A 55703-nucleotide genomic window follows, 5' to 3' on the forward strand; every position below is an offset into this window, starting at 1 on the left:
GCGCTAACGAACGGATTCCGGCCCTCCTCGACACACCCGCCGCGATCCGCTTCGTTTCGGTCGAGCCACTGCTGGGGCCGATTGATTTCAGATCCATCGACGCGGATGGCGAAAGCGTGATGGACGTTCTCTATCCCCGCACATGGGAGGAGGAATGGGAGGATTGGAGGGACACGGAACCGACTGAGGAGCAAGCCCGCGAATCCTTTTTTGACTGGTTCAGCCTGGGGACGATGCCGACCGGGAGAATGCACCACAGGCTTGATTGGGTGATCGTCGGCGGAGAGAGCGGACCCGGCGCACGGCCGATGCACCCGGATTGGGCCCGCTCGATCCGCGACCAATGCACGGCCGCCGGAGTCCCGTTCTTCTTCAAGCAATGGGGTGCATGGAATCCCGTCAAGGTTGTCGACCATGGCGACGGTCCGTTCGGGGTCGGCGCCGGCGGCGATCCACTGCTGACCTACCCGAACATTCCAGCCTACCCGTCCATCCGCCTCGGAGAGCAGGAGATGTGGCGCGTCGGCAAGAAGCGCGCGGGCCGCCTGCTCGACGGGATCGAGCACAACGCCATGCCGGGAGACACCGCATGAAGCGCCAGGACACCATCACCCTGCCCGGACGCCGCCGCGGCAAGACCGCAGTTACCGTCGAGGTTCTCCGACGCGTCCGCGAGGCCGTCCGCCAGGGCTTCACGGTCGAGGCCATCCACGTGGAGCAGGACTCGGTCGCCGTCGTCGTCAAGGACGTCTTCGACCGGCCGAGTAAAGCCCATGTGCCAATGACGCCCGAGAATCCCACCACTGGCGAGGAGGCGGCATAGCCATGTCCCGCGGCGGTCTCCCTGCTCGGTTTCCTCCTCATGGCGCCTGGCCCGGCATCATGCGGGCCGACGTGGCAGCCGCGTTCTTCGACTGCGCCAACACGGGCGAGCTGCGGCGCGCCATCACCCGGGGCGAGGCCCCTCCCCCGTCCGATCTGCGCGGGACCGGCCGGTCCAAGGAGCCTGTCTGGACATTGGAACAATGTCGCGCTTTCATTACGAGACGCTTCGGGTCCGGCGAGCGCCAGGCCGCGAGGGAGGACGTTTCGGATCTGATCTGATGGCAAAATCGCTCCGCCGAAAGCCGCGCTACGTGGTCCGAATCCGGCTCGCCTCTGGCGAGAACGGCTGGTATTTCCAGCTTCCCAGCTGGGCCAAGAAGGCAGGATGCCCTCTCAAGAACCAGCCTCTCGGCACCGACGTGGACGCAGCATGGGACCATGCCGAGCACGTCCTCCTGCCGCAATTCGATTCCTGGCGCACGGGAGGGCTTTCGGATCTCGTGCCCAGGCGGGCGGCCCCCGGAACCTTCGACTGGATGGTCACGGTCTTCAAGACCGGACACCAATGGACCAAGCTGTCGAGGAAGATGCAGGGCACCCACGAACTCGGCTTCGACATGGTGGGGAACTATATCCTGAAGGACGGGCGCCGCCTGGGAGCGCTGCCGCTTGAGGCCCTGACGACCAAGGTGGTCGACAAGCTTTATGAGGCCATCGCCTTCGTCGAAGAGCCCCTGCTCGACGAGGATGGCAAGCCTAAACTCGATGCCAGGGGCGTTCCCCTGATCGAAAAGCGCGAGCGGCGCACCACCGCCAACCATGCCATGAAGTCCTGCCGGCGGGCCTGGAACGTGGCGCAGAGGGCCGAGCCGGAGCTCGTGCCCCACCGCAACCCCTTCTCCAAGATGGGCCTGGTCAACAAGTCGAAGCCGACACCGACCGCCACCTATGAGGAGCTGCTCGCCTTCGTCAAAACCTGCGACGAGAACGGCCGCGCCTCGCTCGGCACAGCAGCCCTCGTGCTCTGGGAGTGGCTGCAGCGGGTCGAGCACGTGTTCACCGCCCTCGAGGTGGCGCATTACCGCCCGAAGGATCGGCCGGACAACGTCCTCGTCGTCCATCCCAAAACCGGCGAGGAGGTGTGGCTGCCTCTCTTCGACGAGACTGGCGTAGCCCTCTATCCGGAGCTCATGGGCCGCCTGGACGAGGTCCGGCGCAACAGGATCTCGGGACTGGTGATGATGCGCGACTGGATCGACGAGTCCGAGGGCATTCCCCTGCCCTGGGCGACCCGCAAGGGCGACCTGTCCTACATGACGCACGAGGCCAAGCGGATGATCCGCCTCGCCGGCCTGCGGGACGAGCTCAGCCTTACCTCCTTCCGCCATGGCGGACTGACGGAGATGGGCGATGCGGACCTGACCGATTCCCAGATGCGTGCGATCTCCCGCCACAAGTCGGCGAAGATCCTGCCGACCTACGTGAAGCGGACCCAGAAGCAGATCATGGAAGCGCAGAAGAAGCGGCGGGCCGTTCGTTCCGGAGGCAATGATGCCAACTAAGAACCCTCAAAAGATCCCATACTACGTCGTCATCCGTGGCAACGGCTTTTGGCAGCCGACCGCACGAATGAAAGCGCTCGGGTTTCATAACGTGCCGTGCGGTCCGGACGGGCCCGAAGCCAGGAAAGTCGCTGAAGAGTGGAATGATCGTTGGCAGGAGGAGCGATCCGGAGGGCAGGCCGCTGCGAAGCTGAGAATGATGCAGCAGGAGCCCAATCATTCACGCCGAGGTGGATATGTCTACTTTTTCCAAGTCGGAAACCGCATCAAGATAGGCTTCTCGAAAGATCCAATTCACCGTCTGGCAGATCTTAAAACCGGCTTTTCAGCACTTCCAAGTCTCATAGCCGCCGTTCCCGGGACGAAGGCGGACGAAACTAAGCTCCATGCACAATTGCGCGCATACCGACAAGCTGGCGAATGGTTCGTTGCGGCAGCGCCAGTAAAGCGCATCATCCTGCGATCAGTGGCGCTTGGGATCCCCGCGCACAGTGATGAAACTAAGAACGAAAAGAGCCTAAAAACAGCTGATTTGTCTGAAGACATTCAGACAAAGCCGGCTAAACGAAGTCAGACAATCGGCCTAAGTCATTGAAAATAATGGCGACTCCGGTAGGGCTCGAACCTACGACCTGCCGCTTAGAAGGCGGCTGCTCTATCCAGCTGAGCTACGGAGCCATCCGTCGCGGCCGGCCTCAATGTGTCCAGGGGCCGACGCGGTTGAACTTGAAATTGTCGGAATAGGACATCGTCCGCCGCTTGATCTCGTGCGGCTCCTCTATCCGATAGGCAATGCCCTCGCGCTCGGCATAGGCAATGGCCTCTTCCTTCGAATCGAACCAAAGCCGCAGCTGCTGGCGGGTATCGCCCGAACTCGTCCAGCCCATCAGGGGCTCGATCTCGCGGGGCTTGTCCTGCTCGAAAACGAGAAGCCACTGCTTCGTCCGGGCTAGGCCGGATTGGGTTGCGGACTTGGCGGGCTTGTAAATCCGTGCAGGCATTGGTTTTGGACTCTCTCCAAGACTCATCCGGTGAAAATGGTCGGGGCGGCAGGATTTGAACCCGCGACCCTCTGCTCCCAAAGCAGATGCGCTACCAGACTGCGCTACACCCCGTCATCCTCAACAGCTTGGTTTGTCTATCGATTTCAGAACCTCTCCGCAAGCCCTCCGGTTCCTGAGCGCAGGATAAGAGGACCAGGCCCGAGGAACTGCCGGAAAGCGTGTTTTACGCGCATCTGCAGCACTTGCTCCCCCTTGCCGCCTGATCGATCGGCCCCATGTCAAAACACCGCGCCGAGCAAGGACAAGCTTCACACCAGCCCAGCCCCCTACAAGGCGAGCTTCCGATATCTAGGATTTTCCGCATGCGCCCTGGAATGCCCGAGCGTCGATCAAGCAAGCGCTATCCCATCTATCTTGAGGGATTGATCACGGTTGCCGCCGACCGGGCGCCGATCGCATGTACCGTTTGGGACCTGTCCGAGACCGGCGTTCGCCTGGTGCTCGCCTCTCCTTGTGACATTCCCGTGGAATTCGAGCTTTACATTCCAAGCGAAGGAGCGAGGGCCCGGGTTCGGTTGATCTGGACGAACGGCATTCATTATGGAGCGGCGTTCAAGGACTAGGATCGGTCGGCTCATGTCTGAGGGTGCTCTCGTTCCATCCGAGCTGCAAAATTTTAGGACATTAAGCGGAACAATTCGGATTATAATCAGTTATATGCCGGGCAATCAGACGGCACGGGCGGAATGGGGCAGATCGATCGGCAATGGCGCGAAGCGCTCACGAAAATCGCCTCAACGGATGCCAAGCTCGCCCGGCATGAGCGATTGACACGCATCGTCCTGTTTTTGCTTGTATTTCTTGCGATCCTGATCCTCGGCCTGCTGATCGCGCATATGGCCGAAGGACCCTTTTCGTTGCACCTGCAATAGAGACCGCAGCCGCCAAAAGTATCGGCGCCTCAAGAATAAGAACGTATTCTGCAACAAGGCATCAAAGGGGCATCCGACGACTGGCAAGCGACTGTTTCGCCTTCCATTGCAATATCTTTACATTTGCAAGAATGCGTTACGTAAACATTGCAATGCTTATTAAAGCGGCTTTCGATAATGAAACAGTATTATGTATAATTTCATGAGCCGAAATGACTAGACAAAACTCAGAAGCGCCACAAAGAGAACACGAAGTTATTGAATATGTCTCAGCCCGACCTTCATTTTGCCCCTACGGGTCGGACTTTCGAGCGCCCGTGGCTACAGGGGCGCTCTTTTTTTGTCGGGTTCCTGGGCGCTTGGCCAAAGTTCGGCGCCGCTGCGATGCATGCTCAGAAGGAATAGGGAATGTCCGGCCTTTTCAGCGCTTGAACAGAGGGTGTTCCACCCGGTCTCCCGGCCTGATCCCGAGCCGGGCCGCCGTGCCGGCATTCAGCTCCAGTACGGCCAGGACCGGCTCCCCGGAGGGAATCGTGCGGGTAGACAGGGGCTCGGTATTGGCGGCGATGCGAGCGATGGTGCCGTCCGCCCTGATGAAGAGCATGTCAAGGGACAGGTATGTGTTCTGCATCCACATGGAGACAGGCTCGACCCGGCCAAAGTCGAACAGCATGCCTTGGTCGGCCGGCATTGAGCGGCGGAACATCAACCCTTGAGCCCGGTCCGCATCGTTGCGGGCCACCTCTACCTTGAAGCTGTGCCGCTGCCCGCCCTGGACGGCGATGGCCATGGTTTCCAGAGCCTGGGCACAGACCGCGCCGGCGATCATGAAGGCAAAGCCGAGAGCCGGAAGAACCGGCCGCAACCGAGCCAGCATGGCCGATCTCATCAATGGGAATGCGGCAAGGCCATGTCAGCCAAGCGCACTTCAGCGGCCATCAATCCCTTCGATCCGTCGCCGAAGCGGACAAAGACCCGCTCGCCCGGCTTCAACTCGGCTATGCCGTACCGGCGGAGGGTCTCCATGTGAACGAAGATGTCTGGCTTGCCTTCTCCCTGGGTCAGGAAGCCGAAGCCGCGCAGGCGGTTGAACCACTTCACGACGGCAGGCTCCAGGCCGCTGGTCGGCACTACCTGGACATGGGTACGCGGAAGCGGGAGTTCGGAAGGATGAAGCGCCGTCGACTCGTCGAGGGAAAGAATCCGGAAAGCCTGCAAGCCGCGAGGGCGCTGGACGGCTTCGACCACGATCCGGGCCCCCTCATTGGCGGCCTGATAGCCGTCCCGGCGAAGGCAGGTTACATGCAGGAGCACGTCGGGCATTCCATTGTCGGGAACGATGAAACCGAAGCCCTTGGCCACATCGAACCATTTGATACGGCCGCTGATCTGGACGAGCTCGAGAACTCCCTCCTCCGTCGCCGTCGGCTGAGCACCCTCACGCCGGCTCTGATCCAAGGAGGAATTCTCCTCGCGGAGATTGAAAGAATTGGAGCCGTAATCGCTAGTCATGAAATAACCCAAACTCGAATCATGAACCCGATTCTTAATAAGAAGATAACATCGTCCTGAATCAGGGGAAGCCAGAAACACGTCTCAACGGGCGATGAAATTTTCGGCAGTCTGCATGCCCTTGAAGTTACGAAACAAATTTTGAGAAAACGGCGCCGATTTCCGCATGGATCACCAGATCGGCAAGCTCGTCGAGGGGCGTCGGCTCCCGATTGACGATGACGAGCCTCGCGCCGCTATCCTTGGCGAAGGCCGGAAAGGCCGCGGCCGGGTAGACCGCCAGGGACGAACCGGCGACCAGGAAAAGATCGCAGGAAGCGGCCAGCTTCCGGGCACGGCGCATCGGCTCCTCGGGCATGGCCTGTCCGAAGGAAATGGTGGCGGATTTCAGAACGCCCCCGCAGGCCATGCATTCAGGCGGCTCCCCGTTCCGCTCGAAATGATACCTCACCCAGTCGAGCTCGTGACGGCGTCCGCAAGCCAGGCACCTGGCATAAGTACCGTTGCCGTGCAGTTCGATGATCTGCCCTTCGGAGAGGCCCGACTGCTGGTGCAGGCCGTCGATGTTCTGGGTGATGACCGCGGGCATTCGCCCGGAAGCGACGAGGGAGGCGAAGGCAAGGTGTCCCTGGCTCGGACGGGCGTCGCGATAGAGGTCGTCCATGGCGAACTTCCGCCGCCACGCCTCGCGGCGCGCCTTCGCGTCCCGGACGAAGAGATCGAAGGAGATCGGCTTGTTCTGCATCCAGGGGCTGCCCGGAGAGCGAAAATCGGGGATTCCGCTTTCCGTGGAGATGCCCGCGCCCGTAAATCCGGCGACAATGCGCGCATCTTGAATCATGTCCTGCAATGAGGCGATTGACGCAGCAAGGCTCTCGGTCATCTCTCTCACATAGAGGCCGGCAGGCGGGAAAGGAATGTCTCTCCATGAGACCGATGGACCTGAACACGATCCCTTCCGGGTCGCAAGCCGCCTCAGGGCGTTGGGACGCACTCGACGTCGCCCGCGGCGTCGCGATAGCGGCCATGGTCGTTTATCACTTCAGCTGGGACCTGAGCTTTCTCCAGCTCATCGACACAAACATTCTGCAGATCCCGGCGTGGCGCTGGTTCGCCCGCGGGATCGCCGGCTCCTTCCTGATGCTCGCGGGCTTCGGCCTCGTCCTAGCCCATGCGAAAGGCTTTCGGCGGGGGCCTTTCCTCAAGCGCCTGCTGAAGGTCGGGGGCGCAGCCTTGGCCGTGACCCTGGTGACGCTCCTTGCCTTCCCCCAGAGCTATATCTTCTTCGGCATTCTCCACTGCATCGCCGTCTCGAGCGTGATGGCCCTTCCGTTTCTCGGGCTTCCTCCGGCTCTTACCCTGGGCGCAGCCGCCTTTTGCCTTGCGGCGCCGTCGCTCCTCACGAGCCCTGCCCTTGACGCCCCCTGGCTCGACTGGCTGGGGCTCGGCGCAGCCGATCCCGTAACGAACGATTATGTGCCGATTTTCCCCTGGTTCGGTCTCGTCCTGATCGGTGTGGCGGCAGGCAGGATTCTCCTCGCCCGACGGGAAACCGGCGCCCTGGCTCTCTGGCGCGCGAAGGACCCTCTCTCCAAGGGCCTCGCCTGGGCCGGGCGCAAGAGCTTGCCGATCTATCTGATCCACCAGCTCATCCTGCTCGGCGCGCTCTATGGCGTTCTGCAGATCACCGGCCCCAGCCCCATGGCCGAGGCCCGCCCCTTCATGATCCAGTGCGAGGCCACCTGCCTCCAGAACGCCCAGCCGCAGACTTGCCGCGCCCTCTGCTCCTGCACGGTCGACACCCTGCGCAAGAGCGGTCTTTGGCAGAAGGTGCTGAACAACACGGTCAGCGCCGAAGATCAGACACTGATTTCTCGCGCCGCTCAGCAATGCCTGCGCCAGAGGCCGCCCGAGTGACGGACTTCCATCCTAAACCTGGGCGTCGCCGACAGGATAGCCCTCGAAGTTCTTGAGCGACTTGAGCACGAAGGTCGTGTGGATGCGGCCGATTCCCAATCCCGGATCGGCCAGGAAATCGGCGGTCAGGGCTTCGTAGGCCAAGAGCGTCGGCGCGACGATGCGGGCGATGTAATCGTACTCGCCGTTGACCACCTGCACCTCGACGATGGAGGGGTGGGAGGTCAGGGCCCGTTCCAGGCGCTCCCGATCGCCGGTCGAGGCATCCCTCATGCCGATTCCGACGAGGGCGATGATGTCGTGTCCGAGGGAACCAGGCTCGATCAGGGTCGTGTACCCCCGAATCACCCCCTTCTGCTCGAGACGCCGGACCCGCTCCAGGCATGGACGCGCCGACAATCCGACACGCTCAGACAGGGCCTGGTAGGTGATGCGTGCATTGTCACGCAGAGCGCCCAGGATCAGGAGGTCTATCCGGTCGAGAGCGGCCTTGACGCTGCCGCTCACCAGCTTCGAGGGGGATTTCATCATTCTGCTCGGACAGAACCTACGCTCACCGGAGAAGCCCGTTGATGGATGCTCACGTCTCTATCCCACGAAGCCTGCGCCTTCAATTCCAAGGCACGATAGCACACAGGCCTCTGAGGGAGTGAACGGACGGCCATGAACCAGAAATTGTTCCCACGGCTTGAGCGGCAATCTTAGGAAGTACAGCTTTCGCGACCTTACTCCCTTCGATGTAACTTTTCTCATTTTGCGACACAAACTATATCGTTTCATTGTTGAACGATGTATCTTTTCCAATATAACTCAACGTCATTCTCGCAGAGAGCACAGGGGCAGGAAGAGTGAGCTTTGTCGTGGAAGCAGATATCGCCAAGCATGTCATGACGCTTTGCCAGTCGCTCGACGAGAACGGCCCGGCCCCGATCGGCATGGACATGTCGCTGACGCACACGCTCGGCTTCGACTCGCTGAAACTGATGCAGTTCTTCGCGGGCGTTGAGCAGCTTTATCCCGGTGTCGCTCTGGAGGAGTGGTTCATCGAGCACAGCACCGACGGGCGGGACACGCTGCGCAATGCCGTCTCTTACCTCACGCGATTTATCGGGCCGAGCGCTACAAGAGGTTGAAACGAGCACCCCTGTTCTCCACCTCGTAACGACCATTCGGCCTTGAGCCGGCATCTGCCGCTCCTGCCGATCCCTGTGAAGGAAAGTCGAGGTGCCGCGATGCTGCAGGATTATCTTATGGAGTTTCCGCTGATCGCCATTCTCCGCGGCCTGAAGCCCGAGAACGCCGAAGCGGTGGGCCATACCCTGGTCGAGGCGGGCTTTCGCGTCATCGAAGTCCCGCTGAACTCGCCCGAGCCTTTTCGAAGCATCGAGATTCTTGCCAGAACGATGCCGGGAAACGTGCTCGTCGGTGCCGGCACCGTCCTCGATCCGGACCAGGTCAACGGCGTCCACGATGTGGGCGGCAAGGTGATCGTCATGCCGCATGCGGACACCGCGGTGATCCGGCGCACCAAGGAGCAGAATCTCGTCTGCCTGCCGGGAGCCGCAACCCCGACGGAGGCCTTCGCGGCCTTGAAGGCCGGAGCCGACGCCATCAAGATCTTCCCCGCGGAGGCGATCCCTCCCGCCGTCGTGAAAGCCTGGCGCGCCGTTCTGCCCAAGCATGTTCCCGTCATGCCCGTCGGCGGCATTCAGCCCGGTACCATGAAGCCCTATGTAGAAGCGGGCGCGAATGGATTCGGCCTCGGCTCGGCCCTCTTCACGCCGAGCCTGACCGTCGAGGAGATCGGCCGCAATGCCCGCAGCTTCTCATCCGCGTGGCGGGAACTGAGCGCAGGATAAACCTACCGGCAGACGAGAGCCCACGGCCGCCAGACAAAGAGCCGGCGCTCATCGCCACTGCGCTCACGCGCGGCATACGCGGCTTCCCGCCGGATTTTCGTGTTACCGCCGCCGACCGCCCTGCCCGCCCCGGAAGAACGGCACGGTCAGGAGGCGCCGCCCCGTCTCGTCAGTGATTTCGAGCTCGATATTGCCCGCGTCGCGCAGCTCGTCCCGAAGCTCCTCGACTGTTGCAAGCGCCTCGGCGCGGGCGGCTTCGAGGTCGGGAAGCTCGATGCCCTCCTCGTCCTCATCCACGTCATAACCGTCACGGATATTGAAGAAAAAGCGGGGCATGAAACTTGGCCTTATGACGTCTGGCGGGAACACCGCATGCATGGGCGCCGTCCCTCCGAGATCCTGACCCAGCTATAGCATGTCCATTGTGAAAAAATGTGATGCTGCTGACGAGACGAGGCGGAACCGGACAGACTTTCAACACCCTTTAAAGCTTCAGGATGAGGCTCATCCTCTCGGCGGACTGTCCTGCGAGAACAGTGTCCCTCGCACGATCCGACAACTTGATATGGCTGCGCCCCATCCGTTTTGCCGCGTGAAGCGCCTCGTCGGCCTCGCCATAGAGCTTCTCGAACGTATCGCCGGGGCCGCGAATGGCGATGCCGGCCGATATGGTGATCTGAATGCTTCCTCCGGCTGCCAGGAAGGGGGTCCGCTCGACAGCACGCAGCATGTCGCCGACGATATCCACGATCCGCTCGAGGGGCGCACTGGAGGAGATCAGGGCGAACTCCTCCCCGCGCATATGGCCGACAAGTCCGTAATCCGACAGATGGGCCTCGATGGTCCTGGCAAGCGTCTGGAGCACCAAGTCGCCGGTTCGGTGGCCGTATGCGTCGTTGATCGCATTGAACTGGTCGATGTCGGCCAGCACCATCACCATCGTCTGCTCACCCGACGAATCGATCGCCTCGATCAGGGCCCGGCGGTTGGGCAATCCGGTCAACGGATCGGTGCGGCTGATGGCTTCGAGGCGTCTCTTGGCCGCCTGCAGCTCCCGCTGGGCGTTCCCGAAGATCCAGGCCACAGGGATCGCAACCACGCAGACGGTGACGGTGGTGATGATGCCGGTCCGCAGCACTGCCGCCCAGGAGGTGAAGAAGATCACCTGATTGCTGAGGTCGGCCGTGAGGGAGACGACGAGCGCAAAGATCGTCACCATCACGACATACCGCACGAGGTCGCCCCGGCTCGTGATCGTCGGCATGGTCAGTTTTCGAACAAGATTACGTAGAGTCAACATAGTAACGACGCCCCGGAACGCCACTTTATAGCAAAACTTGTTATGTTATCCAAGATACCTATGGTTTTCTGCACGTATAATTTCAATCCCTCGGCGCTGGGGCACGAAAAGTCCAATCGTCGACTGGCGCGCCCCGGCGCGAGGTTTCTGTAGCGTGATCGTTCAAACCCGCCCGATAGCATGCCGTTCAACGGGAGGGAAATAGGATTGCAGCGCAAGAAGCAGCGGATGCGAAGTCAAACGCACACCCGCTGCTTTAAACCTTTGTTTGAAAGAAGCTTTCCCCGCAAAAACCGGTTTCTGGTTATTGCGTCCCCGATACCCTAGATCACGAAGAAGTCGTGGTAATAGAGCTTGGTCTTGTTCGCGATGGTCGCGATCTTCACCTGGGCCGATGAGCCGGTGCCGTCGGCGTCGTAATAGAGCGAACCGGTCTTCTGGTCGTAAATGATCCGGTCTTCCCTGTCCTTGGCCTTGGAGCCTTCCACGAACATGTCGCTGTTCAACTTCCTCGGCGACGAAGCCGTGCCGGAGCCAAGTTTCGTGAAGTACTTGTTGTCCAGGTAAAAGCTGTCATCCGCGGACTTGAAATCCAGCACCTTGTCCACATTCGTGCTCTTGTTGAGCTTCGCATCGAACACGAACACGTCCTTGCCCGAACCGCCCTTGAGCACATCGTTGCCCAGGCCGCCGGAGATCTTGTTGGCCCCGGCATTCCCGGTGATGCTGTTGGCGAAGGCATTGCCTGTCAGCGCCACATTCGCGCGGCCGGTCGCGACGATGGCTTCCACCTCCGAGCCTGAGCCCAGGGTGAAACCGACGCTGGTATAGACCCTGTCCGAACCGCCTCGCGCAGATTCGTAGACCCGGTCGCCGACATGGTCGATGTAGAACGTGTCGTTGCCCGAACCGCCATACATCGCATCCGCGCCCGCACCGCCGATGATCACGTCATGGCCGCCCTCGCCTTTGAGCGTGTTGTTGCCGCTGTTGCCGGTGATGGTATTGGCCACGTCGCTGCCGGTGAGGCTGATCCCGGCGGTGCCCGCCGCCGTGACGTTCTCCAAGTGGACGAGACCGCCAAGGGAAAAGTTGATGCCGGCGATGACAGTGTCGATGCCGTTTCCTGCCGTTTCAACGACGGTATCGCCATCGGAGATGTAATAGACGTCGTTGCCTGCGCCGCCATTGAGCGTATCGGCTCCCAGGCCGCCTTGAAGGACGTCATTGCCGCCGAGGCCCGAGAGATAGTTCGCGGATGCGTCGCCGATCAGCGTATCGCCATAGGCGGAGCCCGTCGCATTCTCGATGCCATCGTAGGTATCGCCCGCGGCATGCCCGCCCGCACCGGACTTGGCTGCGAGGTTGACCGTCACTCCGCCGTTCGATTTCTCGTAGGAGACGGTGTCGGCACCGGCATCGCCGTTCATCCGATCGGTGCCTTTGCCGCCGATGAGCTTATCGTTGCCGTCGCCGCCGTTCAGCACATTGCCGTTGTAGTCGCTGCCCGCATAGATATCGTTGCCTGCCGTGCCGTTGACGGTCACGGACGCCGTGCGGGGATCGACGATGACCATGTCGAGGTCGCTCAATCCGTCCGTCGGATCGACCCAGGTCACGGCGATGCGGCCGTCCGCCATTTCCATCAGGCGCGGTTCCTGCTGGCTTCCCTCCGTGCTCAGGTCCAGGCTTCGCACCGTTCCGTCTGCGCCGACGATCTTGAGGACGATATAGTCATGCTTGGCCGATGTTCCGTTCGGGCCGTCGCCGGCATGAACGATGGCAACCTGCCCGCCGCGAAGCGCCGTCACGCTCATGAAGTCGTTGTAGTTCCAGGCCCCGTCCGTAACCAGAACATCCTCGTCGGACATCCTGTTGCCGTTGGCATCGTAAAACGTGGCGTAGACGAGTTCGCTGTTGATGATGTGCCGGACGACCGCGTACCCGCCATTGGCCACGCCGCCGGCATCCTTCAGCCCGACGACTTCCGCTACGGTCCCCGGCCCAACCCGTGTCGCATCGCCCGAGACGGCGGGCTGAGCCCCGCTCGTATCGATCGCGCGATAGTAAATGTTGTCGCCGACCCAGTAGGTGACGATGTACTTGTTCTCTCCGACGCGCGCGACCTCAGGCCCCCTGACGTTCGAACCGCTGGCGATGGAAGAGCTGCCAACGCTGCCGATGACGGCCCCCGTGGAATCGTGCACCGAGAAGACGATGCTCGTTCCCTGCATGAAGGTGCTGACATAACCGGTGTCATGCGATTCCATCGATGCGATGGAGACGCTGCTCGTCGAGAACGCGGCGGCGACCGTCCGCACCGGCCCGCCTGTCAACACGCCGTTGTCACCCGGCGTGAACACCTTGGTCTTCAGGTCGAAGGCGGTCGTCCCCGTCACGTTCCAGGTGACCGCGAAGCCCCCGTCGTCGCCCACGGCCTGCAGCTCGAGATAGTTCTGCGTCGAGGCAGCTCCCCCGGCATCGACATAGTAAACCTGTCCATCGGTGTCGCCCGAGCCGTTGAAGACCTTGATCTTCAGGGTGTTTCCTTCACGCCATCCAATCACGTATCCGCCGTTCGGCAGTGTCGCCAAAGCTGGCCGGTAAGCCGATCCGCCACCCTCTTCTCCGAAGCGGGCGGTCCGTTCCGTGGCCCAAAAATCCAGTGTCATGCAAAGTCCTCCAAGAAGCCGAAGGACCGTCCGGTAATCCAAGCGCCAGAGCGCATGATTCCGTAACGTCATTCCCTTCGGTTAGGAGGCGGGTGTAATCTTTTCCCAAACGTGACGGCGTGCGATCACGCACAAGGCCAAGCTTCCAGATCTATTATTACTGAAGAAATTCATTATATATTATATTGTTACTTATAATTATAACCCACGACACCTGTCGAATGCAGAATCGTTATTGGTTCATCCAATCTGACCGCGTTCTCCTTGCAGAGTTTGCCGGCACAGAACGCCGCTTCGCGCGGACATGGCGCTCACCGGCATTTTCCAGCGGATTGCAGGAACGCATCTCAGAAGATGCCCTGAATCGGGGCTTCCCGGCTCAGGGTCGAACCACCGAGCGCTTGCCGTAAGATCGTGTTGTCCGGAGATTACTGCAGAGCAGAAAGAGTGGCGCGCCCTAGGGGAATCGAACCCCTCTTTCCTGCGTGAAAGGCAGATGTCCTAACCGATAGACGAAGGGCGCGCTGTTGTTCGGGGCAGTGCCGCCGAAGTGGGCGAACCTATAGATGGGTTCGTTGCGCATCGCAAGCACCAGATTTGAATTATTCCGGCCTTGCTGCATCCATGATGCGCAGCTCCACTTTTTCCTGACCGCCCCAACGATCGAGGGAAAGCGTTCCGGCCACGTGCAGCGGATTTCCGATCGCTTCGGACAGGGCATTGCCGAGCGGTTGACCGGCTGCGCGGAACGCGATTCCGCCAATGAAACTTCCGTCTCCGCTGCGCAATTTCACGCGCACATGCCCTCCGCTGCCGACCTCCCGCGCCTCGACTACCCGATGCTGTGGAAAGACGAAGACGGGCTCCGGCTGCCCCTGGCCGAAGGGCCCTGCCCGCTCCAGAGCCGTCACGACGGAGGGCTGCGCGCCAGCGGCTGTCAGGGTCGCGTCGATGGCGAAATTGTCCCGCAGGCGCATTGCGCTCACCGGCTCGCTGAGCTTCTCGACGATGAAGGCAAGGAACGTTTGCAGATCGGCGGCCCGGATCGTCACGCCTGCCGCCATGGTGTGGCCGCCGCCCTTGATCGCGAGGCCCATCTCGACGGCGGCCCGCACCGCCGCGCCGAGATCGACGCCCGGCACCGAACGGCCCGAGCCTGTGGCGGTGCCATCCGGGTTGAGGGTGAAGGCAAAAGCCGGGCGGCGGAACCGTTCCTTGGTGCGTGCGGAAATGAGGCCGACGACACCGGGATGCCAGTCCGCAGATGCCGTCACGAGCACCGGCAGGTCCGGCTGATGCTCGAGCGCCATCAAGGCCTGAGCCTCTGCCTCGGCAACGGCCACGACCTCGATGGCCTGGCGCTCGCGGTTGAGACGGTCGAGTTCGGCCGCCAGTCGCCCTGACTCGGCCGCATCCTCGGTGAGCAACAGCTTTGAGCCCAAGGCGGCATCGCCGATCCGGCCGCCTGCATTGATGCGGGGACCGACGAGATAGCCGAGGTGCCAGCTTTCCGGCGCGCCTGCGAGACCCGCGGCATCGAGAAGCGCCGCAAGCCCGACCCGGCGGCGGCTCCTCATGATGGTCAGGCCCTGGCGCACGAAAGCCCGGTTGAGACCGATCAGCGGAACCACATCGGCCACTGTCGCAAGGGCGACGAGGTCGAGGCTTCCCATCAGATCGGGCTCGGGCCGCCCCTGGAAAAAGCCGCGTGCGCGCAGGGTGCGGTTGAGGGCCACGAGAAAAAGGAACACCACTCCGGCCGCGCAAAGGTGGCCGAGGCCCGACAGGTCGTCCTGCCGGTTCGGATTCACGATGGCGAGGGCCTCCGGCAGCTGTTCCGGGGCCTGATGGTGATCGAGAACGATGGGATCGAGACCGAGACGCTTCGCCTCGGCCAGGGGTTCGATGCTGGCCGTGCCGCAATCGACAGTCACCAGGATGTCGGCGCCCTGCTGCTTCAGCGCGCGGATCGCATCGACATTCGGGCCATAGCCTTCCGTGATCCGGTCGGGAATATGGATGGCGTATTCCAGCCCGCAGGCGCGCAGATACTCGGCGAGCAGCGCCGCGCTGCAGGCTCCGTCAACGTCGTAATCCCCGAAGATCGCCACCTTCTCGTTGCGCATCACCGCATCGGCAAGCCGCGAGGCAGCGGCCTCCATGTCGGTGAGCACATGCGGGTCGGGCATGAGATCCCGCAGGCGCGGGTTCAGGAAGCCTTCCGTCTCGTGAATGCCGACGCCTCGCCCCGCCAGCACCCGGGACAGCACATCGGGAAGGCCGTGGGTCTGGGCGATGGCAAGCGCGATCGTGCCCTGGGCGGCGTCGCAGCGCTCGACCCAGGTTCGCCCGAGGGCTGAACTGGTCACGCCCAGGAAGGGCTTGGGCACGAGAAGGGGGGATGATTCGGTCACGGCTGGAGTATTACCCGGGAATTGTGGTCAAAACACCCGGCGGTGACGACAGGCCGTCAGCCCAATAGATGACGATACTGGATGAAGCCGCTGCGGGATGCGACCTTGTCGTAGAGCGCCTGTGCGCTCGTGTTGGTTTCATGGGTCAGCCAGTACACTCGGCTGGCCCCATCGGCCTTTGCCCTCTCATAAACCGCCTCGATGAGAGCCCGGCCGACGCCGCGCCCCCGCGCCTCCTCCGCCGTGAAGAGGTCCTGGAGGTAGCAGTAGTCGCCCATGGTCCAGGTGGAGCGGTGGTAGAGATAATGCACGATGCCGACGATCCGCCCGTCGAGAAGGGCTGCGAGACCGTGCATGGGTTCGGCAGGATCGTTGAGCCGCCGCCACGTCGTCTGCGTGACCTCGGCCGGCAGGGAGGATTTGTAGAAGGTCAGATAGCCTTGCCAGAGAGGCTCCCAGGCCTCGCGGTCGTCGGGGCGGAACGAACGGATTTGAAGCATCATCCTTATCCAGTCTGAAGAAACGCGGCCCGCATGATGAAGCGGGTGCAGCCTCTATGCAAAGCGGCCGGGACGAGCCCGGCCGGACTTTTGCGGCGGCGCGTCCGAAGATCCTTCTATTTCCGGCCCTTGTCGAACGGGTTCTGGCCCATGCGCAGGGAAACGCGGATGGGGGTTCCAGGCAGGTCGAAGGCTTCGCGGATGCTGTTGACGAGGTAGCGGCTATAGCTTTTCGGCAAGGCGTCGAGCTGGTTGCCGAAAATGGCGAAATGCGGCGGGCGCGATTTCACCTGCGTCATGTAGCGGATCTTGATCCGGCGTCCGGACACGGCGGGCGGCGGGTTGGCGTCGATGGCCTCGGTCAGCCACTGATTGAGCTTCGCAGTCGGGATGCGGGTGTTCCACGTCTCGTAAGCCTGGAAAACCGCCTTCATGAGCGGGTCGATGCCGCTGCCGGCAAGCCCCGAGAGCGGCACCACCGGCGCGCCGCGAACCTGCGGCAGCAGGCGGACGGCCTTCTCCTTCAGGTCCTTGAGCAGGCCCTGCTGATCGGCGACGAGATCCCACTTGTTGAGGCCGATCACGATGGCCCGCCCTTCCTGCTCCACCAGATCGACGATGGAGAGGTCCTGCTTCTCGAAGGGGATCGTGGCGTCGAGCAGCACGATCACGACCTCCGCGAAACGCACGGCGCGCAGGGCATCGGCGACGGAGAGCTTCTCGAGCTTGTCCTCGACCCGGGCGCGCTTGCGCAGGCCCGCCGTGTCGAAGAGCTTTACCGGACGACCGCGCCATTGCCAGTCGAGGGAAATGGAATCGCGGGTAATGCCGGCCTCGGGCCCGGTCAGCAGGCGGTCCTCGCCCAGCATGCGGTTGATGAGGGTGGATTTGCCCGCATTCGGACGCCCGACGATGGCGACCTGGAGCGGCTTGTTCGGGTCCGCCTCTTCCTCCTCCATCTCATCCGGCTCGGGGAAGTGAGGCATCAGGGCCTCGAAGAGGTCGGCCATGCCTTCGCCGTGCTCGGCAGAGAGAGGCACCGGCTCGCCCAGGCCCAGGGAAAAGGCGTCGTAGGCCCCGGCCATGCCGCCGGCGCCCTCGGCCTTGTTGGCGATGAGAATCACGGGCTTGCCTGAACGGCGGACCAGCTCGGCGAAGGGGCGGTCTGCAGGCAGGATGCCGACACGGGCGTCGACCACGAAGAGAATGACGTCGGCATCCTCGATGGCCGCCTCCGTCTGGGCGCGCATGCGACCGAGGAGCGAATCCTCCGTCGCCTCTTCGAGGCCCGCCGTGTCGATGACGCGGAATTCGAGGTCGCCGAGGCGCGCCTCGCCCTCGCGCCGGTCGCGGGTCACGCCCGGCCGGTCGTCCACGAGGGCCAGCTTCTTGCCGACGAGGCGGTTGAAAAGAGTCGACTTGCCGACATTCGGCCGCCCGACAATGGCGACGGTGGGCGTCATGTCTGTCCTACCTTATTGGGTCGCCTGGACCGCACCGCCCGCCACCAGGGCGGTGTAGACGGCAAGGCGCTGCCTCAGGGCGGAGGGCGTCTCGCGGTCGGCGGCGATCTGGTCGAACCAGCGACCGGCATAATCCATGTCACCGGCCTTAAGGCCGGACAAGCCTAAGAGTTCCCGCGCGGAGTGACGCCAGGCATTGGAGGGCGCGGCCAGGGGCTCGACGGCCTGGCGCAGCGACGCGGGCTCGGCGGTATCGAGGCGCAGCCACGCGGCACGCAGGCGGGCAAGATCCTTCCAGAGAGCGGGGACGGAGGCGTCGTTCGCGAGCGCGTCGAAAGCCGAGGCGCCGTTTTCCGCGTTCTGCCGGCCGAGCTCGGCGGCAAGGCGGAACCGGGCGAGCATGGCGTAGCCGGTGGCGCCGTCCTCCTTGACCACCGCCTCGAACCTGGCCTGGGCCTCCTGGCCCTTGTCCTCGGAGGAGAGGCGCAGGGCCTCCTCGTAGCGCACGGCGGCCTCCTGGGCGAGGGTCTCCTGCCTGTGCTGCCAGAAGCGCCAGCCGCCCACGCCGGCGACGATGAGAATCACTATGCCGATGATGATTCCGTTGTAGCGCTTCCAGATCTCGGCGATCTGGTCGCGGCGGTATTCCTCATCGACTTCGCGAATGAACTCGTCGTTCGGGGCCATCGTCTCACTCATGCGGCCTCAAGCGGCCGCCTCCTGCAATCGAAGTGGGTCGCCTAACACACGCGCCCGCGCAAGGCGAGAGGTTTCGTGTTCAAGCGTTTCACGCGCCCATAGGCAGGAGCGGGACGCCGATCAGGAGCGTATGAAGCCGGAACAGGAAGGCGAGGTAGATTGCCGTTCCGATCAAAACGGCCAGAACGTCGTTCCGGATGCCCGCAGGGGGAGCCGTTCCCCCATGCTGGGCCGCCACGTCCCGGCGCTTGGCGCTGATACGGGCCACCACGGCCCAGGCCAGGAAGGAGCCGAAGAGCAGGATCGAGCCGAGATCCCCGTTGGCGAGGAGATGCGCGAAGGCCCAGATCTTCACGCCGGCCAGCATCGGATGCTTCAAGCGGGCCTTGATCGTTCCCGGGAGATAGGCGGCCGCGAAGCAGACGAAGGCGATCCAGACCAGGAGAAAGGCCAGATGGCGCGTCCAGACCGGCGGATCCCAGACCGGGATGTAACCGCCGGCGCGGTATTGGCCGAAGCCGATGACGATCAGGACGACACCCGTCAGCGACAGGAGCGAATATAGCCCCTTGTAGGGCCCCTCCCCGATCGTCGCGACGAGCGCCGCCCGGCGCTCCCGCGCCATGCTGAAGGAATGGATTCCGAGAAAGACCGCGAGACCGAGAACGAGCAGCGTCACGATGACCTCCGAGTGCTAGGAACTTATAGCTGGGGCGGGACGGAAAACCAATCGCTCCCCTCAGAGGATCAGGACAGGACTAAGAACCTAGATGTCACAGGCCGCAAGTTTCAAAACCTTCGCAAAGCCTTGGACTGCCTAAACTTTTAACATTAGGCTATCTTGCAGCACGAAAATTTCCCCGTTACTGAGCGGACCAAACCTTGACTTAGACTAAAACGGCATTGGCAAAACCGGCCTTGGTCCGATAGCTAGGCCGTCATATCAACCAATATGTTTCAAAGGGGGAGACAGGTGACGGCGCTTCTTCGGCTATCCCGTGTCATCGACGCCTTCAACGAACGCATCGGCAAAGTCGCCGCCTGGGCCATCGTGGTGGCCATCCTGGTATCGGCCGTCAATGCCATCATCCGGCGCGTGTTCGGCGTCTCGTCCAATGCCTGGCTCGAGCTTCAATGGTACCTGTTCGGCGCCGTGTTCATGCTCTGCGCCGCCTGGACCCTGAAGGTCAACGAGCACATCCGGATCGACATCATCTCGAGCAGGCTCTCGAAGCGCTCTCGGGACGGGATCGACGTCTTCGGGCACGTCTTCTTCCTGTTCCCCTTCGTAGCCCTGATGCTCTATCTCTCGGTCCCGTACTTCATCCGTTCCTACGAATCCGGCGAGGTTTCCTCGAATGCGGGCGGCCTCCTGATCTGGCCGGCCAAGGGGCTGATCCTCCTCGGCTTCATTTCCTTGGCCTTCCAGTGGCTGAGCGAGCTCATCAAGCGCGTGGCCATCAGGAACGGCCAACTTGCCGATGAGGAAGCCTCTGGACACAGCGTTGAGGCCGAGGCGGAGCGCCTCATCCAAGAAATCGGCACCGTCAATGCACCCGGCACCGGCGGCACGCCCCCCGGCGACGGCATCAGCTGATCGTCGCGGCGCCTGTTACACGTTTTCCGGAGTTCTCATCGATGGCTGCATTGATTGCCCAGAACCTCGCGCCGATCATGTTCGCGGCGCTCGTGGTCTTCCTTCTCCTCGGCTACCCGGTCGCCTTCGCCCTGGCGGCCAACGGCCTCCTGTTCTTCTTCGTCGCGGTGGAGCTCGCGCCTCTCGCGCCCGATACCATCACCCTCTCCTGGCCGCTGCTCCAGGCCCTGCCCGACCGCATCTTCGGCACCATGTCGAACGAGGTGCTTCTGGCCGTGCCGTTCTTCACCTTCATGGGATTGGTGCTCGAACGGTCCGGCATGGCCGAAGACCTGCTCGACACCATCGGACAGCTCTTCGGCCCGGTTCGCGGCGGCCTTGCCTATGCGGTGATCTTCGTGGGCGCGCTGCTGGCTGCGACCACCGGCGTCGTGGCGGCTTCCGTGATCTCGATGGGCCTCATCTCCCTGCCGATCATGCTGCGCTACGGCTATGACCGTCGCCTCGCCTCCGGTGTGATCGCGGCCTCCGGCACCCTGGCCCAGATCATTCCGCCCTCCCTCGTCCTGATCGTCATGGCCGACCAGCTCGGCCGCTCCGTGGGCGACATGTACGAGGGCGCGTTCCTGCCCGGCCTGATCCTGACCGGCCTCTATGCCGGCTACATCATGCTGATGTCGATCCTCTTCCCGAAATCCGCTCCCGGCCTCCCGCCGGAGGCCATCGGCTACCGCGAGCCGAGCGGAGCCCGCGGCGTGTGGCAGCTCGGCATCCTGGTCGTGTTCTCTGGCCTCGTCGGCTACTACATCATGTCCCAGACCAACACCAAGGCGGGCGCCGACTTCGTCATCCTGACGATCTGCGTCGCTACCGTGGTGGCCCTGATCTGCGCCCTGATGAACAAGATGCTCGGCGCCAAGCGCATCGCCATCTCGGCCGTGCTGGTGGCCCTTTTCGTGGGCGTCTACGCGGTTCTGCACAGCCAGGGCCATGAAGGGCTCGCGCTTACCTTCGAGATGATCCTCGCAGGCGCGATCTATGCACTGATCGTCGGCCTCGTCGAGCGCTTCACGGGGCTGCGCCTCATGTCGAACATGGCCCAGCAGGTCACCTTCGTGATGGTGCCTCCGCTGCTGCTCATCTTCCTCGTGCTCGGCACCATCTTCATCGGCCTGGCGACCCCGACCGAAGGCGGCGCCATGGGCGCGCTGGGCTCGGTGATCCTGGCGGCCGTCAAACGCAAACTCGACAACAACCCTTCCCGCTTCAACTGGACCCTGGTCCGTCAGGCCACAGAGGCGACCGCGAAGCTTTCGGCCTTCGTGCTGTTCATCCTCATCGGCGCCCGCGTGTTCTCGCTCACCTTCTATGGGGTGAACGGGCATATCTGGGTCGAGCACCTGCTCACCTCGCTGCCGGGCGGCCAGGTCGGCTTCCTGGTCGTCGTGAACGTCCTGGTGTTCTTCCTGGCGTTCTTCCTCGATTACTTCGAGCTGGCCTTCATCATCATCCCGCTCCTCGGCCCCGCCGCCGACAAGCTCGGGATCGACCTGATCTGGTTCGGCGTAATCCTTGCCGTGAACATGCAGACCTCGTTCATGCACCCGCCCTTCGGCTTCGCTCTCTTCTTCCTGCGTTCGGTGGCCCCCAAGGTGCCGTATATCGACCGCGTGACGGGCAAGAGGATGGAGCCGGTGACCACGGGCCAGATCTACTGGGGCGCGGTGCCCTTCGTGATCATCCAGCTGATCATGGTCGGCATCGTGATCCTGTTCCCGCAGATCGTGATGCACTACAAGGCCGCCGGCCCCGCCGTCGATCCGGCCGCCGTCCAGAAGAAGCTCGACGAGCTTCTGGTTCCCGGCCTCGGCGGCCCCGGCAGCGAGCCGGGCGGCCTCCCCGGCCTGAACTTCGACGAGCCGCCGAAGATCCAGTAAGGACGGCTCACGTCAGACAAGGCAAAGGCGGGCTTTACGGCCCGCCTTTTTTGTTTGAGACGCCCTTTAAAATGAGATGGCCGGGACAAGCCCGGCCATGAAGAAGATTGCGCATGACGCGAAGCCGTTGTCCGCTATCCGACCGCCTCTTCATAGAGCTCCGACTTGAACCCCACGAGAAGCTGCCCTCCAAGATCGAGCACGGGGCGCTTGATCATGGAAGGCTGGTCGAGCATGAGCGCGAGCGCCTTGCGCTCGTCGAGACCGGCCTTGTCGGCCTCCGGCAGCTTGCGGAACGTCGTGCCCGCGCGGTTGAGGAGCGTCTCCCAGCCCACGGCCTTGGCCCAGCCCTCGAGCCGCGCGCGGTCGATGCCTTCAACCTTGTAGTCATGGAAGGTGTAGGCGACGCCTTTGGCATCCAGCCAGGCGCGCGCCTTCTTCATCGTGTCGCAGTTCTTGATGCCGTAGAGCGTCACGGCTCCCTTCGACGCCATCGCTTATTCCCACTCGATTGTGCCGGGCGGCTTCGAGGTGATGTCGTAGGTGACGCGGTTGATGCCCTTCACCTCGTTGATGATGCGGGTGGCCACACGGCCGAGGAAGGCCATGTCAAAGGGATAGAAATCCGCCGTCATGCCGTCGACCGAGGTCACGGCGCGCAGGGCACAGACGTGGTCGTAGGTGCGCCCGTCGCCCATGACGCCCACCGTCTTGACGGGAAGCAGGACGGCGAAGGCCTGCCAGATTTCGTCATAGAGGCCCGCCTTGCGGATCTCGTCGAGATAGATCGCGTCCGCCTTGCGCAGGATATCGAGCTTCTCGCGGGTGATCTCTCCCGGAACGCGGATGGCGAGACCGGGACCCGGGAACGGGTGGCGGCCGACGAAGGCGTCAGGCAGGCCGAGCTCGCGGCCGAGCACCCTCACCTCGTCCTTGAACAGCTCCCGCAGGGGCTCCACGAGCTTCATGTTCATGCGCTCGGGCAGACCGCCCACATTGTGGTGGCTCTTGATGGTGACGGACGGGCCGCCCGTGAAGGAGACGCTCTCTATGACGTCGGGATAGAGGGTGCCCTGGGCCAGGAACTCGGCCCCACCGATCTTTCTGGCCTCCTCCTCGAACACGTCGATGAAGAGCTTGCCGATGGTCTTGCGCTTCACCTCCGGGTCCGACACCCCTTCCAGGGCGCCGATGAAGAGGTCCTGCGCCTGCACGTGGACGAGCGGGATGTTGTAGTGGTCACGGAAGAGCGTGACCACCTGCTCGGCCTCTGCGGCCCGCAGAAGCCCGTGATCGACGAAGACGCAGGTGAGCTGGTCGCCGATGGCTTCGTGGATGAGGACCGCCGCCACGGCGGAATCGACGCCGCCGGAAAGGCCGCAGATCACCCGGCCTTTACCGACCTGGGCGCGGATGCGCTCGATGGCCTCCTCGCGGAAGGCCTTCATGGTCCAGTCGCCCCTGCAGCCCGCAATGTCGCGCACGAAGTTGCGGATGAGCTGCGCCCCCTGCGGCGTGTGCACCACTTCCGGGTGGAACTGGACGCCGTAGAACTTCTGCTCCTCGTCGGCCACCACGGCGAAGGGCGCGTTCTCGGACGCGGCCAGCACCTCGAAGCCTGCGGGGAGCTTGGTCACCCGGTCGCCATGGCTCATCCAGACCGGATATTTCTTGCCCACCTGCCATACGCCCTGGAACAGCGGGCTCTCGCTATAGACCTCGATCTCGGCGCGGCCGAACTCGGAATGGTGCCCGCCCTCGACCTCGCCGCCGAGCTGGGCGGCCATGGCCTGCTGGCCGTAGCAGATGCCGAAGACCGGCAGGCCCGTCTCGAACAGCTCCTCCGGGGCGCGGGGCGACGTATCGGTGGTCACGGATTCCGGCCCGCCGGAGAGGATCACGCCCTTGGGCTTCATGGTCCGGATGGCCTCGGCGGCCTTCTGGAACGGCACGACCTCCGAATAGACGCCCTCCTCGCGCACGCGGCGCGCGATGAGCTGGGTGACTTGGGAGCCGAAATCGATGATCAGGATCTTGTCGTGGGTCTGGGTCATGGTCTCTCGCGTGGGCCCTGAGCGAAGGAGCGTAAAGCTCCCGTGCTTTACCTCCATATCGCTGCGGATGTCATGCCTTTTGAGGGGCTTGGGACCAAGTCCCCCGATTTTTCATGACGTCGAACCGGCGCCCGGTCAGGCCTCGCGCCGCAGGATCGCGACGAAGAAGCCGTCCGTGCCGGTCCGGTGCGGGGTCAGCTGCAGGCCGTAGGCCGTGCGGCGGATTTTCTCCGTGAGGCTTTGAAGCCCCGCCTGCCCCGGCAGCGCGTCGTGGGGCTCGGGCCTGAAGCCGTCATGGCGCTCCAGGAAGGCCGAGAGCGCGTCGTCGTTCTCCTCGGGCAGGATCGAGCAGGTGATATAGACAATGCGCCCGCCTGGCTTCACGAGCCGCGCAGCCCGGTCGAGAACCGTCGCCTGTTCCTTGCGCCGGGTCTCCAGGCTGCCGGGACGCAGGCGCCATTTCGCATCGGGGTTCCGCCGCCAGGTCCCGATCCCGGTGCAGGGCGCATCCACCAGCACGCAATCCATGCGCCCGTCGAGGTCCGACACCGCATCGGCCTTCGCCCGAGGCGTGCGGACCTGAACATTGCGGACGCCCGCCCGGCTCAGCCGATCGTGGATCGGGGCAAGGCGGCGCGCGTCGTTGTCGGTGGCGTAGATCTGTCCGTGATTGTCCATCATGGCCGCGAGCGCCAGGGTCTTGCCGCCGCCGCCCGCGCAGAGGTCGACCACCTGCTCGCCGGGCTTCACCTGCGAGATCAGGGCGGCGAGCTGCGAGCCTTCGTCCTGGATCTCGATCCAGCCCTTGAGGAATTCGGGCTCCGACTGCACGGCGGGTCCGCGCCCGTCTTCGCTCGGCGCGATCCTGAGACCCAGGGGCGAGAGCGGCGTCTCGATCGCGCCCAGATGCGGCAGGGCATCGTGCGCCTCCTCCCGGGAGGACACTTTCAGCGTGTTCACCCGCAGATCCAGCGGGGCACGGGTGGCGAGCGCCTGCATCTCCGGAACCAGATCGCCTCCGAACAGGCGCTGGAGCGAGGGTTCGATCCAATCGGGGAAGTCGCCCGCGACATGGGCGGGAGCGCCGGAGAGATCGGCTGTCGCGAGCCTGTCGCGCTCCTCGCCGGAGAGCGGCTCCGGCGCGAAGCGCTCGCCCGAGCAGAGCGCGGCGATGGCCCCGGCATCCAGGCCCCGCTGCAGGCGCAGCATGCCCAGCACGACGGCCCGGGGCGTATTCTCCCCCATGATCCAGGCGGAAGAGGCTTTGCGGCGCAGGGCATCGTAGACGAGGCTGGCGATGGCGGCCCGATCCTTGGAGCCTGCGAAGCGATGCGCCAGCCCCCAGTCCTTCAGGGCGTCGGCGGCCGGGCGGCGCCGGGCGTCGATATCGGCCAAAACCTCGATGGCGGCGGAAATGCGGGCGGCAGGTGTCATTGAAAAAGCACACTCAAGCTTGGCCGTAGATACGACACAAAGTTTCCTATTTTCCGCCCCGGTCGGACGTGGATTCAGAGAGCGCGTGCATTCCGCACGATTCCTCTCTGGAGACACTCCCTATGGTAATTCGTCTGACCCGCGGCCTCATCGCTCTCGGTCTCACTCTTGCAATCGCGGCCTGCGCCACGGCTCCGGCCGCGGACATCACCCCGCCGCCACGCAAGCCCACCGACGCCAAGACCCAGCTCGAGAGCGGCAAGAAGTACTAATCGAAAAGAGCGGGATGGGCGAGACCGCCCGTCCCGCCCTGTCCTTAGACACCGGCCTCCGCGGCCAAGAGGCGGATCGCGAAAATCACCCACATGGCGGCCAGGATCAGAACGCCGACCAGGAAAGCCTGAAAGCGCCAGGTAATCTTGTTCGAGGTCGTATGGATCGCCGCATGAACTAGGCGGCTCGCCACGAACATCCACGACATCACCACGAAGAGCATGTCCGCCTTGCGGGTGATGAGGGCCAGGACCACCAGCACGTAGAACAGAACCGGGACCTCGAACTGATTGTGGTACGCGTTCTGCACCTGCAGAACGCGCTTGGGCCAATTGCGCTCACCGAGCGCGATGTCCTTCACCTTCACTTCTCCGGCGCGCAATGTGCCGAAGCGGGAGCCTCCCAACCAGAACAGAAGGACGAAGGTCAACCCGACCTGGACGAGAACGGGCAGAATGACGGCGGTGACGCTCATGCAAGGGAACTCGACTGAAACTTAGCTGCGTGTCGGGTAATTAGGGCTTTCCCGCGTGATCGTCACGTCATGGACGTGGCTTTCGCGCAGGCCGGCGCTGGAGATGCGGATGAACTGCGCCTTCTCGCAGAACTCCGGCAGGGTCTTTGCGCCGACATAGCCCATGGAGGCGCGAAGGCCGCCGGTGAGCTGGTGGAGCACGCCCGAGACCGGTCCCTTGTAGGCCACCTGCCCTTCGACGCCTTCCGGCACGAGCTTGAGGGTATCGCGCACTTCGGCCTGGAAGTAGCGATCCGCCGATCCGCGGGCCATGGCCCCCACCGAGCCCATACCGCGATAGGACTTGTAGGAACGGCCCTGGTAGAGGAACACCTCGCCGGGGGTCTCGTCCGTACCGGCGAGGAGCGAGCCCACCATGGCGCAGGAAGCCCCGGCGGCGAGCGCCTTCGCGAGATCGCCCGAGAACTTGATGCCGCCGTCGGCGATCACCGGGACATCGGCTTTGGCGGCCGCCTCGACAGCCTCCATGATGGCGGTCAGCTGCGGCACGCCGACGCCCGCGACGATGCGGGTGGTGCAGATGGAGCCGGGGCCGATGCCGACCTTGACCGCATCCGCGCCGGCATCGATGAGGGCCTGGGCGCCCTCGCGGGTCGCCACGTTGCCGGCGACGACCTGGACGGCGTTCGAGAGCTTCTTCACGCGGGTGACGCTTTCCAGAACCTTCACCGAATGTCCGTGGGCCGTGTCCACCACGATCACGTCGCAGCCCGCGTCGATCAGGCGCTCGGCGCGCTCGAAGCCCTGTTCGCCCGTCGTGGTGGCCGCCGCGACCAGGAGACGGCCCTGCGAGTCCTTGGCGGCGTTGGGATAGGCGACCTGCTTCTCGATGTCCTTCACCGTGATCAGGCCGATGCAGCGGTAATGATCGTCGACGACCAGGAGCTTCTCGATCCGGAACTGGTGCAGAAGGTGGCGCGCCTCGTCCTGGCTCACGCCCTCTCGGACCGTGATCAGGCGGTCCTTGGTCATCAGCTCGGAGACCTTCTGGGCGGGATTGCTGGCAAAGCGCACGTCGCGGTTCGTCAGGATGCCGACGAGCTTGCCCTTGGCGCCCCCGGGTCCGCGCTCCACCACGGGAATTCCGGAAATGCCGTGATTCTTCATCATCGCCAGCGCGTCGGCCAGGGTCTCGTCGGGATGGATGGTGATGGGGTTCATTACCATGCCCGACTCGTAGCGCTTCACGAGCCGGACCTGCTCCGCCTGAACCTCGGGCTCCAGGTTGCGGTGGATCACGCCCAGGCCCCCGTTCTGGGCCATGGCGATGGCCATGCGGGCTTCCGTCACCGTGTCCATGGCGGAGGCGATGATCGGCATGTTGAGGCGAATGGTCCTGGTCAGCCGGGTCGCGACGTCCACGTCGGCGGGCATGACTTCGGAGCGGCCGGGCCGGAGCAGTACGTCATCGAAAGTCAGTCCTTCGATGAATTTATCGGCGAATGTGGGGGCCATGAGCCAACTCCTTAAAGGGTGCGCGGATGCAGGAATAACGCTTGAGCGAGTTGGCAAGGGTCCGTAGCACGGCCTTTCGCTTTCGCAAAGGGTCGAGCGGCGCATTCCCTGAAGATCTGCATTGCGCCTTTTGGCCCTTTGCATCGGAGGGCGGGAGCGTTAAGTCCTGCGAGTCATGCGTCATTCCCGCCTTCTCCCGCTGATCATCGCGACCGCCCTGTTCATGGAGAACACGGATTCGACCGTCATCTCCACGTCGCTTCCGATGATCGCGCAGGATCTGGGCACGGATCCCATCGCCCTCAAGCTGGCGCTTACCTCCTATCTGGTGAGCCTTGCGATATTCATCCCGATCTCCGGCTGGGTGGCGGACAAATACGGCGCAAGGACCATATTCACGGCGGCCATCGGGGTGTTCATGGCAGGCTCGCTCGCCTGCGCGGCGGCCAACTCCCTGGAAGGTTTCGTGCTGGCCCGCTTCGTCCAGGGTGCAGGCGGGGCCATGATGGTGCCGGTGGGGCGTCTCGTCCTTCTGCGGAGCGTCCCCCGCAGCGAGGTGGTGCAGGCGCTTGCGACCCTGACCATTCCGGCCCTCGTCGGCCCCATCGTCGGCCCGCCCCTGGGCGGCTTCATCACAGAATACTTTCACTGGCGCTGGATCTTCTTCATCAACATCCCGATCGGCATTCTCGGCATCATCATGGCCACGATCTTCGTGCCGAACGTAAGGGAAGACGACACGCCGCCCCTCGACGTGACCGGGTTCCTGCTCACGGGCGTCGGATTCGCCCTGCTCATGCTCGGCTTCGCCTCGGGCGGACGGCATCTGATCCCGGCCGAGATCTCGGCCGGGTGCGTCGCGATCGGCACGGTCAGCCTGGTCTTCTACGTCTTCCACGCCAGGCGCACGCCCTACCCTGTCCTGCACCTGAACCTTCTGAAGGTGCCCACCTTCAGGGTCAGCGTGCTCGGCGGGTCGCTCTTCCGAATCGGCGTCGGGGCCATTCCCTTCCTGCTGCCGCTGATGCTTCAGGTCGGCTTTGGCCTCAGCCCGCTGGCTTCGGGCTCGCTGACCTTCATCGCGGCCGTTGGCGCGCTGTTCATGAAGACCATGGCCAAGCGCATTCTCGAACGCACGGGCTTCCGCAGGCTCCTCATCGTCAACGCTTTCATCGGCGCGGGCTTCATCGCGGCCAACGGCTTCTTCTCGCCCGAGACGCCCCATTGGCTCATCATGATCATTCTGCTGGTCGGAGGCTGCTTCCGCTCGCTCCAGTTCACCAGCCTCAACGCCATCGGCTATGCGGAAATCTCCAACCGTGAGATGAGCTACGCCACGAGCCTGTCGAGCGCCTTGCAGCAGGTTTCCCTCAGCATCGGGGTCGCCTTCGGAGCCTTCGTGGTCGAGGCGGCGGCGGGGCTCGACGGCAATCCCGACATTACGGCCGCGGATTTCGGCCCTGCCTTCTGGGCCGTGGCCATCGTATCCGCCCTGTCCGGCTTCGTCTTTGCCAGCCTCTCGCCCACGGCCGGAGCCGAGATGTCCGGACACAGGATTGTGAAGGACAGGCCGCCATCGTCAGGCCTGGGAGACGGTATGTCGGGCCGCTAGACTGCGCTAGCTTCCATGACCGGACCCAGGAGGGCAGCATGGACCAGCGCATCATCGACCTCTACGACGACTTCACCCATGGCGGCATGAGCCGCCGCTCCTTCCTCGACCGCCTCGCGGCCCTGGCGGGCAGCACGGCCGCAGCAACGGCGCTTCTGCCGATCCTGCAAAACAACTACGCTCATGCCCAGACGGTGCCGGAGGGCGACCCGCGCATCGCGGCCCAGACGGTCGACATTCCGGGCGTTCAGGGGCTCAAGGGCTATCTCGTCAAGCCGAGCAACGCCACGGGCAAGCTGCCCACCGTGATCGTCATTCATGAGAACCGGGGCCTCAACCCGCACATCAAGGATGTGACCCGCCGCATGGCGACGGAGGGATTCATCGCTCTTGGCCTCGACTATCTCTCGCCCATGGGCGGCACGCCCGCCGACGAGGACAAGGGCCGCGAGATGATCGGCCAGCTGAAGCAGCCGGACGTGATCGCCTCCGGCAAGGCGGCGGTGGCCTATCTCAAGGGGCTTCCGGACGGCAACGGCAAGGTCGGCGCCATCGGCTTCTGCTGGGGCGGCGGCGCGGTGAACAATCTGGCCGTCAACGAGCCGAACCTGAATGCGGGCGTCGCCTATTACGGCGGCCAGCCGAAGGCGGAGGACGTGGCGAAGATCCAGGCCGCGCTCATGCTCCATTACGCAGGCCTGGACGAGCGCATCAATGCCGGGATCCCGGCCTATGAGGCGGCGCTGAAGCAGGCCGGCAAGACCTACGAGATGTACATGTACGAGGGCGCGAACCACGCCTTCAACAACGACACCAACACCGCCCGTTACGACAAGGACGCCGCCGACCTCGCCTGGAAGCGGACGGTCGGGTTCCTGAAGAAGAATTTGGCTTGAGTCTTCACACTTCAGACTGTCATTTCGGGGCTGCGAAACAGAACCCGTGATCGCTGAACAAGAATGGCGCGAGAACCCTCCCCCCTGCGGGGAGGAGTAGGAGATGGGGGTGCCGGCGCCAACGTTCTTTCATCTTGACGCTCACTCCCCCACCCTGGCCCTCCCCACAAGGGGGAAAGAGAGCCACATTCTGCGCACGATCCCGGATCGCCTGCGGCGTCCGGGATGACGCTAGAGGATAAAACATCAATCCTCGAACGGCTCCACCTGCACCCGCCTGCCGATCATGAAGGCGTCGGCGACGAGGCGGAAGGGAGCATCGTCGATCTCGGACTGGCGAGCGTTGAGGAGCGCATCGAAGCGGCGGTAGATGCCCTCGTATTCCGCCGGTTCCTCCTTCACCACGAGGCGGCCTCCGATTTCGAGGCAGGAGCCGCCCTGGGACAGCTTGAGGATCAGGCCCGCCTCTGTTTCCACTTCGATATCCCAGCTCTGGGGGCCGGTTTGACGCCAGTCGAAGACAGCCTGGAGATCGCCCTCCCCATGGTTCATCGCGAAGGTGAGCGCGGCCGCGATCGGCGCATCGCGGTTGGACGGGAATGAGAGGTCGGCCGTCTTGATGAAGACCGGCTCCGGCATGATGCGGGTGACGATGGACAGGGCATTGACGCCGGGATCGAAGACCCCGAAACCACCCGCCTGCCAGATCCATTGCTGGCCCGGATGCCAGTGCCGCACATCTTCCTTCCAGGTCACCAGGAGGCGCCTGACCGACCAGCCTGCGAGGGCCTTGCGCGCTTCCTTAACGGCCTTGTTGTACTGCGCGTGCCAGGTGGTGAAGACGACCCTGCCCGTCCTGGCGGCAAGACGCCTCAAATCCTCCAGCTCGCTCAAGGTGGCGGCGGGCGGCTTTTCCAGCAACACGCTCTTGCCGGCGAGAAGCGCCTCGCGGGCGATGGCATAGCGGACCTGGGGCGGCGTGCAGATCGAAACGGCTTCCAGCTCGGGAAGCTTCAGAAGCTCGCGATAATCCTGGAACGTATGGCGCGCATCCCGATGGGAGAGCCCGCGCTGGCTCGACACGGCGAGAAGCTCGAAGTTCGGATTGGCCCCGATCACGGGCAGGTGCTGGTCCTGCGCGATCTTGCCGAGTCCGATGATCCCGATCCTGTGCGCTGTCATAGCCGAGCCTCCTTCTCATCCGGGACACCAGGCATGGGCCTGGGTCAGGCGGAAGGAATCTCGCCCGCCCTTCCCCGGAAACCGGTCGCCATCACATAGAGTTCCGCCGAGTCGGCGCGGCTCGCCGCGGGCTTCACGTGGCGCACCACCGCGAAGTCGCGTTTCAGGTCGGCCAGGAGCTGGTTCTCGGTTCCGCCCTGGAACACCTTGGCGATGAAGACGCCGCCGGGCGCCAGAATTTCCCTGGCGAAGTAGATCGCCGCTTCGGCAAGGCCGATGATCCGCAGGTGATCGGTCTTCTTGTGGCCCGTGGTGTTGGCGGCCATGTCGGACATCACCACGTCGGCGGGCCCGCCCAGCATCTCGATCAGCTTGCCCGGTGCGCTTTCGTCCAGGAAGTCGAGCTGGATGAATTCGACCCCCGGCATGGGATCGATGGGCAACAGGTCGATGCCGACCACCTTGCCCTTCGCCCCCACCTTCCTGGCGGCGATCTGCGACCAGCCGCCGGGCGCAGCGCCGAGGTCGACGATGCGCTGGCCGGGCTTCAGAACATGGTACTTCTCGTCGATCTCCAGAAGCTTGAAGGCCGCGCGCGAGCGGTAGCCCTCGCGCTTGGCGCGGGCCACGTAAGGGTCGTTGAGCTGGCGTTCGAGCCATTTCTGGGAAGAGAGGGACCGCTTGTTGGCGGTTTTCACGCGCTGCTTGAGATTGCGGACACCCGAACCGGACTTTGCACTCACCGTTGGCTGCCCCCTCGCCACACAGAATCCTCTCGCATCATGTTCATCAAAATTCCTTCGCGCAGGCCGCGATCGGCAATGCGCAGGCGCTCCGACGGGAAGGTCCGGCGGATCGCTTCCAAAATGGCGCAGCCCGCGAGAACGAGATCGGCACGATCCTTGCCGATGCAAGGGTTCTCGGCGCGCTGCGTGAAGTTCGAATGCAGCAGGCGCTGCATCACGGTCGAGATTTCGCCGTGGCGCATCCACATCCCGTCGACCCGCCGCCGGTCGTAGCGTGCAAGGCCCAGGTGGATGCCGCCGACGGTGGTGACGGTTCCCGAGGTCCCGAGCAGATGGAAGTTCTGAGCCCGCCCGGCCGGGGCCGCGACCTCCGCGAAATCGAGCAGAAGGTCGGACACCTCCTCGACCATGTCCTCGAAGGCCTCAGGCGTCACATCGATCCCGCCATAGCGCTCGGCCAGGGTCACGACGCCGACGGGCAGCGAATCCCAGGCGCGGATGCGCTTGCAGGGGTCGGCGAAGGCATGGGGCGCCTGACCGTCGAGCCAGGCGATCTCCGTGGAGCCGCCGCCGATATCGAACACGATGACCGAATGGGCCTTGGGATCGACGAGCGACGCGCAGCCCGTCACGGCCAGATAGGCCTCCGTCTTGCGGTCCACGATCTCGAGCTCGAGGTCGAGTTCCTCCCGCACCCGCTCGATGAAGGAAGGACCGTTCTCCGCGAAGCGGCAGGCTTCGGTGGCGACGAGGCGCGCCCGCGTCACGTCCTTGACCGTCATCTTTTCCCGGCACACGCGCAAAGCGTCGAGGGTGCGCGAAATCGCATCGTCACTCAGGCGGTTGCCGCGCCCCAAACCTTCGCCGAGCCGCACGATGCGCGAGAAGGCATCCACGACCCGGAAGCCGAAATGGGCCGGCTCCGCAATGAGAAGGCGGCAATTGTTCGTGCCGAGATCGAGGGCGGCATAGCTTCGCGAGGAGCGCGGCTTCGTCTGCGGTCTCGGCGGCGGCGCGGACCGGTCGGCGACCCAGGAGTCATGGCGCGCCGAACCGATAAGCGGTTCGGCAAACCGTTCCCCTGCTTCTGTTGTCACGTCGACTTTGACCGCCAAAACGAATCCCCGAGCCTTCGGAAGGCATGTGTGGTTTCCTGCAGAGAGTAACCATCGCCCTACCATCCTGCCAAGGGTCGGGGCTGCAGATTATGGGTCGCACCCGGAGCGGAGGCTCCGCACGCGGCTTTCACGAGCGGGATGCGTCCGGCGCGCTTTTCCTCCGAAGAGCGGCCCTCGACGCAAAAAGCCGGAACGTTTTTCCATAGGCGGCGCGCGGGAGGGTTCAGAGCGTCAGCCCGCGAAACCGCTCCGTCAGGCCCTGAAGAATATCGCTGCCCACATTGGCGATGGCGACGCGCAGATGTCCTTCCTGGCCCGGGCCGAAATAGCTCCCGGGCAGGCAGAGGACGCCCCGCTCCGTAGCCAGTTTCTCCGCGACCTCCTGGGCCCGTCTCCCCCGGAACGGATGGCTCAGATAGGCGAAATACGCGCCGACCGACTCGATCCTCCACTCCGGCAATGGCGCCAGCGCGGCCTGAAAAACCTGTGCACGACGGTTGATCTCGGCCCGGTTGGCCTCGCGCCAGTCCCGCAGCGCCTCGATGGCCCAGGGCAGCGCCCCCTGCGCCGTGCGCGGCGCGCAGATCTGGATGCAGTCGAGAATCTTGGCGATCTGCTCGACGATCCTGGCATCCGCCGTGATCGCGCCGGTCCGGTGGCCCGGAATCGCATAGGATTTCGAGAAGGAATAGAGCTGGATCACCGTGTCGCGCCACTCCTCGCCCGTGAATAGCCCATGGGCGCGGTTCATGCCCTGTGGCAGGAAGTCCCGGTAAGTCTCGTCGATCACGAGATAAATCCCACGGTTGCGGCAAAGCTGCGCAAAGCTTTCGATCACATGGGCCGGATAGACGGCCCCGGTCGGGTTGTTGGGCGTGACGAGGACGATGGCCCTGACCTTCTCATCGATCAGCGCCTCGGCATCCTCGATGCGCGGCACGAACCCGGCCTCGGCCCGGCAAGGCAACGGGCGGGGCTCGATGCCGAGCATGTCGAGGCTCATCTGATGATTGAAGTACCAGGGCGTCGGCAGCAGCACCGCCTCGCCTTGGCGGGCGAGCAGCATCATGGCGGCGAAGAAGGCCATGTTGCAGCCCGCCGTGACGGCCGTATCCTCCGGGGCGATGCGGCCCTCGTAGATCCGGGACAACTCGGCCGCATAGGCTTCGCGGAGCGGCGCATCGCCGTTGATGGGGCCGTACTGGGAACCGGCCGCCGAGGCGGCGACGGAGGCCATTCTCTCCAGAAGCCCGTCATGAGGCGCGTTGCCCGGAACGGCCTGGGAGAGATTGATGAGCGGCCCGTAAGTCCCGCCATAACGCCTCGTCCAGGCCTGCGCTTCCGGTATCGGGGGAGTGCCGACATCGGCGACCAGGGGATTGATGGGATGAGCGAGACCGCGGATCATGAACCGTCGACTCCGGAAAAGAGAAGGGCAGGACGTTCGGGAAGCCTGTCCCGAAACCTCCTGCCCTGCAAGATCGGCCGGCACTCGAAGGAATGCCCGGCGCGGCGCGAGAACCTCAGTCCTTCGCGCGTTCCACGTAGGAGCCGTCTTCCGTCATGATGACGACGCGGGTGCCGGCGGTGATGTGGGGCGGCACCAGGGTGCGCACGCCGTTGGAGAGCATGGCGGGCTTGTACGACGAGGAAGCCGTCTGGCCCTTCACGACCGGCTCGGTCTCGGTGATCTCGAGGGTGACGCGGGCGGGCAGCTCGATGGCGATCGGCACGCCGTTATGGGTCGAGAGCATCACGGCCATGCCTTCCTGGAGATAGGCCTTCTGATCGCCGATGATGTCTTCCGGCACGACCACCTGGTCGTAGGTTTCCGGGTTCATGAAGTGGAAGCCCTCGCCGTCCTCGTAGAGGAAGGTGTGCTCACGGTCCTCCACGAAGGCGCGCTCCACCTGCTCGGTGGTGCGGTAGCGCTCTGAGACCTTCACGCCGTCGGAGATGCGGCGCATGTCGAGCTGGGTGACGGGCGTTCCCTTGCCGGGGTGGATATTCTGGGCGGTGAGCACGACATAGAGCTTGCCGTCGATATCGACGACATTGCCTTTGCGGAGCGTAGAGGCGATGACCTTCACGGGAAGCTTTCCTTGTGACAGATAGGGGCGCGTCGTGAGGGTCGGGTCGTCCAGCCCCCAGTGGCACCGAAAACGCTTTCGGAGCCGCAAGTAGCCTATCTTCGCGCAATTCGCCAGTCTGACCTTAACGAGCCCTTTGGAATGGATAAGCCCTCAGCCGCTCCCTCGTCCTGGTGGACACCCCATGTCCACGCGGACCGCCGCCCCTTTCTCCTGGGCAGGAACCGGATTCAGGCGGCCTTGCGCGGTTTCTTCGCGGAGCGGGACTTCGTGGAGGTCGATACGGCCACGCTCCAGACCTCGCCGGGCAATGAGGCCCATCTCCATGCCTTCGCGACGGAGGCCATCGGCCTCGACGGATCGAGGACGCCCCTCTACCTGCACACCTCCCCGGAGTTCGCCTGCAAGAAGCTGCTGGCGGCAGGCGAGCACAGGATCGCGTGCTTCGCCCATGTCTACCGCAACCGGGAACGGGGCCCGCTGCACCACCCCGAATTCACCATGCTCGAATGGTACCGGGCGGGCGAGAGCTACGAGACCCTGATGAAGGATTGCGCCGAGATCCTGGCCCTGGCCGCCGAGACGGCCGGAGCCCGTACCCTTGCCTTCCGGGGCCGCGAGACCGATCCCTTCCAGCTTCCTGAGCGCCTGAGCGTGGCCGAGGCCTTCGAGCGCTTTGCGGGCATCGACCTTCTCGCCTCCATCGACGGGAACGGCGCGACGGACCGGGAGCATCTGGCAGCGAGCCTCAAAGCAGCGGGCCTGCGGGTGGCCGAAGACGACACCTGGGCGGACCTGTTCAGCCGCGTCATCGTGGAGCGGGTCGAACCCAATCTCGGCCTTGGGCGCGCCACGATCCTCGACGAGTACCCGGTCGCGGAAGCGGCCCTTGCCCGTCCGACCGCCCGAGATCCACGGGTGGCAGAGCGGTTCGAGCTCTATGCCTGCGGCGTCGAGCTCGCCAACGCCTTCGGCGAGCTGACCGACGCGGCCGAGCAGCGCCGCCGCTTCGAGGCCGAGATGGCGGAAAAGATGCGGGTATACGGAGAGAGCTACCCCGTGGACGAGGATTTTCTGGCAGCCCTGGCCCGCATGCCCGAGGCGAGCGGCATCGCGCTCGGCTTCGACCGGCTCGTGATGCTCGCCACCGGCGCCGCCCGTATAGAGCAGGTGCTCTGGGCCCCCGTTCCGGAGGCGAGCCGTTGAACGCCCGGCGCCCCCTCCGCACGCCCGCAGAGCTGGCCGAGGCCGGCCTCGTCGCCCCGGAAGACCTTGCCCGGATCGAAGCCGTGGCCGAGCGCTACGCCATCGCCCTCAGTCCCGCCATGGCCGGCCTGATCGATCCGAGCGATCCGAACGATCCCATCGCGCGGCAGTTCGTGCCGGATGCCGCCGAACTCACGACGACTCCCGAGGAACGGGACGATCCCATCGGTGATCTGGCCCACAGCCCGGTCGAGGGGATCGTGCATCGCTATCCCGACCGGGTCCTGCTGAAGGCGGTACACGTCTGCCCGGTCTATTGCCGCTTCTGCTTCCGTCGCGAAATGGTGGGGCCGCAGGGGCTCGGCACCCTCTCGCCCGACGCGATGGATAAGGCCTTCGCCTATGTCGCGGCTCACCCGGAAATCTGGGAGGTGATCCTCACCGGCGGCGACCCGCTGGTTCTCTCCCCGCGCCGTCTGGCCGAGATCATGGAACGGCTGGCCGCCATCGACCATGTGAAGGTCGTCCGCTTCCATACCCGTGTGCCCGTGGTCGAGCCGGAGCGGATCGACGCGGCTCTGATCGCGGCCCTGAAGGCGAGCGGCAAGACGGCCTATGTGGCGCTCCATGCCAACCATCCGCGCGAGCTGACGTCGGATGCTCGGGCGGCCTGCGCCCGGCTCGTGGATGCGGGAATCGTCATGGTCAGCCAATCCGTGCTGCTGAAGGGCGTCAATGACGATCCCGAGACCCTGGCCGCCCTCATGCGGGCCTTCGTGGAGACGCGGATCAAGCCCTATTACCTGCATCACCCGGATCTCGCACCCGGCACAAGCCATTTCCGCCTCTCCATCGAGGAGGGCCGCGCCCTCGTGGCGGCTCTGCGCGGGCGGCTCTCGGGGCTGTGCCAGCCCACCTACATCCTCGACATTCCCGGCGGGCATGGAAAGGCGGTGATCGGCGCCGATGCGGTCCGGCCCAAGGACGGCTGCTACACGGTGTCGGACTTCAGGGGCAACGAGCACGTTTATCCGCCCGAGCCTTGATACGGGCCAAAGCCCTTTGCGGCCCGGGAGATGACGGGGCATTCTCGAACGGTGCCCAGCCCCTCGGAGCCGAGCGAAATGGACAGCGATCTCCGCGAACCGGAAGAAGACCGGGCTTCCGACCGGCCCTCTTGGCACGCGGTTTCGGCCGTGGAGGCTCTTTCGCGGCTGGGAGCCTCCGCTGCCGGCCTGTCCAAGGAGGAGGCTGCGAAGCGCCTTCGCCGCCATGGCCCCAATGCTCTGCCTGAACCGGCGCGGCGCACGATTTTGGCCATCGTCTTCGGTCAGCTGAAAAGCCCGCTGATCTATCTGCTCATCGCCGCAGCCGTGGTTTCCCTCTGGCTCGGCGAGATCGACGATGCCGGGTTCATTCTGCTGGTACTCGCCATCAACACCACGATCGGCGCTGTCCAGGAATGGCGCGCCGAAACCCATACGGCGGCCCTGCGCTCCGCGATCCAGACCACGAGCCGCGTTCTCAGGGGCGGCCGCGTGAAGCGGATCGATGCATCCCAGCTCGTGCCCGGCGACATCGTCCATCTGGAGGCGGGCGAGCGCATTCCGGCAGATCTGCGCCTTCTTCAGGCGGCCGAACTCCAGACGGATGAATCCTCCCTGACCGGCGAATCCCTGCCCGTCGACAAAGCGGCTTCCGATGCCCTTCCTGAGGACACGCCGCTCGCCGACCGCATGACGATGCTGTTCGCCGGAACCATGGTCCAGCGCGGACGCGCCGAGGGCCTCGTGGTGGAAACCGGATCACGGACGCAGTTCGGCCGGATCGCCCAGACCCTGGAGGTTTCGTCCGCCGAGCCGCCGCTGACCCGCCGCATGGCACGCTTCTCGCACGTGCTGGGAGCCGTCGCCCTTGCTCTCGTGGCTGGGGTCATCGCGGTCCAGCTGCTCCAGGGCCACTCCCTCCAGGCGACATTCTTGGTCGCCATCGCGCTCGCCGTATCGATCATTCCCGAGGGACTGCCGGTCGCGGTCACGGTGGCGCTCTCCGTCGCGACCCGGCACATGGCACGCCGCCACGTGATCGTCCGCCACCTGCCCGCCGTCGAGGGGCTGGGAGCCTGCACGGTGATCGCCACCGACAAGACCGGGACGCTGACCGTCAACCAGCTCACCGCGAAACGCGTCTGGCTGCCGGACGAAGGCTTGGTCGCGGTCGGCGGCGAGGGCTTCTCGCTGGACGCCGCCTTCACGAAGGACGGCGTTCCCTTGGAGGGTTCGGCCTACGAGGCCCTGGCATCGTTGGGCGTTTCGAGCGCCCTCTGCAACGATGCGACCTTCGATCCCACCCTCGGCGCGCAAAGCGGCAGCGGCGACACGGTGGACCTCGCCTTCCTGGTTCTGGCCGTGAAGGCGTCCCTCGATCCCGGCCGCCTGCGGCGGCACACGCCCCGGCTGGCGGAAATTCCGTTCTCGGCGGAACGTAAATTCGCTGCGACCCTGAACCGCCACGGCGATGGCCATCGCCTTCACGTCAAGGGCGCGGCAGAGGTCATCGTGCCGCTCTGCCGGGGAAATCGCCACCGGGAGGCGCTGGAGATCGCGGAAGGAATGGCGGGCGACGGCTACCGTGTGCTCGCGGTCGCCACCAAGCGGATCGCGCCGGTCTTCTCGCATGAGCAGCCCTTCCCGGACCAGGAACTCTGCGGCCTGACGCTCCTCGGCCTCGTCGGCTTCATCGATCCGCTGCGCCCGGAAGCCAGGGAGGCAGTCGCCCAATGCCGCAGGGCGGGCGTCGCGGTGAAGATGGTCACGGGCGATCATCCTTCCACCGCCCTCGCCATTGCCCGCGACCTCGGCATCGCCGAGCGCAGCGAGGATGTGCTCACCGGACGCGACCTGGCGGCGCTCGCCTTCGAGCCGCATTGCATCGCCGCCCTCGCGGCGAAGGCCTCCGTCTTTGCGCGGGTGGAGCCTGCGCAGAAGGTAGAGATCGTCGATGCGCTTCAGGCTGCGGGCCACGTGGTCGCGATGACCGGGGACGGGGTTAACGATGCTCCCGCCCTTCACCGCGCCGATCTCGGCGTCGCCATGGGACGCGGCGGCACCGACGTGGCGCGCGATGCCGCCGATCTCGTGCTTACCGACGACAATTTCGCCTCGATCGTGGCGGGCGTCGAGGAAGGGCGTGCGGCCTACGCCAATATTCGCAAGGTCATCTACCTGCTCATCAGCACGGGAGCCGCCGAGGTGGTGATGTTCCTGCTGGCCGTGGGAACCGGCCTGCCGGTGCCCCTGACCGCGATCCAGCTCCTGTGGCTCAATCTCGTCACCAATGGCGGCCAGGACGTGGCGCTCGCCTTCGAGCGGCGGGAGCCGGGCCTGCTCGACCAGCCTCCGCGATCCCCCAAGGAGCCGATCTTCGACCGGCTGATGATCCGGCAGGTGGCGATCTCCGGCATCTATACGGGCCTCGTCGCCTACGTCTTCTTCGCCTGGCTGATCGGACAGGGCATGGGCGCGTTCGAGGCGCGCAATCTCCTGCTGTTCCTCATGGTCGCCTTCGAGAACGTGCATGTGTTCAACTGCCGCTCGGAGCAGCGCTCGGCCTTCGCAACCCCCTTCCGCAACAACTGGCCGCTGGTGGCGGCCGTGGTCGGAGCGCAGAGCGTCCATATCGCCGCCGCCTTCCTGCCGGGCGTGCGCGACGTGCTTCAGATGCAGCCGATTTCCCTCGGGATGTGGCTGATCCTCGTGCCCATCGCCGGTTCTGTCCTCGTGGTGATGGAAATCGACAAGCTCCTTCGGCGGCTCTCCTCCCAAAGAACCTCAGCGCCGCCTGCAGCCGCGCGAACTCCGCCGTAATCGGGAACCAGAGTGGCGGGTCTCCCGTGGCCGCCGCGCAGGAACGATCTGGAGCGGCGCCACGCAGATTGCCGCCCTATCCGGCGAAGAGGCCGATCATGTCGAACGAGACGGTTGAACCGAAGCCCGATGAGCAGAGCCTGATCGAGGCGACGTTCCGGAACGGATCCATCACCGCCATCGGGGTGGTCGTCGGGTTTTCCCTCGGATTCCTGAGCCGCTGGTCCGCGCTTCCAGGTCAGTGGGCTCATTCCGATCTGGTCTCGGTCGTCATGATCGCCCTGGGCCTCGGCCTGCAGATCAAGTCGCTGGCGGACCTCCTCCTGATCACATCCCTTCAGATCAAGCGCTACAACCGCTCGATCCGGATTTTCCTCGCCGACCTGATCCTCGTCGGAGCCGGGATCGTGCTGGCGATCTTCGCCGATCTCTTCGGCCTGGGCGGCATCGTGCTCCAGGGCCGACCGGATCAGTCGAAGACAGGCTTCGCGCTGCGTCCCTTCTTGATATCGGCCCGGCGCCCCTTCGCCTCGAGCCTGCGTTTCTTGGAGGCGAGGGTCGGACGCGTGGGGCGTCGGGGCTTCGGCCGCTCCGTGGCCTCGCGGACCAGTTCGACGAGGCGCGCCACCGCATCTTCCCGGTTGCGCTCCTGAACGCGGAAGCGCTGGGCGGTGATGACCAGAACGCCTTCGTTCGTCATGCGCCTCCCGGCAAGTCTTGCGAGCTTTTCCTTCACGTAATCGGGAAGCGAGGGAGAATTGCGCACATCGAACCGCAACTGGACGGCGGTCTCGACCTTGTTGACGTTCTGCCCGCCCGGCCCCGAGGCGCGGATGAAACTCTCCTCAAGTTCCGCCTCGTCGATAGCGATGGAAGGGGTCACACGGATCATGGGGGGCTCTGGAGCAGGCGGGGGAGAATGACAGATGGAACAGGCGAATGGATTTCCAATGCAGGCTTATCCGCCGCTTGTCGAGAACCGTCCCGGCTTCAGGCCGCTCATCCCCACTTCGGTCCTCCCCGTTCCGGAGGCGGATCGTGCGCCTGCCCGACCGCTATCTCCCTTCGAAGTTGAGGTTGAACTTCGGTCATGCAACCAATGATTTATATCTCAAGACTTGTCTTATCTCTAGTTGTGCTGCTATCTAGGAAATATGCAATAAAGAGACAGTTCCCCGCCTCATGACCAAATCTCTGCGCCCATTGAACGACCGATCCTCGAACGGCCAGCGCGAGGCGCAGGAAAAGGTGGCCACTGGTGAGGGAATGAGCCCGCTGGAGACGGCCGGGTATATTGCAGAGTTCTCGGCCGAGCTGTCCTATCTCGCGCGGCAATCGAAACTCGACCTTCTGGCCTACCTGCTCGACATGGCGCGCCTTGAAGCGATCCGCGCCGTCCGGATGGATACGAAGGATCTTTGAGCCGCACTTGAGCATTTTTCGGCGAAATGGATGCGGTTTGCCGTGAAAAATGCGGCCTATCAAAGAAAAGAGATGATTCCACGCAAGGGGAACAGCTCTAAGGAAAGGCAGGATCGCCGTTCCGTTTCAGGCCATGAATCACGCTTCGATCAGCGACACCGCATTGCCGCCGTGGCGTTCGAGACGTCCGGCGATCTCAAGCTCCAGCAGCGCCATCTGGACGGCTCGGATCGGCAAGCCCGATTGCCTGACCAGATCGTCGATGGCGACAGGAGACGGCCCGAGAAAGGCGATGAGGTCGGCCTCCCTCTCATCGGCCTCGTCCTCGACGCCGGAATCCGGCAGGACGGGCGTCACCGGAGGGCGCACGACATCGGGCAGGTCGAGCTCGTCCCACAGCTCCTCGGACCCGAGGGCGTAATGGGGCTCCTCGGCGCTGCGGTCGAGGCTTGGTCCGGTGGCGATGAGAGGTTCGAGCACGCTCGTGACATGCTCGACGCCGGCGCAGAGGGTCGCGCCGTCGCGGATCAGGTCGTTGGTTCCCTCGGCGCGGGGATCGAGAGGGGACCCCGGAACGGCGAAAACCTCGCGTGTCGTGTCTCATTAAGCTCGACAATGCCATTCTTTATTTCTCAAGGGGTTACGAACCCAAGTCTCATGACAACGTCACCACGAATCTTAGGAATCCTGACACTCGACTCACGGAATCTCATAAAGTCAGGCAGTGCGCTTTCGGAGGTCAAACTCTCCTTCCCCGTCGGAGCCAGGACTCGGTCCAGCGTCCGCCGCAGACCCTGTCATTTTCTACAATTGAAGGTCGTCGTGGCGCGTCCTACGTCCGTCTCGCCTCTTTCAACCTAAGAAATGACTACCCATGGCAATCAAGCTGACCGAAGCCGATCACAACAAGCTCGACGCCCTTCTCGACGGCGTCCTCGACGCGCATGCCTCGGGAGACGTGATCCTCAGCCAAGCGCGGGAGGCCATCGCCCACGTCTTCGCCGCGGCTGCGATCGACAACGAAACCGAAGTGAAGAGCTGGCTCGAGCCGGACCGCCTTGAGAGCTGGAAGGAAGAGTGCCGGAAGACGCGTGACTGACGCCTCGTTCGTAAGAAGGAGCATGGCGGCTGTCGCAGCGCCCGCCGTGTCTGTCATTCACCGGATCGGACGCGACTCCTCTGGAATGTCAGAATCATGTCTTTGATCGGCAACGCATCCAACTGGTCACGCCTGTAAAAAAGGCACAATGGCGTATCCGTCGCCCTTATGGTTTCGAGGTCCGGGATCTTCTGGAGCATCCGGGCCATTACCCGCGGAGCACTGCCATTTTCCTTAGCGACTGACTGGACAGACACCCATTTCTCATGAAACGTCTTGGCTGACGCCTTGTCGACGCGGATTTCGCGGCGGGCGTGAGGCGCGGCCCTGATGTGCCCTCCCGCCACCAGCCCGAGTGTCACCGTGACGTGGAAGCCGAGGTTGTCGCGAATCCACCTGAGTGTTACCCATTCGCCCTCTGCATTTAACTTGCGGATCCCCGCCATGAACCGGCTTGCCTCGTCGGCGTCGAAGAGGAGCGCGTCAAGCCCCGCGCCTTCGGGAATCTGCGCGAGCGGCGCGATCTCGCCCGACGCAATGGCTGCGACAAGCGTTTTTGCGGAGTAGTCGCGGGTCATCGTCGCCATCACCCGAGAGAAGTTCCACGTCTTTCCCGGGTCCTCCCGACGCGGACGCCAACCGGAATTCAAGGACGTGATGAGGCGTTCGACTTCCGAATGTGTGAAATAATAGAGCTTTGTCTTCCTTGCCCCGGCGCATACGGGTCCAAGTAGTGGCTCGATGACCCGGTCCTCGACGAGCCTCAGCGCAATCCTGTCTTTTATGCCGAGCCTCCGTTTCACTTCATTGAACCCGAGCAGCGGCTTCCCAGGCGGGCAGATCTCGTCCACGGACGCGCGGTCGACTGCAATGTACCGGCTATGCTGTTTCCTTGTCCCGACCTTGATGATCCGGGCTTCTATAAGGAGGTGGCGCAAATGCCGGGGCCTGCCGAGACGCTCGCCGAATTCCGAGAAGGACAGGTAAGGACGCTCCGTCTCGTGCATTGGCCCGGTTATCGTGTTGCCGCGGGTGAGGATGCCATCCCACTCCACCACCGCATACTTTGCGATCGCGCTCCGCACGGTCGCCCACGGTTCGTGGTCGTGTCTTACGAGAAATTGCCAAAACCCGCCGAGCAGCTCGCGTATGCCTCCGGAGCTGTGGCCGGTCCGCTTCTTGGCCGTGATACGCTCGTTGATGTATGGCGAAAGCCCTGCGGGCCAGTCGCGCAGGGCTTCCGCTCCCTCTTGCAGCTGCGCTATGATGCGTCCGACGTCCTCATGCGTCTGGCCATATCCGTACTGCGGGCTAAGTCCACGAAATCCTGCGTATGCGCCGAGCACTACAGCCGCCTCGATGAGCTGGCTCAAGGAAAGATGAGACAGTCCCGGCGGAACGGCGCAGATCTCGGCAAGATCGGGGTGCACCTTAGGAAATCCGGCGGCGAGCGCGATCATCGCAGTCCCGCGCAGTCGTTCCGGAGCGATCGGGATGCGCGGCACGAAGCGGATGTCTACCGAGCACCCGCTGCATGTGAGGAGCGGCCGTGACCTGTTGTAGCTCTTGTTGCACACGGGACACGCCCTTACCAGCCGCCGCAGATGCAGCGGACACGCCTGGATAGCTTTGAGGTCGAAAACGCCCGAGTGATATCCGCGCTCCTCTAAGCAGTCTGGGCAGTGCTTGTAAGTCTTGCGCTCGAGTACGCGTTCATCGACGGCATGACAGAAGAACCTGCGCTCGCCGCCGACCCTCAAGTAGACCCGCTGAGCCACCTCGTCCTCAGGGATGTCGAGGATAGCCGACGCTGCGCGGACGTCCGCCTCGGACCACTTGTAGAGCGCGGCAGGCGCTTTTAGCACCGCGACGATCCATGACGGCTCGTCATAATTGTTATGCGCAGCGACGCGTCCCATAAGGCCCGCTAGGCTTTCGTCGGGAAAGGACTCAAGAGGAAAGAGAACCGGCCGGATCGTGTCCATCACCTCTTCCTGTCGGACGGTTGATGCCTAGGGCGCTTGCGGGGGCGCTGCAACAAGTCCACGAGCGGAAGCCGGGCGATATCGGCCCGCCGGTAAAACGGCGACCGGTGCCGCGCCGCTACCGGCAAGACGCCGATCCCCTCCACTTTCAAGAGCGCGCGGTTCAGCGCAAGCGATGTGACTTTATGGTTCGGCGCGACGTGCTGACAGGCGATCCATTCTGCATTGAACGCTTCGACGGATCTCCGGCTCAGGCGGATCCACTTCCCTGATCCCATGCGATCGAGGTGCCCTGCCTTCACCAGTGCATGCACGACGCTCGAGTGGACTCCGAGCAGCCGGCAAGCCCATGCGACAGAGACCACGTCTCCGCTTCCGGCCTCTTGAAGCTCCGCTAGAAGCCGCCGCGCCTGAGTGCCGTCGAATGCAAGTCCGCCCAGTCCCTCGCTTGCTCCAGAGGTTGAAAAAGCTGGCAGTCGCCTGTTCCGGATCGCGGCGAGCACATCGGCAGGATCGACGCCGGCCGCTTCTTGCGCTTTCATCAGCGACTTGAACGACCAAGTTTTATTCAAGCGCGTGCTGTCAATGCGCGGCGACGCGATGAGCCCCTGCACGAAAGCGTCGATCTGCGGCCGCGCGAAGAAGTGGTTTTTCAGACGCGCCGCGCCGGAGCGCGAGGGTCCGAGGAGCGGGGGGATCACGCCTGCCGCGACGAGCCTCTGAGCGAGCTTGAATGGCAGGCCGACGTGCAGGGCCATTTCCTTCAGTCCGATCAAAGGCTGCCCAGACGGGCAGACGGCGTCAAGCGATGCGCGGTCGAGCGCGACGACACGACGCCCGCCAGGTTCACGGGCACGGTGCGTCTTCACGATGCCGGAAAGGACCAGCGCGTTCCAGACCCTCTCGGAACGACCTACCCTCGCTCGCAGTTCCTCAAGCGGCACATATGGCAGAGGCTGGCCGAGCCACTGCTCGACCGTTGCCGCCGTGGGCCCTGTCACGATCCCGCTCCATTCGCCAGCGATGTAAGCTGCCACCTGGTGTCGAAGCGTCAGCCACGGCTCCCGCTCTTCACTTGAGACAATCGACCAAAGCCGCCCCAGGTCGCCCGGCGACCCGCGCCTGCGCCGCGCGTTGTTCCGGGCGGAAACCTCGCGCAGAAACGCACGGAAGCCTTCCGGCCAGACGCTGACAGCGTCATATCCTGCCTGGAGCACGGCGAACTTGTCACCGGCGCGGCGGATTGCCGTGTATGCTCCGCCGCTTAGTGAGACGCCTAAGTCTAGCGCTCCAAGTGTGATCAGCAGTTCTGACAGCTCGTCTAAGCTGAGATGGGCCAGCGCCGCAGGAACGTCCTGCCAACGGATGGCACCAAAGCCGGCCAAGCGTGCGAGCCATGCCGTACCCTGTAACCTCTCTGGCGGCACCGCCTGGACTGGGGCATTCCGCCGATCTGCTTTGCACGCATAGCATTCGAAGAGGAGCTGGCTCCGAAGATACGGTTTCCCGCATCGATGGCATGCGCTGGCGAGACGGCACTCGTGACGCGGACACGCGTCAATGGCGACGAGGTCGAATGTCGCCCGATGGTATCCGTGGTCCGCGAGGCACTTCGGGCAGTGCTTGTAAGCCTCTTTCTCGAGCGCTCTGTCCCGCAGCCGGTGTCCCAGAAAGTTGCGAACCTCGCCTTTCCGGAGATAGGCGCGCGACGCCACGTCGTCGGCAGCAAGGCCGAGGAGACGCGCCGCGGCCTCGACATTCGCCGCGGTCCACAGGTGCTGCCGGCGCGTCGCGCCGATTACGTCGACGAGCCACCCCGCATTGTCATAATTATTGCTATCCGCCGTCCTCGCGAGAAGGCTTGCGAGGCTCTCGCCCGGGTGCGGGCGGACCGGGAACAGGACGGGACGGAGCGGATGATGCATCACTTCTTCGAATCCTTTGGCCCTTTCGGTCCGGATCGCGGGTTGATGACGGTTGGCCCGCCTTTGACAGTCGACTTCACGGTCGGGTCGAACGGGTTCTTGCCTCTGCCCGTTTTCTTAAATGCTTTGGCGAAGTCTTCTCTCGTGATCGTGTCCGGACCGTCGCCGCGCTCGAGGCTCACGCGCGCCGCGGCGCGGACCAGGCGCGTCATCATGCCGATGACGCCGCCGGTCGCTTCGTGGATCGGCTTCGCGAGTTCCGGCCGCCACATCTGCGGCGGCCGCTCGAACCCCAGCTGATCTTCGTACATCTTCAAGAACGCCTGAAACCGGACGGTCTTCTCGCCTCCGTCCCAGGCCATCGGCTCCAGTTCGATCACCTGCGCGGTGCGCCGCTCGAGCTGCTCGTTCCGGCTGATGATGGTCATTGAGTCAGGGAGCCCGGCGCAGACGACAGGGACCTGAGCGTTGTCGAGCAGCTGCTTGAGCCAATCCGTGACGAGAAACGATACGCGGTCGCGGTCTCTATCGAGAAGGTGTTGAAATTCGTCCAGAATGATAAGCCGCTTCCCCGTGCGGTGAAGCGCGCTGACGATCCTCGTCGAGTTCCTCGCTGCGGTGCTCTGCCGGTCTTTGACGGGGTCGCCGAGCGCTTCCAAAAACGCCTCCGTGATCGCCTTGATCGTCGCGTGGGCCGGGACCGCCATGAACAGCACCTCGCCTTCCCGGCCGAGCTTACGGACTTGAGACAGGAAGTAACGGAGAGAAGTTGTCTTTCCGCATCCTGAGGGCGCGGTCAGCATCGTCAGCTCCGCGCTCTCTCCGTCCGACCCCGTCTCGAGCCGCTCCAAAATTTCGTCGCAGACCCGCATCATCTCGTCGTAGCGGACGAAGAGCCCCCTTATCTTGCGGAGACGCTGCGCTCGTTGGACCGCAGTGTACGGTCGTGCCGGAGCCTTGCCGTCCTGTACGGCCTCGTCACTCGGACCGTCGAAAATAATGGTTTCATCGTTCATCACAGCGTCTCCGAATCGATGCCAAATTTCTGTTGTGCTTCGCGCATCTGCGCTTCGAGCTCCTCGTCCGAGAGCGTCGGGCCTGGCTCGGGCTCGGGCGGCATCGGCGTTGCAGCCGGCGATCTGAGATCGGCCATGGCGAACGCTTCTCGCCCAGCGAGCTTGTCAGGCGTACCCGGTCGGTCCGCGAGCCGGGCGTCGCCGGACTTCGTCCTCTTGCGACGCCCGTGTTTCTGGGCGTCAGCGGCCAGTTCGTCATAGAACTCCGCCTTCACGGCGAGGACCTCCTCCTCGGACGCGCCGCGGACCCGGTCGCCCTTGGCTTTCATGAACGCCCTGTGCTGCCAGAGCGTGAGACCGTCAGCGAAGTTCGGCGCGGTGCATGGTATGCGCTGGAACTTGCCGCTCTCGTCGTCGAGCACGAAGACAGCCGACAAATCCGTCGGATCGTAACGAATGTCCTCGAGCCTGAAGTTGCCTCGGCGCTTCACGCGCTGCTCGCGCAGCCAATCGCTGTGATAGTACAGGTTGAAGGCGCTGATGCCGGTTTTCTGGACAGTTCGCGGATCGAGCACGCCAGACGCAAGAATGGTCAAATCTTCGACGTTGTCCGGCATGCGGACGGGATACCGCTCGACGCCCTCGGCCCAAAGTTCCGCCGGGGCGCGGCCGTCGAGGCCGTTGTGCGTGTCTATCGAATAGATGTCGACGATGAACCGATGTAGAAAGTAGTTGATCTCTTCGAGAGTGTATATGGCGGCCCGGGCGGGATCATAGCTGCTCTCAGCCGTGGTGCGGCTCAGCGTGACGCCCGACATCTGATCGAACAAAGCCGTTCGCAACGTGCGGAAGAAGCGCTCGATCTTTCCCTTCTTTTGCGGATTACGCGGCGGTGCGTAGTCGATCGAGATGCCCAGGCTCCGGCATGCCATGACAAAGTTCCTGGAATGGAACTCCTGACCGTTGTCCACGACGATAACATCTGGCATGCCGTAGCCGAGCCACTCGCGCCGGATCTTGCCGCCAAATGCTTCCTGGACATACAGCTTCGGCAGGATCATGTGCCGCAGCAATAGCATCACCGAGGCGAAACTCGGCCACTCCCACGTCAAAACGAATCCGAGAACCATGCGCGAATATCGGTCAATTGCGACCGTGAGCTTGGGCCGGCCGAGCAGCAGGCCGTCGCGATCCTGGGCATTGATGTCCATATACCAGTGGTCAATCTCGACCACGTTCAACGGCGCGACCTCGTCTTTGGCGCGACGGACGATGTCGTACTTCAGCTTCGCTGCGCGGCGTCCATGCATGGCAGCGGTGAGTTCTTCGTCGTTCAACTTTAGGCTCCATCTGTAAAAGGTTGCCCGGCTCGGTACAGGGAGAGGGTCATCGGACCGGATCAGATTGCGGCGCTTGATCGCTTGCACGAACCGCGGATACACCGCGCTCATGTGCCGGTACGGCGTGTTCCGCAGCTCCGCGCGCGTGAAGAAGCTCATGAAGATCTCCTCGACCTCGACGCTTTTCAGGCGCTCTTCACGCGGCCCGGGATGGCCGGGGACGAGAGCTCGGATGTCGTTGCCGTGCTGCAAGCTCTTCGCGAGCCAGCGGCGAATGGCGCGGGTCGACGGTGGTTTGCCGCTTGGAAACAGATCGGCGAACTTCCGCGCCGCGGCGGCGAGAACAGCGTCGGAATAGGGTCGCGGGCCACATTCTTCTTGCAACGCGCTCAGGAACTTAGACCGCGTCTCCGCCGTCGCGCGGCGATGCTCCGGGATCGCGACGTAATCGCGCTCGAGCGGATTGTACCGCCGCGCCGCGTCCGCGTTTTTCGGCGCGACATGTCTCAAGAGCCGGCCTTCGGTGAACGCGGCGAGCAGATCGTCGACGGAGAAGATGCGGAACTCGCCCGTGAGCGGCGAGACAAACTGATATCCTTCCGGCACGCGACGGTGCATCGACCATTCCACCCCGTCGAGTTGCACCCGCTCGTTGAGGTCGAACCGGATGCTCATGGCACGCCTCCGACGACGAGCTTGCTCTGCGGCGTGAGCGGCGCGTCCGCATCGGCCAGGAATATCGCGCCGTCGAGGATCATGGCGTATAGGGCGTAGCGCGCGTCGCGGGCCACACCGAGCATGTCGGGGATGTCGCCGACCGCAACGCCCCCGGGTGATGCGAGGAGCAGCTCCAGTACCCTTTCGGCGAACTCGGGCGACGGCTTGGTTCCTCTGCCGCGCAAGAGTTCGATTGCGTTGCCAAGGCGCGGTTCGCGCTGGATCTCGTGCTCCGTCATCACTTTATAGGCAATGCCGCGGAGCGCCAGCTCGCGCGTCAGCACTTTCGTGCGGTACGCATACTTCGCCGCGTCGTCTGCGTATTTCGTCTCCACGATCATCGCCGCGCCATTCCGCACGAGCGCGAAATCAGGCGTGTGGTCCCGCGTCACGCCGTTCTCGTCGGCATAAAACAGCGTGCATGGCTGCTCGCGCAAAAACGTGACCGCCGGGTCGGCTTCGCACAACCGCAGGAAGTCGCGCTCGAGGTGCGACTCGTAGCCGATTTGCTCGAACTTACGGCTCGCGAACCACCCCACATGCGTCGAATGAGAGCGACGCACGACTTTCCGCACGGGCGGGCCGCTCATTAACGACTTGAACTGATCTGACAGCATCTGAACACCTTCGGTAGCAAGGCGCTCGCCGCTCGATCCCACGCTCAACCCTAAAAATGTCCCGGGTTGGCGGGACCCGTCCCGCCTGCATCTTTCAGGGATTCGAATGACAAAGCCTTCACTCATCAATTCTGGTCCTTTCCAGAGTTTGATGAGTGAGAAGGTGCGTTTCATCCGCACCCTTCCCGCGTTCCGCGGCGGCTCCGCCGACTAAAACCCAAACGCCATCACCCGTGCTAGCAAGCGCCCGGACGTCGGCCAGGTCGCCGTTCAGGGGCCGCTTGTGCTCGTCCGTGGGCGCGATGACGTGGTTCATATGAACGAGCTTGAGCAAAAGTCGTCAATTAATCGTAACTTTAGATTGCAAATTTCCTCTAAAGGTTGTACCTAGCAGCTTCCAAGCTGGCGTCGCATGTACTTGGCGGAACTCTCGGTTCTTGAGAGCCTCAGCTCACACGCTTAGACGTGAACGAGGAGAGGCGACAGAATCTCGCTTCACGACCGCACCGAAAATCCAATGCCCGATCCCCAATCTTATCCTGCTGCAAACCCGACCTACGAACGACGTCTCGTCGTCTTCATCGATTTCCTCGGCTTCAAAGAAATCGTGGAGCGCACCACGCATGATCCAGATTATCTGGGAGAGATCCTGAGAGCCATGGATGTCCTCGGGGAAATTGGAATGGAGCCTGAGATATTCGGGAGCCAACGCCTCACCCAATTCTCGGATTCGATTGTCCTATCCTACCGCATTGACGAAGAGTCCGCCGTCTTCTGGCTCTTGAGTCAGATCTCACTGGCTGTGATCGGGCTTGTGGAGCGCGGCTTTCTCATCCGCGGTGCGGTGACGGTTGGTGACCTCTACCACCACGACCGGCATGTCGTCGGGCCTGCGATGGTCCGCGCATACGAGATGGAGAGCAAGAAGGCCAAGCATCCCCGTGTGATCATCGATCCCGAGGTCGTTCGAGTTGCTCGCCAAAGTCATGCCATCGGTCACGCCCCCGATGAGGAGGAGGAATATGTCCGCGCGTTCATCACCAAAGACCTCGATGGATTATTCTTTCTGGACTATGTGTCTTGGAAATCGGTGATTGAGGTCGCTGGCGGGAACGACAAGCGCTACCCCAAGTATCTCGAGAAGCTGGCAAGGCTGATTGAGCAGGGGCTTCAGCATGACAATGCTGGTGTCGCCGAGAAGTATCTGTGGCTGCACCGGCAGTATGTCGACGCCCTCGATTTGATTCGAACCCTTCCTGCCGACAATGGGTATAGGCTAGAAAATCCCGAGAACTGCACTGCAATCGAAGCCATGCCGGACATGGACGAGCTCGCTGAAACCACGAAGGAGCGTGTTGCCGCTGCTAGGAAGTCCAAATGGGCCATCTTCCGCCATCTTGTCCGAAGCTGGTTCCGGCGTTGGCTCCCTACAGCGAGGCGGCCTGACGACGGTCAGAGTCCCTAACTCAAGCAGGTGGCTCCCTGCCACATTCTGGAATTTCGGTTTTGTCTGCCGTTATGGTGCGGGTCGTCCCTCCAATCTTTCTTGATCTGATTTCCGGCGGAGAGGATGCTGAGGAGCATGACAGACGGGATTTCGTCAGACTGGTGGCCAGGCAGGCGGGCACGGTCCGCACGCACAGCGATGGCGCGAGGATTCCTGCTCTTCACCGCGTACTGCGCCTGCATCCCGGCGGCGAACTGGCTGATCGGCCACGTCGGCACGGTCTGCGTCCCGCAAGGACCGTGCCTGATTCCCGTCGCGCCAGGCCTGATGGCTCCGAGCGGCGTGCTGATGGTCGGCGTCGCGCTCGTGTTGCGCGACCTGGTGCAGAGATGTGTTGGTGCGTCGGTCGCCCTTGGGGCCATCTTGACGGGAACAGGCCTGTCCGCCCTGCTCGCCTCCCCCTCCCTCGCCCTGGCCTCGGCCGTGTCGTTTCTCGTATCAGAGGCGCTCGACTTCGCCGTCTATACCCCGCTCCAGCGCAAGAGGCTGGTTTGGGCCGTGGCGCTCAGCAGCGTCGCTGGAGCCGTTGCTGACAGCGTCCTGTTCGTCGGCCTCGCCTTCGGCAGCCTCGATTACGTGGCGGGGCAAATTCTCGGGAAATGCTGGGCCGTGCTACTGATGCTGCCCCTGATCGTGGGGCTCCGTCGACGGGACGCTAAACTCCTCAGCTGACGCCTCTTAAGATGCTGGGAGCAGCCGTCGCCTTAATGGGCGATCTGCTGCACGGCTCGCAACAATTGCATAATTTGCATACGCTTCTCCGGCGGCGCGGCCATGAGGCCCTCGACGATCCGCCTCAACTCGCCGTTCTCCTCGGCCGGCAGCTCGCTCCGCGCCAACCATTCCGACAGCGCTGCCGCCGTCTTTCGCCCCATTTTTATCTTGCCAGATAGCAGTTTGCTCAGGTGAGGCTGCGTCACCCTACAGGCTTTGGCGACCTCCGCTTGAGTGAGGCGCAGGGCCTGCATCCGGCCACGGACTTGCCGCAGGATATCGGGAGGATCAGTTGACATCGGATGCCTCAAAATGCATAATATATATGCATTACATAGGATCACAGGACATGCAACAGGTCATCGCGAAGATCGCTGGCACATACGCGGCCCTCGACCTCCCCGATCCCGACGCATGGCTGATGCCGGGGATCCGCTGGGGCAGCTTCGAGCATGCCCTGACCCCGGCCTTCTGGGTGAGCCAGGCGTGGATGAGCGACGAGGCCCAGGCCCCGTCCTTTCGGCTTGGCAAAACGCTCGTCGAGGAGGTTGTCGTCTGCCTGCTCGGCGGGCACGGCATGCCGGCTGAGGTCGGCCTGGCCGCGTCGGACCGCATCTGCAAGGCCCTGGCGGACACCGCGGACAACCTCCTGTCGGACGAGGAATGCGAGCGCCTGCTGCTCGAACCCTTCCTGGTCGGGGGCCGACCGGTCCGCTATCGCTTCGCGCGGCAGCGGGCGCGCTATCTGGCGGGAACGCTTCGGGGCCTGAAGGCCATCGACGAGGCCGGCCTGTCCGACGTGGCCTTCCGGGACGCGCTCTGCACCCTGCCGGGCATCGGGCCCAAGACGGCGTCCTGGATCGTCCGCAACCGCCGGGCAAGCGACGCGGTGGCGATCCTCGACGTCCACATCATCCGGGCCTGCCAGATCATGGGGGTCTTCCCGGAATCGGCGTGCCCGGCGCGCCATTATCTGGGGCTGGAAAAGCGGTTTCTTGACTTCTGCTTGGCCGCCGGGGCCCGGGCGTCCGTCGTCGACGCGGTGATGTGGGGCACGATGCGCCGGGTCAGCAAGCGCTTGTTGAACCAGCTCATTGACCAAAACCAGAAGTTTTATAATGCTCGCGCTGGATTCGAACAGGAGAGCATTCAGTGTCAGGGTCAGGTCCAAGCGATTGGAGTAGCAACGGCGGCTCCGGCTCCCTAGGGGGCGGAGGGAGCGGAGGCGGCGGGTCCGACAACCCGTGCATGCGGGTCCGGAACGGCACCATCACCAGCCCGAAGCCGGCTGTGGTCGCCGGCCTCAGGGTCGGCAGCATCCTCGCCGTCCGCACGCGGCCGGCAGGGCCGACCACCGCCCTGGTGGTGGAGGACGCGGCCGGGCAGTTGGCCGGCTCCCTCACCTTCTATGGCTATTTGGACGTCATCGACTGCATCCAGAACCAAGGCGTCGCCTATCGGGCCGTCGTGACCAACATTGTCGGCGGGGCTCACGAGGTCCGCGTGGAGCCGGTGTGATGGCCGATCTCACCGTCGTCGGCGGCGTCTATCTCGAGGTGTGCATCCAACCGTTCTGGGAGGAGCTTTACGGATCGGCCGGTCGAGCCGTCGCGGCCGTGGCCGGTCTTGTCGACGGCAAGACCACCCTGGTGTCGTATGTCAGCGACAGGGACCTGAGGGCGGCGGACCAACTGGCGCAGCGGTCCCGGGCCGGCCTGGAACGACACGCCAGCGCCGATACGATCAAGTTCCACTATCTTCACCCGCTTGCCACGCCGACCATCAGTCCGCCTCCCGACCGCATCGTAGCCCGCGAGCCTATTCGGGTGAACGGCGACGTCGTGCTGCGCTACGGCATGCTGGAAGGAGAAGCGGTCGTCGACGCTGGCACCGCCGTCTATGACCCGCAGTCGGCGTTCGGCGCGAGGCGCTTCACTGAGAACGGCTCCAGGGCGAAGCGGCTTGCCATCGTGCTCAACCGGTACGAGGCCGTGTCGATGACGGGCCTGGACGATCCGGCTGCGGCAGCCGAATGGCTGCTGCGCGAGGAAGGCGCGGAGGTCGTCATCCTCAAGATGGGCGGGCACGGCGCTTGGGTCATCACCTCCGGCGGGAAGGACGTCGTGCCGCTCTACCAGACCGAGCGCGTCTGGAAGATCGGCTCCGGCGATGTCTTCTCGGCGGCCTTCGCCGCTTTCTGGGGTTGTCAGGAGATGCCGGCGGCGGAGGCGGCAGACCTGGCCTCGCGCGCCACGGCGCGGTACTGCGACACGCGGGAGCTCCCGATCCCTGATCCTGCGGCGCTGCGGGCCCTGGCCTACCCGCCGGTGAGCCCCGGAACAGGGCTCGTCTACCTCGCCGCGCCTTTCTTCGACCTCGGCCAACGGTGGCTCGTGGAGGAAACCTATACGCTGTTGAGGGACTTCGGCGCGGGCGTGTTCTCCCCGGTCCACGCGGTGGGCCCCGGCCTGGCCGAAGTCGTCGCGCCGGCCGATATCGAAGGCCTTGAAAGGTCCGACGTGGTCCTCGCCATCCTCAACGGCCTCGATACCGGAACGGTCTTCGAGATCGGCTATGCCGTCAAGAGAGGGATCCCGGTGGTGGCCTTCGCCCAGAACGTCAGGGAAGAGGATCTCAAGATGATCGTCGGCACCGGATGCGAGGTCACGGACGATTTCACAACGGCTCTCTACCGGACCAT

Annotated in this window: 56 protein-coding genes and 3 tRNA genes (2 of these 59 running past the window's edge); 25 read left to right on the forward strand and 34 right to left on the reverse strand. The window is 63.8% G+C overall.

Annotation, left to right across the window (positions count from 1 at the left end):
• The 5 genes in view from L879_RS0110590 to L879_RS23225 are tightly spaced (at most 2 nt apart) and all read left to right on the forward strand, a layout consistent with a single transcriptional unit that may run on beyond the window.
• Positions 1 to 593: the 3' portion of a phage Gp37/Gp68 family protein gene (locus L879_RS0110590; protein ID WP_027316087.1), read on the forward strand. Its footprint begins 559 nt before the window's first position; only the last 593 of its 1152 coding nucleotides appear in the window; its start codon lies off the left edge, out of view; it ends in the stop codon at positions 591 to 593.
• On the forward strand, positions 590 to 823 hold the full coding sequence (locus tag L879_RS0110595) for a hypothetical protein (protein WP_027316088.1): 234 nt from the start codon (positions 590 to 592) through the stop codon (positions 821 to 823). The genes L879_RS0110590 and L879_RS0110595 overlap by 4 nt, the downstream gene beginning before the upstream one ends.
• Positions 824 to 825: 2 nt before the next feature.
• On the forward strand, positions 826 to 1104 hold the full coding sequence (locus L879_RS21250) for a hypothetical protein (RefSeq protein ID WP_035459292.1): 279 nt from the start codon (positions 826 to 828) through the stop codon (positions 1102 to 1104).
• Positions 1104 to 2387: a site-specific integrase gene (locus L879_RS22790; protein WP_051435229.1), complete on the forward strand. Its 1284-nt coding sequence runs from the start codon at positions 1104 to 1106 to the stop codon at positions 2385 to 2387. The genes L879_RS21250 and L879_RS22790 overlap by 1 nt, the downstream gene beginning before the upstream one ends.
• Positions 2377 to 2982 carry a GIY-YIG nuclease family protein gene (locus tag L879_RS23225; RefSeq protein ID WP_161634657.1) on the forward strand — a complete coding sequence of 202 codons (606 nt, stop codon included), beginning with the start codon at positions 2377 to 2379 and terminating at the stop codon, positions 2980 to 2982. Before L879_RS22790 ends, L879_RS23225 begins: the two co-directional genes overlap by 11 nt.
• Positions 2983 to 2988: 6 nt before the next feature.
• Here the strand turns inward: L879_RS23225 and L879_RS0110605 are convergent.
• From L879_RS0110605 to L879_RS0110615, 3 genes are all read right to left on the reverse strand, one after another.
• A tRNA-Arg gene (locus L879_RS0110605) sits at positions 2989 to 3065 on the reverse strand.
• 17 nt (positions 3066 to 3082) lie between these two features.
• Positions 3083 to 3388 carry an ETC complex I subunit gene (locus tag L879_RS0110610; RefSeq protein WP_027316089.1) on the reverse strand — a complete coding sequence of 102 codons (306 nt, stop codon included), beginning with the start codon at positions 3386 to 3388 and terminating at the stop codon, positions 3083 to 3085.
• A 37-nt stretch (positions 3389 to 3425) separates the two neighbouring features.
• A tRNA-Pro gene (locus L879_RS0110615) sits at positions 3426 to 3502 on the reverse strand.
• A 263-nt stretch (positions 3503 to 3765) separates the two neighbouring features.
• On the opposite strand from L879_RS0110615, the gene L879_RS21260 reads away from it, so the two are divergent.
• Positions 3766 to 4014, forward strand: a complete 249-nt coding sequence (locus tag L879_RS21260; RefSeq protein WP_035459294.1) for a PilZ domain-containing protein — start codon at positions 3766 to 3768, stop codon at positions 4012 to 4014.
• A gap of 123 nt (positions 4015 to 4137) precedes the next feature.
• Positions 4138 to 4323 (forward strand): hypothetical protein, encoded by a 186-nt coding sequence (locus L879_RS0110625; protein ID WP_027316090.1) that lies wholly within the window; start codon positions 4138 to 4140, stop codon positions 4321 to 4323.
• Positions 4324 to 4744: 421 nt separating this feature from the next.
• On the opposite strand, the gene L879_RS0110630 is transcribed toward L879_RS0110625, so the two are convergent.
• From L879_RS0110630 to L879_RS0110640, 3 genes are all read right to left on the reverse strand, one after another.
• Positions 4745 to 5200 carry a DUF192 domain-containing protein gene (locus L879_RS0110630; protein ID WP_035459296.1) on the reverse strand — a complete coding sequence of 152 codons (456 nt, stop codon included), beginning with the start codon at positions 5198 to 5200 and terminating at the stop codon, positions 4745 to 4747.
• A gap of 11 nt (positions 5201 to 5211) precedes the next feature.
• Positions 5212 to 5835 carry a cold-shock protein gene (locus L879_RS0110635; RefSeq protein WP_027316092.1) on the reverse strand — a complete coding sequence of 208 codons (624 nt, stop codon included), beginning with the start codon at positions 5833 to 5835 and terminating at the stop codon, positions 5212 to 5214.
• Positions 5836 to 5962: 127 nt separating this feature from the next.
• Positions 5963 to 6676 carry an SIR2 family NAD-dependent protein deacylase gene (locus L879_RS0110640; RefSeq protein ID WP_183501407.1) on the reverse strand — a complete coding sequence of 238 codons (714 nt, stop codon included), beginning with the start codon at positions 6674 to 6676 and terminating at the stop codon, positions 5963 to 5965.
• An 86-nt stretch (positions 6677 to 6762) separates the two neighbouring features.
• Between L879_RS0110640 and L879_RS21265 the strand changes: the two genes are divergently transcribed.
• Positions 6763 to 7752: an acetyltransferase domain-containing protein gene (locus L879_RS21265; RefSeq protein ID WP_161634658.1), complete on the forward strand. Its 990-nt coding sequence runs from the start codon at positions 6763 to 6765 to the stop codon at positions 7750 to 7752.
• 12 nt (positions 7753 to 7764) lie between these two features.
• Here L879_RS21265 and L879_RS0110650 read toward each other — a convergent pair whose 3' ends face one another.
• Positions 7765 to 8283 carry an Lrp/AsnC family transcriptional regulator gene (locus L879_RS0110650; protein ID WP_084020915.1) on the reverse strand — a complete coding sequence of 173 codons (519 nt, stop codon included), beginning with the start codon at positions 8281 to 8283 and terminating at the stop codon, positions 7765 to 7767.
• A 329-nt stretch (positions 8284 to 8612) separates the two neighbouring features.
• On the opposite strand from L879_RS0110650, the gene L879_RS0110655 reads away from it, so the two are divergent.
• Together L879_RS0110655 and L879_RS0110660 are read left to right on the forward strand one after the other, a co-directional pair.
• A complete protein-coding gene (locus tag L879_RS0110655; RefSeq protein ID WP_027316095.1) occupies positions 8613 to 8885 on the forward strand; it encodes a hypothetical protein in 273 nt (90 codons plus the stop codon).
• 117 nt (positions 8886 to 9002) lie between these two features.
• Positions 9003 to 9611, forward strand: a complete 609-nt coding sequence (locus L879_RS0110660) for a 2-dehydro-3-deoxy-6-phosphogalactonate aldolase (RefSeq protein WP_245265211.1) — start codon at positions 9003 to 9005, stop codon at positions 9609 to 9611.
• 102 nt (positions 9612 to 9713) lie between these two features.
• Here the strand turns inward: L879_RS0110660 and L879_RS0110665 are convergent, their stop codons facing one another.
• The 9 genes from L879_RS0110665 to L879_RS0110705 all read right to left on the reverse strand — a co-directional run bounded on the left by L879_RS0110665 (position 9714) and on the right by L879_RS0110705 (position 19338).
• On the reverse strand, positions 9714 to 9947 hold the full coding sequence (locus L879_RS0110665; protein WP_027316097.1) for a DUF6894 family protein: 234 nt from the start codon (positions 9945 to 9947) through the stop codon (positions 9714 to 9716).
• Positions 9948 to 10095: 148 nt separating this feature from the next.
• Complete coding sequence (locus L879_RS0110670) at positions 10096 to 10875, reverse strand: GGDEF domain-containing protein (protein ID WP_027316098.1); 780 nt, start codon at positions 10873 to 10875, stop codon at positions 10096 to 10098.
• Between the two features lie 359 nt (positions 10876 to 11234).
• On the reverse strand, positions 11235 to 13583 hold the full coding sequence (locus L879_RS22795; RefSeq protein ID WP_051435232.1) for a calcium-binding protein: 2349 nt from the start codon (positions 13581 to 13583) through the stop codon (positions 11235 to 11237).
• Positions 13584 to 14031: 448 nt separating this feature from the next.
• Positions 14032 to 14106 (reverse strand) — tRNA-Glu (locus L879_RS0110680).
• 79 nt (positions 14107 to 14185) lie between these two features.
• Entirely contained in the window at positions 14186 to 15997 is a 1812-nt protein-coding gene (gene recJ, locus L879_RS0110685) for a single-stranded-DNA-specific exonuclease RecJ (RefSeq protein ID WP_027316099.1), read from the reverse strand.
• Between the two features lie 56 nt (positions 15998 to 16053).
• A complete protein-coding gene (locus tag L879_RS0110690; RefSeq protein ID WP_035459300.1) occupies positions 16054 to 16500 on the reverse strand; it encodes a GNAT family N-acetyltransferase in 447 nt (148 codons plus the stop codon).
• A gap of 113 nt (positions 16501 to 16613) precedes the next feature.
• Complete coding sequence (der, locus tag L879_RS0110695; RefSeq protein ID WP_027316101.1) at positions 16614 to 17960, reverse strand: ribosome biogenesis GTPase Der; 1347 nt, start codon at positions 17958 to 17960, stop codon at positions 16614 to 16616.
• A 12-nt stretch (positions 17961 to 17972) separates the two neighbouring features.
• Positions 17973 to 18647, reverse strand: coding sequence for a tetratricopeptide repeat protein (locus L879_RS0110700; protein WP_027316102.1), 675 nt, complete (start codon positions 18645 to 18647; stop codon positions 17973 to 17975).
• Between the two features lie 100 nt (positions 18648 to 18747).
• Complete coding sequence (locus tag L879_RS0110705) at positions 18748 to 19338, reverse strand: NnrU family protein (RefSeq protein WP_027316103.1); 591 nt, start codon at positions 19336 to 19338, stop codon at positions 18748 to 18750.
• Positions 19339 to 19632: 294 nt separating this feature from the next.
• Here L879_RS0110705 and L879_RS21275 point away from each other — a divergent pair, with 294 nt between their 5' ends.
• Positions 19633 to 20256 carry a TRAP transporter small permease subunit gene (locus L879_RS21275; protein WP_035459302.1) on the forward strand — a complete coding sequence of 208 codons (624 nt, stop codon included), beginning with the start codon at positions 19633 to 19635 and terminating at the stop codon, positions 20254 to 20256.
• Between the two features lie 41 nt (positions 20257 to 20297).
• Entirely contained in the window at positions 20298 to 22193 is a 1896-nt protein-coding gene (locus L879_RS0110715) for a TRAP transporter large permease (RefSeq protein ID WP_027316104.1), read from the forward strand.
• Between the two features lie 134 nt (positions 22194 to 22327).
• On the opposite strand, the gene L879_RS0110720 is transcribed toward L879_RS0110715, so the two are convergent.
• From L879_RS0110720 to L879_RS0110730, 3 genes are all read right to left on the reverse strand, one after another.
• On the reverse strand, positions 22328 to 22687 hold the full coding sequence (locus L879_RS0110720; RefSeq protein WP_027316105.1) for an ArsC family reductase: 360 nt from the start codon (positions 22685 to 22687) through the stop codon (positions 22328 to 22330).
• Positions 22688 to 22690: 3 nt separating this feature from the next.
• Complete coding sequence (guaA, locus tag L879_RS0110725; RefSeq protein WP_027316106.1) at positions 22691 to 24247, reverse strand: glutamine-hydrolyzing GMP synthase; 1557 nt, start codon at positions 24245 to 24247, stop codon at positions 22691 to 22693.
• A gap of 135 nt (positions 24248 to 24382) precedes the next feature.
• Positions 24383 to 25681, reverse strand: coding sequence for an RsmB/NOP family class I SAM-dependent RNA methyltransferase (locus L879_RS0110730; RefSeq protein ID WP_027316107.1), 1299 nt, complete (start codon positions 25679 to 25681; stop codon positions 24383 to 24385).
• 122 nt (positions 25682 to 25803) lie between these two features.
• Between L879_RS0110730 and L879_RS23980 the strand changes: the two genes are divergently transcribed.
• Positions 25804 to 25953, forward strand: coding sequence for a hypothetical protein (locus L879_RS23980; protein ID WP_169732747.1), 150 nt, complete (start codon positions 25804 to 25806; stop codon positions 25951 to 25953).
• Between the two features lie 44 nt (positions 25954 to 25997).
• Here the strand turns inward: L879_RS23980 and L879_RS0110740 are convergent, their stop codons facing one another.
• Both L879_RS0110740 and guaB read right to left on the reverse strand, forming a co-directional pair.
• On the reverse strand, positions 25998 to 26429 hold the full coding sequence (locus tag L879_RS0110740) for an MAPEG family protein (protein WP_027316108.1): 432 nt from the start codon (positions 26427 to 26429) through the stop codon (positions 25998 to 26000).
• Positions 26430 to 26450: 21 nt separating this feature from the next.
• Entirely contained in the window at positions 26451 to 27944 is a 1494-nt protein-coding gene (gene guaB, locus L879_RS0110745; protein ID WP_027316109.1) for an IMP dehydrogenase, read from the reverse strand.
• Between the two features lie 175 nt (positions 27945 to 28119).
• Here guaB and L879_RS0110750 point away from each other — a divergent pair, with 175 nt between their 5' ends.
• Both L879_RS0110750 and L879_RS0110755 read left to right on the forward strand, forming a co-directional pair.
• Positions 28120 to 29556, forward strand: coding sequence for a DHA2 family efflux MFS transporter permease subunit (locus L879_RS0110750; protein WP_027316110.1), 1437 nt, complete (start codon positions 28120 to 28122; stop codon positions 29554 to 29556).
• Positions 29520 to 30452: a dienelactone hydrolase family protein gene (locus tag L879_RS0110755; protein WP_438268119.1), complete on the forward strand. Its 933-nt coding sequence runs from the start codon at positions 29520 to 29522 to the stop codon at positions 30450 to 30452. The genes L879_RS0110750 and L879_RS0110755 overlap by 37 nt, the downstream gene beginning before the upstream one ends.
• A 246-nt stretch (positions 30453 to 30698) precedes the next feature.
• On the opposite strand, the gene L879_RS0110760 is transcribed toward L879_RS0110755, so the two are convergent.
• The 5 genes from L879_RS0110760 to efp all read right to left on the reverse strand — a co-directional run bounded on the left by L879_RS0110760 (position 30699) and on the right by efp (position 35588).
• The gene (locus L879_RS0110760) at positions 30699 to 31634 is read right to left on the reverse strand and encodes a Gfo/Idh/MocA family protein (protein ID WP_027316112.1); all 936 of its coding nucleotides are present in this window, start codon (positions 31632 to 31634) and stop codon (positions 30699 to 30701) included.
• Between the two features lie 44 nt (positions 31635 to 31678).
• The gene (locus L879_RS0110765) at positions 31679 to 32377 is read right to left on the reverse strand and encodes an RlmE family RNA methyltransferase (protein WP_027316113.1); all 699 of its coding nucleotides are present in this window, start codon (positions 32375 to 32377) and stop codon (positions 31679 to 31681) included.
• Entirely contained in the window at positions 32374 to 33477 is a 1104-nt protein-coding gene (locus L879_RS21280; protein WP_245265212.1) for a Ppx/GppA phosphatase family protein, read from the reverse strand. The genes L879_RS0110765 and L879_RS21280 overlap by 4 nt, the downstream gene beginning before the upstream one ends.
• Before the next feature lie 244 nt (positions 33478 to 33721).
• Positions 33722 to 34906 carry an aminotransferase gene (locus L879_RS0110775; RefSeq protein WP_035459304.1) on the reverse strand — a complete coding sequence of 395 codons (1185 nt, stop codon included), beginning with the start codon at positions 34904 to 34906 and terminating at the stop codon, positions 33722 to 33724.
• A 115-nt stretch (positions 34907 to 35021) separates the two neighbouring features.
• On the reverse strand, positions 35022 to 35588 hold the full coding sequence (efp, locus tag L879_RS0110780; RefSeq protein ID WP_027316115.1) for an elongation factor P: 567 nt from the start codon (positions 35586 to 35588) through the stop codon (positions 35022 to 35024).
• A gap of 141 nt (positions 35589 to 35729) precedes the next feature.
• Between efp and epmA the strand changes: the two genes are divergently transcribed.
• The 3 genes from epmA to L879_RS21285 all read left to right on the forward strand — a co-directional run bounded on the left by epmA (position 35730) and on the right by L879_RS21285 (position 40660).
• Positions 35730 to 36794, forward strand: coding sequence for an EF-P lysine aminoacylase EpmA (epmA, locus tag L879_RS0110785; RefSeq protein WP_027316116.1), 1065 nt, complete (start codon positions 35730 to 35732; stop codon positions 36792 to 36794).
• Positions 36791 to 37840, forward strand: a complete 1050-nt coding sequence (locus L879_RS0110790; protein ID WP_027316117.1) for a lysine-2,3-aminomutase-like protein — start codon at positions 36791 to 36793, stop codon at positions 37838 to 37840. Before epmA ends, L879_RS0110790 begins: the two co-directional genes overlap by 4 nt.
• A 78-nt stretch (positions 37841 to 37918) precedes the next feature.
• Positions 37919 to 40660, forward strand: a complete 2742-nt coding sequence (locus tag L879_RS21285; RefSeq protein WP_051435233.1) for a cation-translocating P-type ATPase — start codon at positions 37919 to 37921, stop codon at positions 40658 to 40660.
• A 469-nt stretch (positions 40661 to 41129) separates the two neighbouring features.
• On the opposite strand, the gene arfB is transcribed toward L879_RS21285, so the two are convergent.
• A complete protein-coding gene (arfB, locus tag L879_RS23230) occupies positions 41130 to 41552 on the reverse strand; it encodes an alternative ribosome rescue aminoacyl-tRNA hydrolase ArfB (protein WP_084020923.1) in 423 nt (140 codons plus the stop codon).
• A 290-nt stretch (positions 41553 to 41842) separates the two neighbouring features.
• On the opposite strand from arfB, the gene L879_RS23985 reads away from it, so the two are divergent.
• Entirely contained in the window at positions 41843 to 42082 is a 240-nt protein-coding gene (locus L879_RS23985; RefSeq protein ID WP_035459307.1) for a hypothetical protein, read from the forward strand.
• A gap of 138 nt (positions 42083 to 42220) precedes the next feature.
• On the opposite strand, the gene L879_RS21295 is transcribed toward L879_RS23985, so the two are convergent.
• A complete protein-coding gene (locus L879_RS21295; RefSeq protein ID WP_027316119.1) occupies positions 42221 to 42562 on the reverse strand; it encodes a DprA-like winged helix domain-containing protein in 342 nt (113 codons plus the stop codon).
• 394 nt (positions 42563 to 42956) lie between these two features.
• Here L879_RS21295 and L879_RS21300 point away from each other — a divergent pair, with 394 nt between their 5' ends.
• Positions 42957 to 43181 (forward strand): hypothetical protein, encoded by a 225-nt coding sequence (locus L879_RS21300; RefSeq protein WP_035459308.1) that lies wholly within the window; start codon positions 42957 to 42959, stop codon positions 43179 to 43181.
• Between the two features lie 53 nt (positions 43182 to 43234).
• Here L879_RS21300 and L879_RS0110820 read toward each other — a convergent pair whose 3' ends face one another.
• From L879_RS0110820 to L879_RS22805, 5 genes are read right to left on the reverse strand one after another with little or no spacing between them, the layout of a single operon-like run.
• Positions 43235 to 45166 carry a TniQ family protein gene (locus tag L879_RS0110820; RefSeq protein WP_027316120.1) on the reverse strand — a complete coding sequence of 644 codons (1932 nt, stop codon included), beginning with the start codon at positions 45164 to 45166 and terminating at the stop codon, positions 43235 to 43237.
• Complete coding sequence (locus tag L879_RS0110825; protein WP_027316121.1) at positions 45166 to 47091, reverse strand: TniQ family protein; 1926 nt, start codon at positions 47089 to 47091, stop codon at positions 45166 to 45168. The genes L879_RS0110820 and L879_RS0110825 overlap by 1 nt, the downstream gene beginning before the upstream one ends.
• Positions 47091 to 48107 (reverse strand): TniB family NTP-binding protein, encoded by a 1017-nt coding sequence (locus L879_RS0110830; RefSeq protein ID WP_027316122.1) that lies wholly within the window; start codon positions 48105 to 48107, stop codon positions 47091 to 47093. The genes L879_RS0110825 and L879_RS0110830 overlap by 1 nt, the downstream gene beginning before the upstream one ends.
• Positions 48107 to 50122, reverse strand: a complete 2016-nt coding sequence (locus L879_RS22800; RefSeq protein ID WP_027316123.1) for a TnsB C-terminal domain-containing protein — start codon at positions 50120 to 50122, stop codon at positions 48107 to 48109. Before L879_RS22800 ends, L879_RS0110830 begins: the two co-directional genes overlap by 1 nt.
• Positions 50119 to 50955, reverse strand: a complete 837-nt coding sequence (locus L879_RS22805) for a TnsA endonuclease N-terminal domain-containing protein (protein ID WP_084020925.1) — start codon at positions 50953 to 50955, stop codon at positions 50119 to 50121. Before L879_RS22805 ends, L879_RS22800 begins: the two co-directional genes overlap by 4 nt.
• Positions 50956 to 51298: 343 nt before the next feature.
• Here L879_RS22805 and L879_RS0110850 point away from each other — a divergent pair, with 343 nt between their 5' ends.
• Entirely contained in the window at positions 51299 to 52246 is a 948-nt protein-coding gene (locus L879_RS0110850) for a hypothetical protein (protein WP_027316126.1), read from the forward strand.
• Between the two features lie 180 nt (positions 52247 to 52426).
• Positions 52427 to 52960 carry a VUT family protein gene (locus L879_RS0110855; protein WP_027316127.1) on the forward strand — a complete coding sequence of 178 codons (534 nt, stop codon included), beginning with the start codon at positions 52427 to 52429 and terminating at the stop codon, positions 52958 to 52960.
• 32 nt (positions 52961 to 52992) lie between these two features.
• Here the strand turns inward: L879_RS0110855 and L879_RS0110860 are convergent, their stop codons facing one another.
• Positions 52993 to 53301, reverse strand: a complete 309-nt coding sequence (locus L879_RS0110860) for a helix-turn-helix domain-containing protein (protein WP_027316128.1) — start codon at positions 53299 to 53301, stop codon at positions 52993 to 52995.
• 50 nt (positions 53302 to 53351) lie between these two features.
• Here L879_RS0110860 and L879_RS21310 point away from each other — a divergent pair, with 50 nt between their 5' ends.
• The 3 genes in view from L879_RS21310 to L879_RS0110875 are tightly spaced (each overlapping or abutting the next) and all read left to right on the forward strand, a layout consistent with a single transcriptional unit that may run on beyond the window.
• Positions 53352 to 54209 (forward strand): endonuclease III domain-containing protein, encoded by an 858-nt coding sequence (locus L879_RS21310; protein ID WP_051435235.1) that lies wholly within the window; start codon positions 53352 to 53354, stop codon positions 54207 to 54209.
• On the forward strand, positions 54155 to 54520 hold the full coding sequence (locus tag L879_RS0110870) for a hypothetical protein (RefSeq protein WP_154664172.1): 366 nt from the start codon (positions 54155 to 54157) through the stop codon (positions 54518 to 54520). The genes L879_RS21310 and L879_RS0110870 overlap by 55 nt, the downstream gene beginning before the upstream one ends.
• Positions 54520 to 55703: the 5' portion of a PfkB family carbohydrate kinase gene (locus L879_RS0110875; protein ID WP_027316130.1), read on the forward strand. It continues 22 nt past the right edge of the window; 1184 of the gene's 1206 nt are visible here — the first part of the coding sequence; it begins with the start codon at positions 54520 to 54522; its stop codon lies off the right edge, out of view. Before L879_RS0110870 ends, L879_RS0110875 begins: the two co-directional genes overlap by 1 nt.

This window comes from Microvirga flocculans ATCC BAA-817, assembly GCF_000518665.1.
Taxonomy (GTDB): Bacteria; Pseudomonadota; Alphaproteobacteria; order Rhizobiales; family Beijerinckiaceae; genus Microvirga; species Microvirga flocculans.

Excerpts from the sequence above, each read along its gene's own strand:
- L879_RS0110595 (WP_027316088.1), top strand. The coding sequence starts at position 590 with ATGAAGCGCCAGGACACCATCACCCTGCCCGGACGCCGCCGCGGCAAG.
- L879_RS21250 (WP_035459292.1), top strand. The coding sequence starts at position 826 with ATGTCCCGCGGCGGTCTCCCTGCTCGGTTTCCTCCTCATGGCGCCTGG.
- L879_RS22790 (WP_051435229.1), top strand. The coding sequence starts at position 1,104 with ATGGCAAAATCGCTCCGCCGAAAGCCGCGCTACGTGGTCCGAATCCGG.
- L879_RS23225 (WP_161634657.1), top strand. The coding sequence starts at position 2,377 with ATGCCAACTAAGAACCCTCAAAAGATCCCATACTACGTCGTCATCCGT.
- L879_RS0110610 (WP_027316089.1), bottom strand. The coding sequence starts at position 3,388 with ATGCCTGCACGGATTTACAAGCCCGCCAAGTCCGCAACCCAATCCGGC.
- L879_RS21260 (WP_035459294.1), top strand. The coding sequence starts at position 3,766 with ATGCCCGAGCGTCGATCAAGCAAGCGCTATCCCATCTATCTTGAGGGA.
- L879_RS0110625 (WP_027316090.1), top strand. The coding sequence starts at position 4,138 with ATGGGGCAGATCGATCGGCAATGGCGCGAAGCGCTCACGAAAATCGCC.
- L879_RS0110630 (WP_035459296.1), bottom strand. The coding sequence starts at position 5,200 with ATGCTGGCTCGGTTGCGGCCGGTTCTTCCGGCTCTCGGCTTTGCCTTC.
- L879_RS0110635 (WP_027316092.1), bottom strand. The coding sequence starts at position 5,835 with ATGACTAGCGATTACGGCTCCAATTCTTTCAATCTCCGCGAGGAGAAT.
- L879_RS0110640 (WP_183501407.1), bottom strand. The coding sequence starts at position 6,676 with ATGATTCAAGATGCGCGCATTGTCGCCGGATTTACGGGCGCGGGCATC.
- L879_RS21265 (WP_161634658.1), top strand. The coding sequence starts at position 6,763 with ATGAGACCGATGGACCTGAACACGATCCCTTCCGGGTCGCAAGCCGCC.
- L879_RS0110650 (WP_084020915.1), bottom strand. The coding sequence starts at position 8,283 with ATGATGAAATCCCCCTCGAAGCTGGTGAGCGGCAGCGTCAAGGCCGCT.
- L879_RS0110660 (WP_245265211.1), top strand. The coding sequence starts at position 9,003 with ATGGAGTTTCCGCTGATCGCCATTCTCCGCGGCCTGAAGCCCGAGAAC.
- L879_RS0110665 (WP_027316097.1), bottom strand. The coding sequence starts at position 9,947 with ATGCCCCGCTTTTTCTTCAATATCCGTGACGGTTATGACGTGGATGAG.
- L879_RS0110670 (WP_027316098.1), bottom strand. The coding sequence starts at position 10,875 with ATGCCGACGATCACGAGCCGGGGCGACCTCGTGCGGTATGTCGTGATG.
- L879_RS22795 (WP_051435232.1), bottom strand. The coding sequence starts at position 13,583 with ATGACACTGGATTTTTGGGCCACGGAACGGACCGCCCGCTTCGGAGAA.
- L879_RS0110690 (WP_035459300.1), bottom strand. The coding sequence starts at position 16,500 with ATGATGCTTCAAATCCGTTCGTTCCGCCCCGACGACCGCGAGGCCTGG.
- der (WP_027316101.1), bottom strand. The coding sequence starts at position 17,960 with ATGACGCCCACCGTCGCCATTGTCGGGCGGCCGAATGTCGGCAAGTCG.
- L879_RS0110700 (WP_027316102.1), bottom strand. The coding sequence starts at position 18,647 with ATGGCCCCGAACGACGAGTTCATTCGCGAAGTCGATGAGGAATACCGC.
- L879_RS0110715 (WP_027316104.1), top strand. The coding sequence starts at position 20,298 with ATGGCTGCATTGATTGCCCAGAACCTCGCGCCGATCATGTTCGCGGCG.
- L879_RS0110720 (WP_027316105.1), bottom strand. The coding sequence starts at position 22,687 with ATGGCGTCGAAGGGAGCCGTGACGCTCTACGGCATCAAGAACTGCGAC.
- guaA (WP_027316106.1), bottom strand. The coding sequence starts at position 24,247 with ATGACCCAGACCCACGACAAGATCCTGATCATCGATTTCGGCTCCCAA.
- L879_RS0110730 (WP_027316107.1), bottom strand. The coding sequence starts at position 25,681 with ATGACACCTGCCGCCCGCATTTCCGCCGCCATCGAGGTTTTGGCCGAT.
- L879_RS23980 (WP_169732747.1), top strand. The coding sequence starts at position 25,804 with ATGGTAATTCGTCTGACCCGCGGCCTCATCGCTCTCGGTCTCACTCTT.
- L879_RS0110740 (WP_027316108.1), bottom strand. The coding sequence starts at position 26,429 with ATGAGCGTCACCGCCGTCATTCTGCCCGTTCTCGTCCAGGTCGGGTTG.
- guaB (WP_027316109.1), bottom strand. The coding sequence starts at position 27,944 with ATGGCCCCCACATTCGCCGATAAATTCATCGAAGGACTGACTTTCGAT.
- L879_RS0110750 (WP_027316110.1), top strand. The coding sequence starts at position 28,120 with ATGCGTCATTCCCGCCTTCTCCCGCTGATCATCGCGACCGCCCTGTTC.
- L879_RS0110760 (WP_027316112.1), bottom strand. The coding sequence starts at position 31,634 with ATGACAGCGCACAGGATCGGGATCATCGGACTCGGCAAGATCGCGCAG.
- L879_RS0110775 (WP_035459304.1), bottom strand. The coding sequence starts at position 34,906 with ATGATCCGCGGTCTCGCTCATCCCATCAATCCCCTGGTCGCCGATGTC.
- epmA (WP_027316116.1), top strand. The coding sequence starts at position 35,730 with ATGGATAAGCCCTCAGCCGCTCCCTCGTCCTGGTGGACACCCCATGTC.
- L879_RS21285 (WP_051435233.1), top strand. The coding sequence starts at position 37,919 with ATGGACAGCGATCTCCGCGAACCGGAAGAAGACCGGGCTTCCGACCGG.
- arfB (WP_084020923.1), bottom strand. The coding sequence starts at position 41,552 with ATGATCCGTGTGACCCCTTCCATCGCTATCGACGAGGCGGAACTTGAG.
- L879_RS23985 (WP_035459307.1), top strand. The coding sequence starts at position 41,843 with ATGACCAAATCTCTGCGCCCATTGAACGACCGATCCTCGAACGGCCAG.
- L879_RS21300 (WP_035459308.1), top strand. The coding sequence starts at position 42,957 with ATGGCAATCAAGCTGACCGAAGCCGATCACAACAAGCTCGACGCCCTT.
- L879_RS0110820 (WP_027316120.1), bottom strand. The coding sequence starts at position 45,166 with ATGGACACGATCCGGCCGGTTCTCTTTCCTCTTGAGTCCTTTCCCGAC.
- L879_RS0110825 (WP_027316121.1), bottom strand. The coding sequence starts at position 47,091 with ATGCATCATCCGCTCCGTCCCGTCCTGTTCCCGGTCCGCCCGCACCCG.
- L879_RS0110830 (WP_027316122.1), bottom strand. The coding sequence starts at position 48,107 with ATGAACGATGAAACCATTATTTTCGACGGTCCGAGTGACGAGGCCGTA.
- L879_RS22800 (WP_027316123.1), bottom strand. The coding sequence starts at position 50,122 with ATGAGCATCCGGTTCGACCTCAACGAGCGGGTGCAACTCGACGGGGTG.
- L879_RS22805 (WP_084020925.1), bottom strand. The coding sequence starts at position 50,955 with ATGAAACGCACCTTCTCACTCATCAAACTCTGGAAAGGACCAGAATTG.
- L879_RS0110850 (WP_027316126.1), top strand. The coding sequence starts at position 51,299 with ATGCCCGATCCCCAATCTTATCCTGCTGCAAACCCGACCTACGAACGA.
- L879_RS0110855 (WP_027316127.1), top strand. The coding sequence starts at position 52,427 with ATGGCGCGAGGATTCCTGCTCTTCACCGCGTACTGCGCCTGCATCCCG.
- L879_RS0110860 (WP_027316128.1), bottom strand. The coding sequence starts at position 53,301 with ATGTCAACTGATCCTCCCGATATCCTGCGGCAAGTCCGTGGCCGGATG.
- L879_RS21310 (WP_051435235.1), top strand. The coding sequence starts at position 53,352 with ATGCAACAGGTCATCGCGAAGATCGCTGGCACATACGCGGCCCTCGAC.